The sequence below is a fragment of the Actinoplanes flavus genome, assembly GCF_017592555.1.
Taxonomy (GTDB): domain Bacteria; phylum Actinomycetota; class Actinomycetes; order Mycobacteriales; family Micromonosporaceae; genus Actinoplanes; species Actinoplanes flavus.
In genome coordinates, this window is sequence record NZ_JAGFNS010000021.1 from 25154 (window position 1) to 82824 (window position 57671).

A 57671-nucleotide genomic window follows, 5' to 3' on the forward strand; every position below is an offset into this window, starting at 1 on the left:
CCCCCCTGTTGCCATCCGCGGCGGGGGGGCCGCGGGGGCCGGGCCGCGGGCGCCCGGCACCAACCCGATGCGGGTACGCCGGTCGAGCAGGTCGCCGGCGTCGAGTGCCCCTTCCTGGAGCGTCCCCCACAGCAGCTCGGCCCCGGTCACGGCGAGACCCTCGGCGACCGGGCTCGCCAGATCCGGGTCGTCGTCGGCGAGGGCGGCCACCTGCACCGCCTCGGTCCCGTACCGGGCGACGAGCCGGGCCGGCGCGCCCAGCCGGGCCAGCTGTTGCGGCGCGGCGGCCCCGACCAGGGGCAGCGTCGCGGTCCGGCACCGGCCCACGGGCAGCCCGGCCGCGGTCAGGGCGGCGTCCACCGCGTCGCGGGCCATCCGCCGGTACGTGGTCAGCTTGCCGCCGACGACGGTGGTCATCCCGTCCGGTGCGACCCGGACCGCGTGCCGCCGGGACAGGTCGGCCGTGCTTCCGGCGGCGCCGGCGAGCAGCGGGCGCAGCCCGGCGAACGCGCCCACCACGTCGGCCTCCGACAGCGGCGTGTCGAGCACCGTGGCCAGGACGTCGAGCAGGAACCCCCGCTCGGCGGCGCTCGGCTCGGCGACGTCCGGCACCGGCCCCTCGACCGGCTCGTCGGTCAGTCCCAGATAGCTGTGACCGTCCTGCTGGGGCAGCACGAACACGAACCGGCTGGTGCTGCCGGGAACCGGCACGGTGAGAGCGGCCTGCTGCCGGCCGAGAGCGCCGGGGCGCAGCACCAGGTGCGTACCGCGGGACGGGCGCAGCCTGACTCCCGGGTCGAGCCGGTCCGCCCAGACGCCGGTGGCGTTGACTACCGCACGGGCACGCAGGTCGCGGTGCTCGCCGGTGAGCGTGTCGGTCACGGTGGCGCCCCGGCCGTGCAACTGCTCCACACGGCAACGAGTGATCACCCGGGCACCGTGCCCGGCGGCGGTCCTGGCGAGCGCGACGACCAGCCGCGCGTCGTCGATGAGCTGGCCGTCCCAGCCGAGCAGGCCACCGCGCAGGCCACTGCGCCGCACCGCCGGAACCAGCCGGTGCACCTCGACCGGCGCGATCCGCCGCGACCGGGGCAGGATGCTGCCGGGGGTGCCGGCCGCCGCCCGCAACACGTCGCCGGCGGCGAAGCCGAAGCGGGCCAGCGCCGCCGGCACCGCGGGTGTCACCGTGGTCAGCGGCAGCACCGAGGGCAGCGGGTTGACCAGGTGCGGGGCGACGCGGCGCATCAGCACGTCGCGTTCGGCGGCACTCTCGTACGCCAGGCCGACGTGCCCGCCGGCCAGGTAGCGCAGCCCTCCGTGCACGAGCTTGGAACTCCATCGGGAGGTGCCGAACGCGAGGTCGTGCGCGTCCACGGCGGCCACGGTGAGGCCGCGGGAGGCGGCGTCGAGGGCGACACCCGCCCCGGTCACCCCCAGCCCCACGACGAGCAGGTCGACGGTCTGGCCGGCGGCCAGCTCGGCCAGGTCGCGGGCGCGGCGCGCGGCGGTCAGCGCGGTGGCGGCGGCGGTCACGGCGCGAGGTACCGGTCGAGGAGCAGGCGCAACTCGCTGTCCAGGTCGGCCGAGGTGACCTGATCGGTCATGGTGCCGGCGGAGATGACGAAGCCGTGCAGGGCCAGCAGCAGGCTGCGGGCCAGCAGGCCGGGCGCACCGGACCGGACCGAGCCGTCGGCCTGGCCCTCGCCGATCGTGACGAGGAGCCCGTCGAGCATCCGGTCCTGACTGGTGCCACGCCGGTCCACCAGGTAGGGCAGCAGCACCTCGGGGTCGAGTTCGACGATGCGGCGGAACACCGGGTGCTCCCGCAGCCGACGGGCTCCGGTGGTGAGCCCGTCGACCAGGCGTTCGCGGGTGTGCCGGCCGGTCGCGGCCGCCTGCGCCTGCTGGGCGAGCTCACCCCACTCCCTGGTCATCAGGTCGGCGACGAGCGTCGCCATGTCGGGCCACCGCCGGTACATCGTCATCCGGGAGACGCCGGCCCGGCGGGCCACGTCGGTCAGTGTGGTGCGGCGCAGGCCCACGGCGAGCACACAGTCGCGGGCCGCGTCGAGAAGAGCGTCCTCATCGGTGCGGCTGCTGGTCCTGGACGAGCCGTTGACCGGCTCAGGGGTGTGACGAATCGACGTCATGTGTCACAGTGTAACTCATGAATGAATTGCGCGACGTGGCGCGATGGGGCACCCCCGCCGCCGCCGTGACCCTGTCCCCCGACGTTCGCGACCTGCTCGGCGCGGCCCTCGGCGTGACCGGCCCCCGCCCGGCGGCCTCGACCGTCACCCTGCCCGCCGTCACCCTCGACGAGACCGTGCTCGAGGACCTGCGCACGGCCTGCCCGGCACTGTCCACCGGCGACGACGGCCGCCTGGCGCACGCGGCCGGCAAATCGACCGAGGACCTGCTGCGGCTACGTGCCGGGCAGGCCGGCGACGCCCCGGACGCGGTGGCCCGGCCGGCCACCCAACAGCAGGTGACCGACCTGCTGGCCGTCTGCTCACGGCACCGGGTCGCGGTCGTGCCGTTCGGTGGCGGCACCTCGGTCGTCGGCGGCCTCGCCGCCCGCCGGGACGGCTTCACCGGCGTGCTCGCGGTCGACCTCGCCGCACTCGACCGCCTGGTTCACCTCGATCCCGTCTCCCGGATCGCGACCTTCGAAGCCGGCATACGCGCACCACGAGCCGAGGAACTGCTCGCCGCCGAGGGATTCACCCTCGGCCACTTCCCGCAGTCCTTCGAGTACGCCAGCCTCGGCGGCTTCGCCGCCACCCGGTCCAGCGGCCAGGCCTCCTCCGGGTACGGGCGCTTCGATCGCATGGTCGTCGGCCTGCGAGCCGCCACACCGGTCGGTCCACTCGACACCGGCCGGGCCCCCGAGTCGGCCGCCGGACCCGACCTGCGTCAGCTCCTGCTGGGCTCGGAGGGCGCGTTCGGCGTGATCACCGAGGTGACCGTACGAGTCCGCCCGGCACCGCGGGCCCGCGACTACACCGGCTGGAGCTTCCCGTCGTTCGACGCCGGCACCCACGCGGTGCGCGCCCTCGCCCAGGACGGGCCCCTGCCCACCGTGCTGCGGCTGTCGGACGAGACCGAGACGGCGATCAACGCGGCCACCGGCGGTCCGCAGTCCGGCGGATGCCTGGCCGTGGTCGGCGTCGAAGGCACCGCCGAGGAGGTCGCCGCCCGCACCGCCGCGCTCGAGCACCGGCTGCCCGCGCTCGGCGGGACCCCACTGGGCGCCGCCCCCGGCGAGGCGTGGCGGGAAGGCCGCTTCCGGGCCCCCTACCTGCGCGACGCCCTGCTCGACGCGGGAGCCATCGCCGAGACGCTGGAGACCGCCACCTTCTGGGACCGGCTGCCGGCGACCTACACCGCCGTACGCGACGCCCTGACACGAACCCTCTCCGGCGCGGGCACACCACCCCTGGTGATGTGCCACATCTCCCATGTGTACGACAGCGGCGCCTCGCTGTACTTCACCGTGGCCGCGGCCCAGACCGACGACCCGGTCGCCCAGTGGCGGGCGGCCAAGGCGGCGGCCGGCGACGCCATCGCCGCCTCCGGAGCCACCATCACCCACCACCACGGCGTCGGCCGCGCCCACCTGCCCTGGTACACGCGGGAGATCGGCGACGTCGGCGTGGCCGCCCTACGCGGTGTGAAGAACGCGCTCGACCCGCACGGCATCCTCAACCCGGGCATCCTGCTGCCGTGAACCGCGACGTCTTCACCGCCGTGGCCAACCCGGCGGCCGGTGCGGGCGTCGCGGCCGCCCGCATCACCCCACTGGCACGCGCACTGCGGGAAAGCGGCGCCACCGTGACGGTGTCCTACACCCGCTCGCTGGGCCACGCCACCGAACTCGCCGCCACGGCCGCCGCCGCAGGCCACACCGTCCTCGCGGTCGGCGGCGACGGCATCGCGGGCGCGGTCGCCGCCGGCCTGGTCGGCACCGACGCGGAACTGGCGATCGTCCCCGCCGGGCGGGGCAACGACATGGCCCGCACCGCCCCGCTTCCCGCCGATCCGGTCGCCGCCGCCCGGGCCCTGCGTACCCTGCCCAGCCGTCCCGTCGACGTGGCGCAGGCGGGCGACCGGGTGGTCACCGGCAGCGCGTGTTTCGGCATCGACGCGGCCGCCAACGACCTGGCCAACCGGCGCCGGCTGCCCCGCCACCCGATCGCCTACCAGCTCGCCGGCCTGGCCGTCATCACCCGCTGGCGCCCGGTGGAGTACACGCTGACGATGGACGGACGGACCATGCCGTTCACCGGGCACACCGTCGTCGTGGCCAACGCACCGTGGTACGGCGGCGGCCTGCGGGTGGCGCCACACGCCCGGCTCGACGACGGCCTACTGGACGTGGTCACCGTCGCGGCCCTGCCACGACACCGGATGCTCCGGGCCCTCGCCGCCCTGCGGCACGGCACCCACCTGGACCTGCCCGGCATCGAAACCCACCGGGCGCGGACGATCACCGTCGCGGCGGACCGCCCGCTGCCGGTGTACGCCGACGGCGAACCGCTGGGCGGCGGGCCCCGCACCGTCACGGTCCGGCCGGGGGCCCTGCGGCTCATCGGTGTGCCCGAGCCGGAATGAGCTTGTCGTTCAACCGGTTCGGCGGGGCTTGGCGCCCTTCTTGTGATGGCTCGGCCGCTGGCGTGCCTGGCCCGTAACGAGCATGAGCCCCACGTCGTGGCGAGCGGCGGACTGCCGGTTGCGGGAGCCTGGCGGGCGGCCGGGGCCCGGGTGGCTGGGTTGAGGTGCACGCGCTGGCGAGGCGCTGATCGTGCGTAGGTTCCAGAACCCTCGCCGCACTCGGGCGGGGGTGAGCCGTTCCGGCGCCATCGGGCGTTCCCAGGGCCGGCGCAGGTCCTGGGTGAGGGGCCGGGCGAGACGCAGCTGAGTATGCGCGGCCAGCACGAGCCACGTCCAACGGTCAACGGCGGCGGGCTCGCGGAGCTGCGGTGCGGTCCAGCCGAGTGTCTGTTTGAGTAGGCGGAAGGTGTGCTCGATGTCGAAGCGGCTCAGGAACGCCTGCCAGCACCGGTCGACGTCGCTGGCGGTGGCGTCGACCTTGGACCACCACAGCCAGAGCGGCTTCGGTTCGCCCCGGCTGGGCAGGTGGTCGGCGGTGAGCCGGATGACCGTGCCCTCGATGATCGGCAGCGCCTGGTCGTGGTCGGTCCAGGCCGCGCGGCGTGTCAGTCGGAAATCCGAGAGTCGATACCGTGCATGCATCGGGCCGCCGACCCTCGCGGGGTCTGGCGGCCCGGACGCGCCTCGGTAAGGACGATCATGGCGAGAAAATCCGAGAAACAGCAGTTCCGAGCACCGGCCCGGTGGCCGCTTTCGGACACCGCCTACGCCACTCTGTGCCAGCAGGCCGGCCTGTCACAGGGAACGGCGTGATGAGGCGACCTACTATTTGACCTCTTTACTGCCGCTGTACAGGGAGTAGTTGACTGCACACTTTGCAATCGACCACTGGGAACCCGCCAGGGTCAACCACGGGCCATACACCGTGACCTTGCTGCTGGGATTGGTGTCTCTCTGACAAACCGCCTTCGCGCGATACGCGTCTGTACCGGGCCTGTGCAGCGTGCACCTCACTTGCCACCCGTCTTGGTCACTTCCGCCAGACCAACGCTGGCTGGAACACTCATCGGCCGTGGCGTGGGCAGCCATCGGGGCCACGAAGGTACTCAGGGCGACAAACGCAGCTACGGACAGCGTCCGCGCGGCGATGTGATTGGACATCTACTCTCCCCGTGAATAGGTACCTAGATCGACGCCCATCATGGACTAGCAGTCGTGGTCGAGCAAGGGCCGCATGAGCACCTTTATCAACATTGTGAATATTTAATACACAATGTCCGGTGCTGGTCTCCCGGCGCCGCACCCAAGCGATGGTCCGGACCGTTCGTGGTCGGCGGCCGTCGTGTCCTCGCGGTGGACGTCTCGCCGTGGCTGCGCCCGGACGGCGACTGCAGTCCACAGCGCTCGTTCTGCCACCCGGGCCCCACTGCAAGCGCTGGAGCTCAGCTCGACCGGGCGCGACTTTCCCTTCCGCAAGATCTCCGCGGTACCGACGCTGGAAGCACTCCGTCTCAAGGGCGTACGCGCCGAAGTCGACTGCGCCGTGTTCGCCGCACTGCCCGAACTGGTGGCGCTCGATGTCATCGACACCCGGAAGATCGTGAACATCGAGGCGCAACTCACCGCGTCGGCGAACCGTCGTCCGGAAACCTGCGTCCGTCCGCGTGAACGTCGACACGCCTCCACAACGGCGCGGGCCGACAAGCAGCCGGTCGGGCGGCACGTCCTGGAGGTGCTGCCGGTGAAGTCGCCACCGAGCCGGTGGTCCGGGACTTCACCGGCGCGATGCCCAGCGGGATAGGGTGCGCTGATGACCTCGTTCGCGGTGGTGGGCGCCGGATGGCGGGCCGAGATGTTCTGGCGGATCGCGGACGGGCTGTCCGGCCTGCGGTGCGCCGGCGCGGTCGTGCGCAGCCCACGGGAGCTGCCCGTGCCGACCTTCCCGTCGCTGTCGGCCTGCGTGGCCGAGGCGGCGCCGGACTTCGTGGTGACCGCCGTGCCGTGGCCGGCCACCCCATCGGTGATCGTCGAGGCCGTCGAGCGCGGCCTGCCGGTGCTGGCCGAGACACCGCCCGCGCCGGACGCTGCCGGGCTGCGCAAGCTGTGGGCCGCCGTCGGCGACTCCGGCCTGGTCCAGGTCGCCGAACAGTACCTGTTGATGCCGTCACACGCGGCGCGGGCCGCCGCGGTGCGTGCCGGGCTGATCGGCACCCCCACCCAGGTGCAGGTCTCCTCCACCCACCAGTACCACGCGGTCTCGCTGATCCGCGGCCTGCTCGGCGCCGGGCGCGGGCCGGTCCGGGTGCGGGCCACCCGCAGCACGGCGCCGCTGGTCGACCCGCTGACCCGTGACGGCTGGACCGACGACCCCGGTCCGCGGCCCGCCACCACCACGATCGCGACCCTCGACTTCGGCGACGGCCGTTCCGGGGTGTACGACTTCACCGACAACCAGTGGCACAACCAGCTGCGCTTCCGGCGGCTGCTGGTGCGCGGCAGCCACGGCGAGTTGCGCGACGACGAGCTGATCCGGCTCGGCCCGCCGCGTACCCTGCTCCGGTCCGCGCTGGTGCGCCGCCAGACCGGCTACGACCTGGACCTCGACGGCTTCGACACGGACACCATCACCCTCGACGGCGAGGTGCTCTATCGCAACCCGTACCCGGGGCGCCGGTGGAGTGACGAGGAGATCGCCATCGCGACGCTGCTGGATGCCACGGCGGCCTGGGTGCGCGGGACCGGCCCGGCGCCGTACCCGCTGGCGGACGGGGCACAGGACCACCTCGTCGCGCTGGCCATCGAGGAGGCCGCCGACACCGATCGCACGGTCACCACCGGGGTGGAGGACTGGGCCTAGGTGAATATCCCGCACCGGGTGGCACGCGCGCAGATGCTCCGCATTCTTGGTTGCGGCATTGACGATCACGTGTAGGCGGTTCGTATCGGCCCGGTCGTGCGGCCCAGCTCCCACGTCGGCCTTGCCTGCTTTGCGGCTCTGGAGAAGCGTCCGTTACGGCCATCATGGATTACCCCGGGATCGGCGTCCCCACTACGCGCTCCACCCCCGCGACCCCGCTTCGTGGAACGACTGTCTCGAGGAGGAGATACCCGAGCGGCTGCGATCGGCGGATTCGGCGAGCGGCCTGGAGAAACGGACCTGCGGAAACTCGGGCACCGCGCTCCAGGCCGGCTCAACTTGCTAGTGGCGGAACTCGCTGACGATGGCGGTCAGGTCGTCGGAGAGGCGGGTCAGGTCGATGGCGGCCTGCTGGGTGGAGTTGGCGCCGTCGGCGGTGGCGGTGGCGACCTGGGCGACGTGGGAGACGGTGCCGGCCAGGCCGCCGGTGTTCGTCGCGACGTCGGACACCGACCGGCTCATCTCCGCGGTGGTGGCGGTCTGCTCCTCCACGGCCGAGGCGATCGTGGTGGTGTAGTCGCTGATCTGCTGGATGACCTGGGTGATCTCGCTGATCGCCTCGGTGGCCGTGCCGCTGGAGGACTGGATCGCCGCGATCCGGGTGGTGATCTCCTCGGTGGCCTTCGCGGTCTGCTGTGCCAGGTCCTTGACCTCGCCGGCCACGACCGCGAAGCCCTTGCCGAGCTCGCCCGCCCGGGCGGCCTCGATGGTGGCGTTCAGGGCCAGCAGGTTGGTCTGCTCGGCGATCACGGTGATCAGCTTGACCACGTCACCGATCTCGGCGCTGGCCGTGCCCAGCTCGGTAACCTGCGCGGTGGTGCGCTCGGCGACGCTCATGGCCCGGTTCGCGACCTGGGCGGCCTGCCCGGCGCTGTTGGCGATCTCGGCGATCGACGCGCTCATCTCTTCCGCGCCCGCCGCGATCGTCTGTACCCCGGAGTTGACGTCCTCGGTGCCCTGCGAGGCCGCACCGGCCTGCGCGGCGGCGTCGGTGGCGCCGGTCTGCAACTCGGCGCTGACCGCGGAGAGGGTCTTCGAAGCGCTGGCCAGCGTGACCGCGGACCCGCCGATGGTGGTGATGGTCCGGCGCAGGTGGTCTACCGCGGTGTCCAGCGCGCGGGCCATCCGTCCCGGCTCATCGAGAGAGGTCAGCCCCGCGGTCTGGGTCAGATCGCCGGTGGCGAGGCTGTCGCAGACCGCCTGAACCTTGCGCAACGACCGGACGATGCCGCGGGCGATGAGCACACCCAGGCCGAGAGCGACGGTCAGTCCGACCACGAGCAGGATGATCGAGATCGTGCGGTTCGATTCGTACGAGTCACGGGCCGCGGTGGGATTGGCCTCGGCGTCGGCGTTCTCGGCAGCGGTCATGGCGGTGATGTCCTGCGCCATCTCCTTCGCCAGCGGCACGATCTCCGCTTCGCGGATCTTCTGCCAGGTGACGAGGTCGTTGCGGTCGCTGGCCGGAATGAGCTGGTCCTCGACGACCGTCACGTATTGCTGAAAGTCAGCTTCCAGTTCGTCGATGGCTTCGACGGCGGTGGCCGGGTGGCTGGCTCGGTAGGCGGCGAATGCGGCTGCCGTCGCCTCCTGGTCGGCGGTGAACGCCTTCTGGTAGGCGGTCTTGTCGGTCTTGTCCCGCAGGGCGGCGTGGCTGGTCGCGTCAAGGCGGCTCTTCAGGAAGCCGGACTGGAGATCGCCCAATGCCTCGATGCTGGCGACGTTGCTGCGGTAGAGCGTGTCGGCGTGTCCGCTGCTCTCCCGCAGCCCCTGCCAAGCCAGAACGCTGATGGTCAACGCGACCAGGGACGACACCGACACCGCGCTCAGGATTTGGTGTTGACGCTGAGATCGCGGAACGAGCGCCGTCGCGTGGGGGTGACGGACACTGTCTGAACGCTTCCTACCGCAACCACGTGATTTCCCTCTTCCGTCAACACCTCCGGGAACACGTATCGCCCGAAGCGCCACAACCGGCAGTTTGCCGCCGACACGCACGACAGTTCGGTGTCGGACTCCCTGCCCTTTAGTGGGCGAGCACCGAATGTGCCGAAGGGCCCGAACCGGCCATCCGAATTTTTCCGATGGGAAACGCATCCCCTCGGGGCGCGAAGTCAGCGGGCCCGACACGAGTGTCGGGCCCGCTGACTGGTGGCACAGATGATTCTCAGGCGACGATGAGCCGGGTACGGCCTGACACCCGAGTGGTCACCGTGCGTGGCGCGGACATCAATCGGTCGTGGCCATTCGGCTCTGCTGCCGCCTGGGCAGCAGCAGACTGACCACGACGATCGCCACGGCGACGGCGGCCGCCAGTTCGAACACCAATTCGTATCCCGAGGCCAGCGCCTCCGCCGAGGAGCTCGCGCCCTTCGGCGCGGCGGCCCGGGCAGCGGCCGCGGTGGCGTAGACGGCCAGGGCTATCGAGCCTCCGGCCTGGCTGGCGGTGTTGGCCAAGCCTCCGGCGATGCCGGCGTCACCCGGTGGGACGTCGGCGGTCGCCGAGGCCATGAGCGTCGGGAAGACCAGGCCGATGCCCATCGCGACGAGCAACGTGGGCCCGAGCACGCTGGCGACATAGTGACTGCCAGTGCCGGCTTGCGAGAGCCAGCCGAAGCCGACCACGAAGCATGCGCAGCCGGCCAGGATGAGCGAGCGGACACCGGTACGGGGGAGCCAGCCGACGCCGAACCGGGCGACTACGACGAACATGATCGCGGCGGGGGTTTGCCCGAGCCCGGTCTCGAGGGCGCTGTACTGGAGCACGTTCTGCATCAACAGGGACGAGAAGAACCACATCGCGATGGCGATGCCACCGAACAGCAGCAGCATCGCGTTGCTGACCGCCACGCCACGGTTCGTCAACAGCCGCAACGGTATGGTCGGCGCCGTCGCGAACCGCTTCTCCACCAGCAGGAACACCGCCAGCAGGAGCACACCGCCCAGAATCGGGACGAGCACCCCCGCAGATCCCCACGCATGGTCGGCGGTCTGCATGACGCCATAGATCACCGACGCCAGGCCGGCCGTGCCGGTCACCGCGCCGAGTAGGTCCATCGACTCCCGACGGCCGCCCTGCGCCGCGGTCAGCGACCTCATCGCCACCGCGACCAGCACCACCCCGATCGGCACATTGATCAGGAAAACCCAGCGCCAGGAGAGCCCCGTGGTCAGCACACCACCAGCGACCGCGCCGACCATGCCCCCGATGCCGCCCGAAGCGGACCACGCGCCGAACGCCCGAACCCGCTCCGGCCCTTCGGGGAAGCAGGTGTTGATCACGGCGAGTGTGGCCGGGGCCAGCATCGCGCCGCCCAGACCTTGCGCGGCGCGGGCGCCGACCAGAATCTCCGGCGTGGACGCCAGGCCGGCAGCCAGGCTCGCCAGGGAGAACAGGCCGAGCCCGGCGACCATCATGCGGCGGTGGCCGAACAGGTCCGCCGCGCGGCCGCCCAGCAGCATGAACCCGGCGAACGCCAGCACGTAACCGTTGACCACCCAGGCCAGCCCGGTGTCGGTGAATCCGAGATCGTGCTGCACCGACGGCAGCGCGACGTTCACGATCGACACGTCCAGGATGACCATGAACTGGCAAGCGCACGTCAGCGCGAGGACCAGCCAGGCCGGGCCGGAGTACGGCTTGACCGACTGGATTTCGGTACGGGTATCCGTCATGGATTCCTCCTCTTCAGCCACGACTCAGGCGGTCGGGGACACGCCCGCGGCGAGGGGGGCGCCCTTGAGCCGGACAGCGAATTGAGCCAGTCGCCGGCCCTGGTAACGAGCGGCCTCCAGGGCCGCGGCGTCGGCGCCCTCGCCACCGGTCGCGACCGTGCCGTACGGGTTCCCGCCCGCCGCGTACACCGTCGTGTCCGTGAAGCCGGGCGGGATGATCACCGCACCCCAGTGGTAGAAGACGTTGCTCAGCGCCAGGATCGTGGCCTCGCTCCCGCCGTGCCGGTTGTAGGCGGAGGTGAAGGCGGTCGCCGGCTTGTCGGCCAGCACTCCGTCGCGCCACAGGCCGCCGGCCTGGTCGATGAACTGCTTGAGCTGCGCAGCCGGCGTGCCGAACCGGGTGGGTGTGCCGAATGCGTACGCGTCCGCCCAGGCCAGGTCCTCGAGTTCGGCCACGGGAATCGACGCGGTCGCATCGGCGTGACGGCGCCACATCGGGTTCTGGTCAATGGCGTCGTCGCGGGCGAGCTCGGCGGCCCGGCGCAGGCGGACTTCGGCCCCGGCCGAGGTGGCGCCCTCGACGATGGCCTGCGCGAGGGCGTGCACCGTGCCCGTCGAGCTGTAGTAGATGACTGCGACCTTCACCGGCATGTCGGCTCCTTGACGTGTGTAGCATTAGTTACGCGCGTAATAGTTACGCAAATAATCTTATGCGCGTAATGAATGATGCTGTCAAGGAGGGTTTGATGAATCTCGAGTACGCCGACGCCCTCAACCAGGCGATTCGCCTGCTCAGCCTGCGTCACCGCGCTCGGGCGGCACAGCTGCTCGCCCCGCTCGGCCTGCATGTCGGTCAGGAGGCTCTGCTACTGGAACTCGACCGGACCGGCCCTCGCATCCAGGCACAGCTCAGCGAGGCGCTCGGCTGCGAACCACCCAGCGTGACGCTGATGACCCGAAAACTGGAGACCTCCGGGCACATCGAGCGCACACCCGACCCGACCGACAAGCGCGCCACCGTCGTCGCACTCACCGACAGCGGCAAGGCGGTGGCCGAGCAGATCCGGCAGCTCTGGGTCACCCTCGCGGAGGAGACGGTACGGGACCTGCCCGCCGAGATGCTGGAGCAACTGCCCGGCATCCTGCACACCATGTCCACCAACGTCAACGGCAAGCCGCCCGCTTGACCCATGCCGGCCTGTTGACGCCATGGACCTGACGGCGGTGACTTGAATGCTCCGGCATCGATCGCTAGTGTTGCCGCGTGCCCCGGATGGGCCGACACGATGGAGGCAGCAACTTCAGCCACCGCTGAGCAATGGCGCGTCACCCGCGCCGCTCGCCGGTCGGGCCTATCCGGAATCCTCTTCCTCTTCCACTTCTGCCCGGTGTGGGCCGGTCTTGCATGTGCCGCGACAGCGGATCCTCTGCGACCCACACCAGCGCGAGTGTTCTCCGGTGCCCGTTGCTGCTTCCGTCGCCACTCCGACGACGAGAAGGATCCATGACTACCGACACAACCCGGACATCCACTACCGCAGGTCAGACCGCTGAGGTCGACACCACGACGGCACGGCGCGATCACGCCGAGGGCGCCCCCGACATCACCTGCTACCCAGCTCATGAGCGTTTCTCCGGCCCGCGACCGGCGGTGCTCGTGCTACCAGGCGGCGGATACCGCTTCCACACCGAGCACGAGGGTGAAGGCTATGCCCGCTGGTTGAGCGGAATCGGATTTCACGCGTTCGTCCTGCGGTACCCGCTGATGACCGACCACCGCTTCCCCGCACCGCTGGAGTCGGGCCGCGCCGCCCTGGACTGGATCCGCAGCGGCGAACACGGATGGGACGTCGGCGACTGCATCGGCGTCATCGGCTCGAGCGCCGGCGGCCATCTCGCCGGCCTGCTGGCGACCGGCACGGTGCTGTCGACGGAACGGCTGGACGCGCCGCCGCCGCGGCCGGACTTCGCGATCCTCGCCTACTCACCAGCGGATCTGCACCTCCTGCCGGACGCGCCGGTGCAGTGGATCCTCGACGGGCGGATGGACCTGCGCGAGGAACTCTCACCGGCCAGCAACATCGACGCCGACACCTGTCCGACCTTCCTGTGGGCCACCGCCGAGGATCCGCCGGGATTCCCGAACGCCCTCGCGTACGCGAGGGCGTTGTTCGACGCCGGCATTCCCGTGGAGCTGCACATCTATCCGCGGGGATGGCACGGCCTCGGCTTGGCGAACGGAGTCGCCTACGGCGAGCACGGTGCCATCCACATTCCGCACACCGCCCAATGGGCCCAGGCCTGCGAGGCGTGGCTCGGCGCGGAAGGGTTCCTCCCGGCCGGCTGACCACGAGAGGTTGTACGTCATTGACGCGTGGCACCTGCTCCGCATCTGCTTAGCTACCTGATGTGGATGTCCGTTATGACCGTGCTTGTGACGCGCCGGGGCCGTTCTTCGACATACCCGTAGCGCCGGAACCGAGTGACGGTTACGCCGCCTTGGCGCCCGCGCCCGAGGGATGGGACTGTCGCGTCCAGGGCGAGTGGCGGCAGCTGACGCCGGCGGGACGCGTGCTGCCGGAGCAGGGCTGGAAGATCCACGTCTCGGCGACGAGCGGCACGGCGGCAGAGGTGCTGCGGGTGGTGCACGGCCACTGCGTACCGGAGACAGTGGCCTTCAAGCATCTGGTCTCGCCGGCCGAGCTGTTGCGCCGCAACGGCAAGTACGCACCTCGTGCGGCCAGCGGGAAGTTCGTGACCGTCTACCCGGCCGACGACGACGTGCTGGCCGCGACGCTCGATGCTCTCCAGGCGAGGCTGGCGGGCATGCCCGGGGCGTACGTGCTCAGTGACCTGAGGATCGGCGACGGTCCCTTGTACGTACGCTACGGCGGATTCCGGCCGATGTGGGTGACCGGTGACGGCCGGCGGGTCGCGGCGATCCGCCGGCCGGACGGCATCCTGGTGCCGGACCCGCGCACCGCGGCGTTCACCGTCCCCGGCTGGGTGAGCCTGCCCGACGTGCTGGCACCGCATGTGGCGGCACGGGCCGGCGGAGAGAGGCTGCCGTACCGGGTGGTCAAGGCGTTGCATTTCTCCAACGGCGGCGGGGTGTACCAGGCGTACCGGAACACCGACGGGTCGCCGGTCGTGCTCAAGGAGGGCCGCCCGCATGCCGGCCTGGACGCCCGCGGCGCCGACGCCGTGCAGCGGCTGCGCCACGAGCACCGGGTGTGGTCCGAGTTGGCCGGTCTGCCCGGGATACCCGAGGTGTACGAGCTGTTCACCGCCTGGGAACACACCTTCATGGCGATGCGGCACGTGCCCGGCGTACACCTGGGCCGATGGGTGGCGGCGAACTGTCCGCTGCACGCCGACGCCACCGACACCGAACTCCGCGCGTACGCGAGGCGAGCCACCGCGCTGGCGGACCGGCTGGCCGCGGTGATCGCCGGCATGCACGAGCGCGGCTGGATCTTCGGTGACCTGCACCCGCGCAACGTCCTGGTCGGCGAACACGACGAGCCCACGCTGATCGACGCGGAGACGGCGTTTCCGGTCACCGGCGCCGAACACCGGCCCGCGTTGGGCGCACCCGGCTTCCGCAGCCCGGCGCACCTGCGCGGGGCCGCCGTCGACGAGTACGCGCTGGCGGCGATCCGGTGGTGGCTGTGGCTGCCGCTGGTCGCGATGGACGAACTCGTACCCCCGGTGAGCGACCGGCAGTTGGCCTGGGCGCACCGCCGCTACGGCGTGCCCCGGCCGGCACTCGAGGCGCTGCGGCGCACCCTGCGGGCCGGGCCACGCCACTATCGCGCCGCGCCCGTCGACGCACCCACCGACCCGGGCCGGCTCCGGGCCGCCCTGGTCCGCGCGCTGTCCGCCAGCGCGACACCGCAACGCGCCGATCGGCTGTTCCCCGGTGACGTCGAACAGGCCGGCAGCGACGGACTCGGATTCGGCTACGGCGCCTGCGGGGTCCTCTTCGCGCTGCGCACCGCGGGCGAACCCGTCCCGCCCCGATACCGTCAGTGGCTGGACTCCCGTCTGCGCGACACCCCGCCGCAGCGGCCGGGATTCTGGACCGGCGCGCACGGCGTGGCCTGGACCCTGCATCTGCTCGGGGCACCCGATCGCGCCGAGACCATCCTGTCGCGCATACCCGACCGCGACGTCACCGGCGCCGATCTGGCCGAGGGGCGTGCCGGGGCCGCACTGGCGCTGCTCGACCTCGGCATCGATCGTGGCGACCGGCGCCTCACCGACCGTGCCGCCGCACTCGCCCGCGACCTCGACCCGGCCGGCCTGCCGCCGGGCCTGTTCACCGGCGCCGCCGGCGTCGCGCTCACCTTCCTGCGGCTCTACGACGTCACCGGCGAGACTTGCTGGCTGGCGCGGGCGCGACAGGCGATGGAGCAGGCGCTGGCCGGGTGCGTCGACACCGGACACGGCCTGGCCGTCCTCGACGGCGGCCGCACGCTGCCCTACCTGTGGCACGGCAGTGCCGGCATCGCGCTCGTCGCGGCACGGCTGGCGCGCCACCTGCCCGACACGCCCGCCACCGAACGACTGCCGCACCTGCTGCGGGCCTGCGAGACCGCGTTCACCATCTATCCGGGACTCCTCGCCGGCCGGGCCGGACTGCTCCTCGCCCAGGCCTCCCTCACCGCCGATCCCGCGCTCCGGGCCGCCGTCGTCGACCGGCACCTGACCGGCTTGCGGTTGCACGCCGTCGGATACGCGGGTGGCGTCGCCTATCCCGGGACCACTCTGCGCCGCCTGTCCATGGACGTGCACACCGGAACCGCGGGTGTCCTGCTCGCCCTGGCCGGCCCGCACCGCCCGGCGTTACCGCTGTTGACTCCCCTGACCAGCCTCCGGCCGGCACCGGCCGGACCGTCACAACCAGCACCGGAAGGAGCACCACCATGCAAGACATTCTCGACCTGCAGCAGCTGACCGCCGAGGACCAGGAGGACGAACAGCACCTCGACGAGGCCGCCGCCTCCACCGACAGCAGCCTCAGCCTCCTGGTCTGCTGATGGCGGACCACCGCCCGGCCCGCGCCACCGGTGTCAGGCCTCCGCGAGGAGGTCGGTGGTGACGTCCGCGATGCGGGTGCAGCCGGTGAGGGCCAGGGCCAGGTCGAGGTCGGCGAGCAGGCAGCGCAGCACGTGGGCCACGCCGGTCCGGCCGTCGAGGGCCAGCCCGTAGAGGTACGGCCGGCCCAGCAGGACGGCGTCCGCGCCCAGCGCCAGCGCCTTGACGACGTCGCTGCCGGTTCGGATGCCGGAGTCGGTGAGGATCGGCACGGCGTCGCCCACCGCGGCCCGTACGGCGGGGAGGGCGTCCAGGGCGGCCACCGACCCGTCGAGCTGGCGGCCGCCGTGGTTGGAGACGATCAGGCCGTCCACCGCGCCCTGGTCCAGCGCGCGCCGGGCGTCGGCCGGGTGCAGGATGCCCTTGAGCAGGATCGGCAGCGCGGTGACGGTCCGCAGCCACGGCAGGTCGTCCCAGTTCAGGCCGGGGTTGGCGAACACCTCGGCCCAGTGCTGGAGGACGGCGCGGGTGTCGTGGCCGTCCTCCAGCGCGGCCCGGAAGACCGGGTCGGCGGTGAAGTTCGCGATGCCGGCGCCGTGCAGGAACGGCAGGTAGCCGCGGTCCAGGTCGGTAGGGCGGTAGCCGAAGGTCGGCGCGTCCACGGTCAGCACGATGGCCGAGTATCCGTGGCGCTCGGCGCGGCGGACCAGGGACTCGGCCAGGGCACGGTCGTCGGGCAGGTAGAGCTGGAACCATCGCGGCTGCGGGCCGGCCGCGGCGGCGACCTCCTCGAGGGTGTGCGACGCGCAGGTGGACAGCACGAACGGGACGCCGGCGTCGGCCGCGCCGCGGATCGACGCCAGCTCGCCCTCGGGGTGCACCAGGGTCTGGGCGGCCACCGGGGCCAGCATCACCGGCACCGGCAGGCGCTGCCCGAGAACGGTGACGCTCAGGTCGCGGCGATCGGCGCCGCGCAGCATCCGGGGCAGCAGGCGACGCCGGGTGTAGGCGGCCCGGTTGGCCCGGCCGGTCTCACCGGTTCCGGCGTCGCCGGTGACGTAGCCGAGGGCGGCCGGCGTCAGGACCGGGCGGGCCAGCTCTTCCAGGGCGGTCAGGTCGGTGGTCAGCCGGGGGGTGCCGCCTCCGAGACCGGCGAGGTAGATGTCGCGGACCAGGCCGGCGGGCGCGGGGCGCAGCCGGTCGGCAAGGATGGCGGCCGCCGCGGAACCGGGGGCCAGCAACGCGAAGTGGCCGCCGGACAGCAGCACGGTGTCGCAGCCGCCGGTGGTGTGCCGGGCCCAGCGGCCGACCTGCTCCGGCGCGTTCTTGGGATCGGCGTCGGCGAGCAGGACGGTCACCGGCGCGCGGAGCGCGGCGCCGGGCGGGCACGCGTAGCGGCGCAGCGCCCGGTGGTCGGCCCGCAGCAGGCGCAGGATCTCCTCGACCACGTCGGCCTCGGCCAGCAGGGCTTCGGGGACGCCACCGAGCCGGCGCAGCTCGGCGATCACCGCCGCGTCGTCCATCGTGTCGAGATCGGGTTCGGCCCAGTCGTCGCCGGGCGGCCGGGCGGCCGAGACGAAGATCCCGGTGACCGTGCCCTCGCGTTCCAGCAGCCGTGCGGTCTCGAACGCGACGAGGGCGCCCATGCTGTGGCCGAGCAGGTACAGCGGGCGGTCGAGGCGGGACGACAGCGCGCCGGCCGCCTCGGCGGCGAGCGCGGTGATGTCCGTGGCGCACGGTTGTGCCGCGCGTTCCCGGCGCCCGGGGTACTGGACGGTGAGGGTTTCCACGTCGGCGGCGAAGGAGGCGGCCAAGGCGGTGGCGAGGGCGGTGAAGGCGTCGGCGGCGCCGCCCGCGTGCGGGAAGCAGGCCAGCCGCGCGGTGGCGGCCGGCCGGGGGTGGACGGTCCGGATCGGCGTGGTCCGCACGTTCAGCACGTCGCCTCCTGAGCCAGCCGGCCGAGATGGTCGGCCAGGTGCGCCGGGGTCGGCCAGTCGTAGATGAAGGTGGCCGGCAGCCGGGTCCCGGTCGCGGCGGCGATGCGGTTGCGCAGTTCCACCACGGCGAGCGAGTCGAGGCCGATGCGGTCGAAGGGCACGTGGGGTTCGACCGCCAGACCGGACGGGTGTCCCAGCACGACGGCGGTCTCCCGGCGTACCACGTCGATGAGTGTGCCGGCCGGGGCGCCGGACGGTGGCTCCGGTTCGGCGGCTGGGGGGCGTACGAGGTCGCGCAGCATCGGCGCGGGTGCCGCGTCACCGGGTGCCCAGGCGGCCGCGACGACGGTGGGCGTGTCCCGGCGGATCGCGGCGTCGAGCAGTGCGAGACCCTGCTCGCCGGAGAGCGCCACCACTCCGGTGCGGGCCATCCGGGCGAGGTCGGCCCCGGTCAGGCCGCCGCCCATGCCGCCGTCGTCACCGTCGCCGTGCCACAGGCCCCAGACGATCGAGGTGCCCGGCTGCCCCTGTGCCCGGCGCAGCTCCATGAGGGCGTCCAGGAAGGCGTTGCCGGCGGCGTAACCGGCCTGCCCGGCGGTGCCCAGGGTGCCGGCGAGGGAGGAGAACGCGACGAACCGGCGCAGGTCCGTACCACGGCTGGCGGCGTGCAGGTTGAGAGCCGCGTCCACCTTGGGCCGCAGGACGCGTTCGAGCCGTTCGGGGGTCAGGTTGGCGAGCACACCGTCGTCGAGGGCGCCCGCCGCGTGCACGATGCCGCCGAGGCGTACGCCGTCGCCGCCGAGCCCGTCGAGTGCCGCCGTCAGGGCGTCCCGGTCGGCGGCGTCGCAGGCCACGCTGCGTACGTCGGCGCCGCCGGCGGCGAGGTCGGCGATGTCGCGGGCGGTCGCGCTGCCGGGCGCCGGCAGGTGCCGGCCCATCAGCACCAGCTGCCGGACGCCGTGCGCGGTGGCCAGGTGGCGGGCGACCAGCCGGCCGAGCCGGCCGTGGCCGCCGACGATCAGGACCGCGCGGGTGGTGTCCCAGAGTTCGTCGCCGGTGAGGGTGAGCACGACCTTGCCGATGTGCCTGGCTTCGCCGAGGTGGCGGAAGGCGGCCGGTGCCCGCCGGATGTCCCAGGTGGCGATCGGCGGTGGTGCGAGGATCCCCCGGTCGAAGAGGTCGAGAAGGGCGGCGAGCATGTCCTTGATCCGGTCCGGCCCGGGATCCCGTACGTCATAGGCACGGTAGGTGACGCCCGGATGCGCCGCGGCGACCGCCGCCGGGTCGAGCCGCGCGGTCTTGCCCATCTCCAGGAACCGGCCGCCGTCGCGCAGCAGGCCCAGCGACGCGTCGATGAACTCCCCGGCCAGGGAGTTGAGCACCACGTCGACGCGCCCGAAGCGGGCGAAGTCCAGCGTGCGGGACGAGGCGATGTGGTCGGCCGGCAGCCCGGCGGCGCGCAGCACGTCCCATTTGGCCGGGCTCGCCGTCGCGTACACCTCGGCGCCCCGGTGCCGGGCGAGCGCGACCGCGGCGGTGCCGACGCCGCCGGTCGCGGCGTGCACGAGGACGGATTCGCCGGCGCCGAGGCCGGCGATGTCCACGAGGCCGTGGTACGCGGTGAGGTAGGCCACCGGCACGGCGGCGGCCTGCTCGAAGGACCAGCCGGCGGGGACCCGGCAGACCAGCCGGTGGTCGGTGACCGAGACCGGTCCGACGCCGGCGAACAGGCCCATCACCCGGTCGCCGGCTCGCCATGCGGTCACGCCGGGGCCGGTCTCGATGACGACACCGGCGCCTTCGCCGCCCTGGCCCGGGCCGGAGGCGTCGGCGTCCACCGACGGCGGAATGACGCCGAGGGTCAGCAGGACGTCGCGGAAGTTCACGCCGGCGGCCCGCATCCGTACCCGGATCTGGCCCGGCCCGAGCGCGGCGCCCGCCTCGGGCCACGGCGCCAGGGCGAGGTCGTCGAAGGTCTTGCGGCCCACGAAGTCGAGACGCCAGTGCGGCTCCCCGGCCGGCGGGGTGAGCACGGCGGCCGGTTCGTCGTGGGCGAGCACCGGGCGGTACGCGAGTCCGGCGCGCAGGGCGATCTGCGGCTCGCCGGTCGCGAGGGCCGCTTCCAGCACTCGCCGGGAGGTGGGCTCGCCGTCCTCGTCGGCGAGGAGGAACCGGCCGGGATGCTCGGCCTGCAGGGCCCGTACGAAGCCCCAGACGGCCCGCTGAGCGAGCCCGGCCGGCCGCTGCCGGCCGTCCACGGCGACGGCGTCGCGGGTGAGCACGGCCAGGCGGGCGCCGGCGAACCGGTCGTCGGAGGTGAGGACCTGGGCCAGGGACAGCAGGGGGTGGAGCGCCGCCCGGACGGCGGCCGCGTCGTCGCCCTGGACATCGCAGGGGTACAGGATCCGGTCGGCCTGCGGCAGGGCGACGGGGCGGGAGTGAGCGTCGACCTCGGTCCACCGGTCGGCCGGACCCGGCGGGATCGCGACCGGCGTCCACGAGGGAACCAGCAGGCCGTCGCGGGCGCCGGGCATCGGGCGCAGCGCGAGTGAGCGGATCGACGCCACCGGTTTGCCGTCGGTGTCCGCCATGTCGATCGAGACCGCCCGCGCGCCGGCCGGGGCCAGGCGTACCCGCAGCGCGGCGACCGCGGTGTCCGGAAGGTGGACGCCGGACCACGTGTGTGGCACCGGTGTGCCGTCCGGGCCGGCGACGCCGGTCAGCACCAGCGGGTGCAGTGCGGCGTCCAGCAGGGCCGGGTGCAGGAGATGACCGTCGTGCGGCAGCGCCACCTCGGCGTACATCTCCGGGCCGCGGCGCCACATCGCCCGGACGCCGCGGAATCCGGGTCCGTAGTCGAGTCCTCGCGCGGCGAGCCGAGCGTAAAGGTGGTCCGGCGTCAGGGGTACGGCCTCCGCGCCCGGCGGCGGCCATGCGGTCAGGTCGGCGACCGGTCCGGCCGGTTCGTCGCCGAGGGTGCCGTGGGCGTGCCGGACCCACTCCTGCTGCTCCCGGCGGGCGTGCACGGTGACCGCCCGCCGTCCGGCGTCGTCGGGCGCGTCGACGAACACCCGCAGCTGTATCTCGGCGCCGTCGGGCACCGGCAGGGGGGTCTCCAGGATCAGTTCCTCGACCGTGGCGCGGCCGGCCGCCCGGGCCGCGTGGTCGGCGATCGACAGCCACGCGGTGCCCGGCAGCAGCACCGTGCCGGCGACCCGGTGCCCGGCCAGCCACGGGTGGTCGCCCGCCGCCAGCCGGCCGGTCAGCAGCAGGGCGCCCGTTCCGGGGATCTCGGCCACGGCGCTCAGCAGGGGGTGGCCGGCCGGGGTGCACCCGGCGGCGCGGGCCGCGTCGTGGCCCGCGGCCGGTGCGGGCGGGTCCAGCCAGAATCGGCTGCGCCGGAACGCGTACGTCGGCAGCGGAATCCGCCGGGCGCCGTGTCCGCCGAGGACGGCCGCCCAGTCGATCGGCTGGCCGACGACGTGCAGCCGGGCGAGCGCGCCGAGCAACGTCGCGGGTTCGGGCCGGCCGGCTCGCAGGGCGGCCGCGACGGTGCCGCCGGGCACGCAGGCGGCGGCCGGGGCGGCCAGGTCGCCGCCGGGGCCCACCTCCAGGAAGCGGGTGCAGCCCAGCTCGGCGAGGTGACGCATGCCGTCCAGGAACCGGGTGGTGCCTCGGGCGTGCCGGGCCCAGTAGTCCGGGTCGGTCAGGCCGCCGGGTTCCACGGCCTTTCCGGTCAGGTCGGAGACCAGCGTGATGGCGGGCTCGGCCGGGTCGAGGCGGGTGGCCGCATCGCGCAGCGCGGCGAGGGCCGGCTCGATGAGCGGGGAGTGGAAGGCGTGACTGACGCGCAGCCAGGTCGCCGTGCCGCCGTCGGACTGGACGGCCGCCACGACGATGGCCAGCGCGAGGCGCTCGCCGGACAGGACGGTTGATTCCGGCCCGTTCACCGCGGCCACCGCGAGATGGTTCTCGTAGCCGGCGATGAGGGCGGTCGCTTCCGGCTCGGCGATGTTCAGCACGACCATCGCGCCGCCGGCCGGCAACCGGCCCATGGCGCGGCCGCGGGCGGCCACCAGGTCGGCGGCTCCGGCCAGTGGCAGGGCGCCGGACACGTGAGCGGCCGCCAGGGCGCCGGCGGAGTGGCCGAGCACCGCGTCCGCCCGTACGCCCCAGGACTCCAGCAGCCGGAACAGGGCGACCTCCCCGGCGAACAGGGCCGGCTGCGCCCACTCGGTGCGCCGGAGCAGAGCCGCGTCGGGCGAACCCTCGGCGGCGAAGACCACGTCGCGCAACGGCCGGGTCAGATGCGGGTCGATGGCGGCGCACACCTCGTCGAAGGCGGCCGCGTAGGCCGGGTACGCCCGGTACAGCCCCTCCCCCATGCCGGGGCGCTGGGAGCCCTGGCCGGCGAAGAGGAACGCCGTGCGGCCCTCGTCGGCCACGCCGCGCACCACCTGTGGCGTGGACTCGCCGGCGGTGAGCGCGTGCAGGCCCGCTCCGGCCTCGGCCGGATCCGCGGCCAGAACCACGGCCCGGTGCCGCAGACCGGCTCGGGCGGTCGCGAGGGAGAACCCGAGCGGGGCGAGGCCGGGGACGGATTCCAGGGCGCCGAGCAGCCGGTGCGCCTGGGCGCCGAGCGCGTCGGCGCCGGCTGCCGAGAGCAGCAGTGGTACGACACCGGCGTCCGGTTCCGGCAGGTCCGGTCCGGCCGGCGCGGTGGGCGCCACGGCTTCCAGGATCAGGTGCGCGTTGGTGCCGCTGATGCCGAACGACGAGACCCCGGCCCGCCGCGGGTGACCGGCCGCGGGCCACGGGACCGGCTCGGTCAGCAGGGTCACGGTGCCGGCCGACCAGTCCACGTGCGACGTCGGCCGGTCGGCGTGCAACGTCGGCGGCAGCACGCCGCGCCGCAGCGCCTCGACCATCTTGATGACTCCGCCGACACCGGCGGCCGCCTGGGTGTGCCCGATGTTGGACTTCAGCGTCCCCAGCCGTAGCGGACGGTCCGCCGTGTGCGCCCGCCCGTACGTGGCGATCAGCGCCCGCGCCTCGACCGGGTCACCGAGACGGGTGCCGGTGCCGTGCGCCTCGACCACGTCGACCTCCGCGGCCGGCACGCCGGCGTCGGCCAGGGCCTGTTCGATCAGCCGCGCCTGGGCGGTGCCGCTGGGTGCGGTCAGGCCGTTGCTGGCACCGTCCTGGTTGACCGCCGAGCCACGGATCACCGCCAGCACCTCATGGCCCTCGCGTACCGCGTCCGACAACCGTTCCACCAGCAGCAGCCCGGCGCCCTCGGCCCAGCCGGTGCCGTCGGCCGACTCCGCGAAGGCCCGGCAGCGGCCGTCGGCGGACAGGCCGCGCTGCCGGCTGAACTCGATGAACGACGTGGGTGTGGCCATGACGGTCACGCCGCCGGCCAGGGCCTGGCGGCACTCGCCGCGGCGCAGCGCCTGCACGGCCAGGTGCAGCGCGACCAGCGACGAGGAGCACGCCGTGTCCACGGTGATGGCGGGACCCTTGAGGTCGAAGGTGTACGCGAGCCGGCCGGACGCCACGCTGCCCGCGCTGCCGGCGCTGAGGTAACCCTCGTACGCGGCGGGGGCGGGGGTCAGCCGGGATGCGTAGTCGTCGTACATCACGCCGACGAACACGCCGGTGCGGCTGCCGCGGAGGCTCTCCGGGGGGATGCCGGCGCATTCGAAGGTCTCCCAGGCGACTTCCAGCAGCAGCCGTTGCTGGGGGTCGATCGCGTGGGCCTCGCGCGGCGAGATGCCGAACGGCTCGGGGTCGAAGTCGGCGGCGTCGTGCAGGAATCCGCCGGCCCGGGCGTACGAGGTGCCGGTGGCGTCCGGATCCGGGTCGTAGAGGGCGGTCAGGTCCCAGCCCCGGTCGCCGGGGAACGGGCCGATCGCGTCCACCCCGTCGGCGACGAGCCGCCACAGGTCCTCGGGCGAGGTGACTCCGCCGGGATAGCGGCACGCCATGCCGACGATCGCGATCGGTTCCCGGTCTCGTTCCTCGGCCTCGCGCAGCCGCCGACGGTACTCCTGAGCGTCGCCGACGGCGATCTTCAGATACTTTCGGAGTTCCTCTTCAGTAGCCATCCCAGCGCACATTAGGAATCGCGATCGACCAGGGTCAAGGGTCCGGGAACGGGGTGAAGGACAAACGATGGGGAAACGACAGACGCTGATGGGAATAGGTCGGCGATAGCGTTTTCCGGCCCCCGTCCGAGGGATAGGCCGGACCTGTTCTTCCGGCGGTGTCGGCCTCGGGTCGCGGGCCCTACGGTCGCACCATGGTGGATCTCACGACGGTCAGCCGGCCGGGCCGGTGATGCCGTGCTGGTATGCGAAGACCGCCGCCTGGAGCCGGTCCCGGACGTCGAGCTTCTGCAGCAGATGCGACACGTGGTATTTGACCGTGGGCCGGCTCACCAGCAACCGCGCGCTGATCTCCTCGTTCGACAGCCCGCCGGCCAGCAGCATGAGCACCTCCAGCTCCCGGGGCGTCAGCCGGGCCAGGGCCAGCGGGACGCCGGGCCCGGCCCGGTCCGCCGCCCGGTCGCCCGGCCGGGTGGAGACGAACCGCCGCCCGGCGGTCACGGCCAGCACCGCGGCGCCCAGCTCGGCCGGTTCGCAGTCCTTGTTCAGCATCCCGAGAGCACCGGCTCGCAGGCCCTCCACCACCCGCTGGTCGCTGTGGTCGAGCAGCAACAGCACCGCCGGTGCCGGCGGATCGTCGCGGGTACGCCGGGACAGCTCCACGCCGTCGACCGCCGGTGGCGCCTCGTCGACGATCAGCACGTCCGGCCGCAACGACCGGACCAGTCCCAGCGCCCGCCGCCCGTCGGCCGCCTCGCCGGCGAGCGCGACGCCGGGGCAGCCGTCGACGACGGCGCGCAGGCCCAGCCGGGTCAGCGTGTGAACCGCGCAGATCAGCACCCGGGTCATCGGCGTCGTCCCCTCCGGACAGACGGAACCCTACGAGCGGAAGAAGGGCAATGTCCCAGTCGAACCTGAAAGCACGCGCATCCGGCGAGCTCGTCCTGGACGGCCACGCCGGGCTCCGGATCGACGGCGCGCGACTGATCGATACGCTGGAGCGGCTCGGCGAGATCGGCGCCGATCCGGCCGGCGGGGTGACCCGGCTGGGGCTCAGCGCGGAGGAGACCGCGGCCCGGGTGTTCCTCGGTGACCTGTGCGCCGCGGCCGGTCTGGAGGCCGAGACGGACGCGGCCGGCAATCTGTTCGCCCGCCGCCCGGGCACCTCCCGGGGAGAGCCGGTCCTGCTGGTGGGTTCGCATGTGGACACCGTGGTGCAGGGTGGCCGGCTGGACGGCGCGTACGGGGTGCTCGCCGCCCTCGAGACGCTGCGGGTGCTGCACGAGCACCGGGTCGACCTGCCGGTGGAGATGGTCGTCGTCGCGTTCGCCAACGAGGAGGGCGCGCTCGTCCAGACCCCGTTCTGGGGCTCGCGGATGCTGTGCGGTTCGCTGGAGGACCCGCTCGCCGCCACCGACCGCACCGGTCGGCCGGTCGGCGCCTACCTGGCCGCGGCCGGATGCGCCCCGGAGCGGCTGTCCCAGGTGGCCTGGCCGCCGGGCAGCGTGGCCGCCTTCCTCGAACTGCACATCGAGCAGGGCCCGTCGCTCGAACGCCTCGGGGTGCCGATCGGCGTGGTGGAGGGCATCGTCGGGCGGACGATCCTGGACATCGACGTGACCGGCGAGGCGCAGCACGCCGGGACGACACCGATGGCCGACCGCCGCGACGCTCTGACGGCGGCGGCCGAGATCGTCCTCGCCGTCCGCCGCGTCGCCGCCGAGGACCGGGTGTGCGCGACGGCCACCACCGGTTTCCTCGAGGCCGCGCCCAACGTCACCAACACCGTCCCCGGTGTCGTGCGGCTGTCCGCCGAGGTACGCGACACCGACCCCGCCCGGCAGGCGCGGGGCGAGGACGTCGTACGGGAGCAGTGCGCGCGGGTGGCGGCGGCCTCGGGCTGCCGGGTCGAGGTCACCGCCACCATGCGGTCGCGGCCGGTGTCGACCGCGCCCGCCCTGCGCGGCGTGATCCGGGAGGCGGCCGACCGGCTGGGGCTGCCGCATCTCACCATGCCGAGCGGGGCCGGGCACGACGCCCAGATCGTGGCCCGGATCGCCCCGGTCGGGATGATCTTCGTGCCGAGCCGCCGCGGGATCAGCCACGCGCCCGGCGAGGACACCGGGCCCGGCGACCTCGTCGACGGAGCGAACGTGCTGTTGCAGGCGGTGCTGGGGGCGCAGGCCGGGCTCGGCCGGCCGGACGGTCACGGCGCGTCGTCCGGATAGCGGCCGGCGGGCGCCGGCAGCCCGGCGAAGGTGACCGTGCACATCGCCAGTCCCCAGGCGTGTTCGGCGAAGCCGGCCGCGGTCGCCTGCCGCACCGCCCGCAGTACCCAGGGACGTTCCCGCCCGTACCAGCCGGCCGGGTCGGCGGTGCTCAGGTCGGCCGGGGAGCCCGGTGGCTCCCAGCGGCTCGCCCCGTTCCCGGCCATCCGCAGGTCGTGGCCGCCGCGCCGGCGATGCGCCATCTCGGACAGGTAGAGCAGCGCGCCCAGCAGGCGTTCGAGCGACTTGCGCCGGGACTGGTCGTGCTCCGGCGTCTGTAGCCGTCGCGCGTAGCCGAGGATCCAGCCGGGCACCCAGTACCGCGTACCGGCCGGGCTGGGCCGCGCGACCAGCAGGTCCGCGTCGGCGAGCTCGTCGAACAGCGCCTGGGCGCGGCAGACGTCCACGTCCAGCAGCGGTGCGCCGACCCAGGCCGGGAAGTCGGCCGCCTCGACCAGCGGCAGCAGCCGAAAGAGGCGGCGCGCGTCGTCGGACAGGCCGGCGTACGCCTGGTCCACGCCGGTCTGGGCCTCCATCTCCGCCAGCCAGGCGGAGCCGGCGCCGAGCCGGGCGACCAGGTCGGCGACCGTCCAGTGCGGGTGCGCGGCCAGCCGGGCCGCCGCCAGCCGCAGCGCCAGGGGCAGGTAGCCGCAGGTCTCGTTCAGCGTCACGGCGGCCGCGCGGTCGGCGTCGATCCGGGCGTGCCCGGCGATCCGGCCGCCCAGTTCCAGCGCGCTGCGCTCGGTGAACGGCGTCAGCCGCAGCCGTACGGCGGCGGGCAGGCCGGGCAACGGCCGGCGCGACGTGATGATCACCCGGCATCGCGACGTGCCCGGCAGCAGCGGGAACACCTGGCTCTCGGTGAGCGCGTCGTCGAGGATCACCAGGGCGCGGCGGTCGGCCATCAGATCGCGGTAGGTCTCGGCCCGTTCCTCGGCGCCGTCCGGGATGTCCCGCTCCCCCAGCCCGTACGCGCGCAGGAACCGCCCGAGCACCTCGTGCGGGTTCTCCGCCCCGTCCGGCCCGGAGAGCCGCGCGAACAGCTGCCCGTCCGGGAACCGCGGTGCGAGAAGGTGGGCGGCGTGCACGGCCAGCGTGGTCTTGCCGACGCCGCCGCGGCCGCTGACCACCGCCGTGGGCACCGCGGTCCCGCCGGTCCGTTCGAGCGCCGTCAACAGGCCGGTGAGGCTGTCCCGGCGCCCGGTGAAGTCCGCGACGTCGGCCGGGAGCCGGCGCGGGACCCGGTCGGCGGTCCGCGCCGCTCGCACCGGCTCCGGCGGCGGGGCGGCCGGGCCCGCCAGCGCCGGATCGTGGGCGAGGATCCGCTGGTACAGCGCGTCCAGTCCGGAGCCGGGCTCGATGCCCAGCTCACCGACGAACCGCAGCCGGGCCTTGTGGTATTCGTCCAGGGCCTCCGCCTGCCGGCCGGCCCGGTACAGCGCGGTCATCAGCAGGGCCAGCAGGCGTTCCCGGCGCGGGTGGGCGGCGGCCAGGGCCAGCAGTTCACCGGCGAGGTCGTGGGCGGTCGACGGGCCGTGCTCCAGTTCCAGCTCCAGGCATTCCTCGTGTACGGCGAGTCGCTGCTCGTCGTAGCGGGCGGCCAGGGCGCGTACCGCGTCGCCGCCGATGCCGGCCAGCGCGCGGCCGTGCCACAGCGCGAGCGCCGCCCGCAGTTCGGCCACCGCACGCCGCGGGTCCCCGTCCCCGACCGCCGTCCGGGCGGCCGCCACGCGGGCCTGGAAGACGTGCAGGTCCAGTTCCTCCTCGGCGACCCGTAACCGATAGCCGGGGGCGCGCGTGTCGATCAGGTCGTCGCCGGCGAACAGCTGACGGCGCAGGGACGAGACGCAGATGTGGATCTGGCTGCGGCTGGTGGTCGGCGGCTTGCGGCCCCATACCGCTTCGACCAGGTGATCGGTGGGTACGACCCGGTTCGCGTCCACGAGCAGGATCGCCAGTACGGTCAGCTGGCGTCTGCCCCTGAGGTCTATGGCGGTACCCCCGCGCCGGGCTTCGAGGGGGCCGAGAATCCGGTACTCCATCGCTCGCTCCGCAACTCGTAGTGATCGTCACGCGCGGTGGCCCCAGAGTTGCCGCGGGTCACGACGAGCCGCATCCGGCGCCGCCGCGCACATTTCCCCCCGGCTGCCGCCGCCGACCGACGGTTCCGGCGCCGGCGAACGGCCCTCGTGGCGGCTCCGCACGGCCGGATCGTGGCCGGTGAGGCGCCCCCGACCTGAACCGCGGCGAAAATGTGGGTGCGAAACACCCATGACTGCGTACCAGCGGGCGGGCATCGTTTCCGCCATGACCGTCCCCTCGATCCCCTCCGGCGGGACGCTTCTCGGTGCCGGGTGGTGGGCGCCCGCACTGGCCCTGCACGAGCGGATCCGCCCCGGCCCGGCCGCCGGCCCGTCGGCAGCGGACCCCGCCGAGCCCGTCACGGCGCGCCTCGCCGACCTCGGGCTGAGCCCGGACGCGATACCGGCGCTGCGGGCCGAGCCGGCCGCCTGCCTCGCCGCCCGCACGATCCGGCCGGCGTGGGTGGCGACCGCCGAGCGTGCGGTGGCGGCCGCGGTGCCGGCCTCGACGGCCGAGGTGGACGGCGACTGGCGGGACGCGTTCGGCCGGGTGCTGCGGCCGTTCGCCGACGACGCCGTCGAGCGGATCACCGCCGGCGCCGGCCCGTGCGACTGGCTCGACCTGCCACGGGTCACTCTCCATCTCGGTACGGCGCTGCGCCGCGGCCTGGTCGACCTGGCCGCCCGCGCGCTCGTCGCCGAGCTGCACCGCTGGGGCGCCCGTGGCCGGCTCACCGGGGACGACGAGCGGGCCCGGTTCCTCGACTTCGCGTGCCGCATGGCGTCGCCCGGCGGCCTGGCCGGGCTGTTCACCCGGTATCCCGTGCTGGCGCGGCTGCTGGCCCAGGCCGCCGACGCGACCGTGACGGCGACCCGGGAACTGCTCGACCGCCTGGCCGCCGACCGCGACGAGGTGGTCGGCGCGCTGCTGGGCACCCCCGACCCGGGGCCGGTCGTCGCCATCGTGGCCGGCCTCGGCGACCGGCACCAGAACGGCCGCACGGTCACCTTCGTCGACTTCGCCGACGGCAGCCGGGTGGTCTACAAGCCGCGGGACGTGACCACGCAGGTCGTCATGGGCCGGTTCATCGACCGGCTGTCGGCCGGGCATCCCGAGCTGTCTCCGGGCATCGCACGCACCGTCGCCCGGTCCGGTTACGGCTGGACCGCGTACGTGGCGGCCCGCGACCTGCCGGACCGCGCCGAGGCCGGCCGGTTCTACCGCCGGCAGGGCGCGCTGCTCGCCCTGCTGCACGTGCTGCGCACCACCGACATGCACTACGAGAACGTCATCGCCGACGCCGGGACCCCCGTGCTGATCGACACCGAGACGCTGTTCAACGCCGAGCTGACCCCCGCCGGCGACGGCGACCCGGCGGCCGGCGCGCTCGCCTTGTCGGTCTACCGCACCGCCCTGTTGCCGCTGCTGGTGATCGGCGACCAGGGCGCCGCGGACCTGTCCGGGCTGGGCGGCGACCGCGACGGGCACTGCCCGACGAGCATGGTGGACTGGCTCGACGCCGGCACCGACCGGATGCGGCTCGTCCGCCGCCCGTTCGCCATGACCGGCTCGGCCAACCGGCCCCGCGTGGCCGGCGTCGATCTCGACCCCGGCGAGTACGAGCGGTCCATCGTGGCCGGCTTCCGGCAGGCCTACGACTTCGTCGCCGCGCACCGTGCCGAGTTCGCCGCGGCCGTCGCCGCCTGCGCCGATCTGGAGATCCGGGTGGTCACCCGGCCCAGCTGGATGTACGCGACGATCCTGGACGAGACGACGCACCCGGACGTGCTGCGCGACGCGCTGGACCGCGACGAGGCGTTCTCGGTGCTCTACGCCAACCGCACCGCCAACCCGCTGCTGGCCCAGCTCGTCGGGCACGAGATCACGGCGATGTGGAACGGCGACGTGCCGATGTTCCTCGCCTCGGCCGGCCGCGGTGAGCTGCGGGCCCCGGACGGCACGTGCTTCCCCGTGCCACTGCCACGGGCCGGCCTCGCCGCCGCCCTCGACACCCTCGCCGGGCTCGGCCACGTGGACCGGCGGCAGCAGGAGTGGATCATCTCGGCGACGCTGGCCACCCGGCACGGCGCGCCCGCCCACCCGCTGCCCCGGCCCGGCGCCCCGGCCCCGGCCCCTCCGACGAACCCCGTCGTGCATCCGGACGCCCTGCTCACCGCCGCCCGTACCATGGCCGACGCCATCGTCGCCCGGATGTCCGGCGAGGAGCGGATCAACTGGCTGGGTGTCGAACACGTCGACGGCCAGTGGCTGGTGCTGCCGATGGGCGCGAGCCTCGGCACGGGATACCTCGGGGTGGCCCTGTTCCTGGCCGAGCTGGCCGCCGTGACCGGCGTCGGCCGCTACGCCGGTCAGGCCCGCGGCGCGGTGGCCGGCATGCCCGCGCTGGTCGACCTGTTCACCGACCATCCCGAGTTGGCCGAGACGGTCGGCTGGGGCGGCCTGAACGGCCTCGGCGGGATCGCGTACGGCCTGGCCCGGCTCGGTCTGCTGCTGGACGACCCGGCGCTGCGGGACGCCGCCGCACGGCTGGCCGCGCTGGCCGGCCGATCGTCGCCGGCGCTGTCCGGGCCCGGCTGGGCCGACGGCCTCGCCGGCTGCCTGGCCGCCCTGTCCGCGGCGCGTCTCCACCTCGGTCCCGGATCCGCCTCCGACGCGGAGATCGACTGCGCCGACCGGCTCGCCCGGATCGCCGACCACGACGACGGCACCCTGCCGCTGTCGTTCGCCGACGGGCTGAGCGGCATCGCGTGGGCACTCGTGCGATGCGGTCCGCGGCCGGAGCACCGCGCGGCCGGGCGCCGGCTGGCCGCGCGGGTGGTGGCCCGCGCGACCGGCGGCGGCGCGCCGGTGGGCGGCGGCTGGTGCAACGGCGATCCCGGGGTGGCTCTCGCCGGCGTCTGCGTGCCGCGCGAGATGCCGGCCGCCGACGTGACCGCGCTGGCCGACGGTCCGGCCCACCGCGACCTGTCGCTGTGCCACGGCGAGCTCGGCGTGCTCGAAGTGCTCAGGACGATCGCGGCGTCCGGCGACCAGCCCTCCCCGGCCGCCGCGGCGCTGCACCGGCGGACCGGCAGGGTGCTGGAGGCCCTGCGCCGCAACGGCCCGGTGTGCGGGGTGCCGGGCAACGTCGGCACGCCCGGCCTGCTGACCGGGCTCGCCGGGATCGGCCACGGGCTGCTGCGGCTCGCCGCCCCCGGCGACGTGCCCTCGGTCCTGCTGCTCCAACCCGCCCTTGACCTGGCATCGGCAGTCAACCATCCGACAGAGGGGATCTGATCAATGTCTGAGATCAAAAACGACGAGAACGACGAGTACGGCGAGAGCGAACAAACCACCGAGCGCGCTGTCGGCCGCCTGCGCCTGCTGCCGTCGGTCACCTTCGGCGTACGGGCGGCCGCTCTGGCCCAGATCGCCCTGCCAGTCGCCGTGGTGACGGCCGGGATCGCCGCCGCGGCCAACGGACTGGGAGCGGAGAACCTGGTCGCCATCGAGACCAGCTGCTGCCCGCCGTCCCCTCGATAGGGGCGCCCGCCCAGGGGCTGTCGGCAATCCATGTCCATCTGTTGGGCGGTCGACGCCCCGAGTAGGTTCACCGCATGCGTCCACACTCGACCACGTTGATCGGCCGAGACCGGGAGGTGAGCGTCGTCGAGAGGGCCTTGGCCGAGGCCCGGGGAGGCCGCGGCGGCGCGGTCTTCGTCACCGGAGAGGCCGGCATCGGGAAGTCCCGGTTCCTGTCCACGATGACCGAGATCGCGTACGCCGCCGGCATGCGCCTGATGCGGGGCCGGGCCAGTTCGGTCGGCCCGGCCACCCCGCTGCGGCCGCTCACCGAGGCCGCCCTCTATCTGCTCAGGATGGAACGGGTCGAGCCGGCTGAGCTCGGGCCGTACGGACCGATCCTCGGCCGGATGATCCCCGGCTGGGGCGAGCCGCCCGGCGGAGGCGGCGAGTCCCTGGTCGTGCTGGCCGAGGCCACCCTCCGGCTCACCGGGCTCGCCGGCCACGACCGCGGGTGCCTGCTGAGCCTGGACGACCTGCACGACGCCGACGCCGAGACGCTCGCGGTGCTGGAGTACCTCGTGGACAACGTCGACATGCAGCCGACCCTGCTGCTGGGCGGCATCCGCGAGGGCGACAGCGTCGCGTACGCGCTGGCCAGGACCGCCACCCAGCGAGGCCGGTGCACCCTGATCGAGCTCGGCCCGCTGCGCCGTCCGACGCTGCGCCGGATGGCCGGCGCCTGCCTCGACGTCGACGGGGCGCGGTTGCCCGAGAGCGCGGTGGAGCTGCTGTGGGCGGGCAGTGCGGGAAACCCGTTCATGGCCGAGGAGATGCTCAAGGTCATGGTCGACGACGAGCTGATCGTCCCGGACGGCGGCTCGTGGCGGCTCGGTGAGCACGCGGCCGCGGTCACCCCGGAGCTCACCCGCCCGCTGGCCCGGCGCCTGGCCATCCTCGGGCCGCAGACGCTCGAGGTGCTCTCGGCGGCGGCCACCTTCGGGCCGCGCTTTCCGCTCGCGGTCGTGCAGCTGGCCACCGGCCTGTCCGACCGGGTCATGCTGAGCCTGCTCCAGGACGACCTGGCCGGTCACCTGGTGGCTCCGGACGAGTACGCCGCCGACTGGTACACGTTCCGCCACCAGCTCAACCGGGACGCGGTCCTGGCCCGCATGGATCGCGCGGAACAGATTCGGCTCGCCGCCACGGTGGCCGGCGCCGTCGACACCCTCTTTCCCGACCACCCGGGCGAGTGGTGCGAGGTGGCGGCCCGGCTGCGGCTGGACGCGGGCGACCGCGCCGCCGCGGGCCGGCTGTTCACCGAGGCCGGGCGGCGGGCGCTCGCCAGTGGCGCCGCCGCCTCGGCGGTGTCCCTGCTGGACCGTGCCACGGAGCTGCTGACCGACGCGACGGACCGGGCCGACGCCCTCGAACAGCTGCTGCTGGCCCTGGCCGAGGCCGGCGAGGTGGAGCGGGCGCTGGCCTCGATCAACACCCTCGACCAGGTACGCGGGCTCACCCCCCGGCGCCGCGCCCGCCTGCACACCCAGGTCGCCTGGGCGGCCGCCGTGGCCGGCCGGCTCGACGAGGCGGTGCATCAGGCGACCGTGGCACGCGGCCTGCTCGGCCCGGTCCCGGCGCCGGAGGACATCGCGCCGATCGACGTGGTGGAGGCCCACCTCGTCCTCGACATCACCGGCCCCGACCAGTTCGCCCGCGCCGAACGGCTGGCCCGCCACGCGGCCACCGTCGCCGAGGCCGTACCGCTGCCGGTCGTGGCCTGCCAGGCGTGGCAGCTGCTCGGCGCCATCGTGCGGCACCGCGACCCGGACGAGGCGACCCGCTGCCTGGAACGGGCCAACGTCCTGGCCGCCCGGCACGGCCTGCCGATCTGGGAGATCCACGCGCTGATCCGGCTCGGCAACGACGACGCGCTGCGGCACGCCGACACGACCCGGCTCGAGGAGTCCCGCGACAAGGCCGGCCGGGTGGGCGCGGTGACCGCTCACTACCAGGCCGAGTCCAGCATCGCGCTGCACACCATCCTGCGCGGCGACTACCCGGCGGCGCGGGCCCTGATCGATCAGGCACTGGACTCCACGGTACGGCTGAAGCTCCTCGAGACCACGCGCTACCTGCTGCTGTTGCGGGCGGTGTGCGCCGGGCACGAGGGCGACCGCACCGCGATGACCGCGGCGCTCGCCGAGTTCGAGAAGTGGGGCGGCAACCTCGCCCTGCACGCGCCCCGGGCACACGGGCTCGCCGGGGCGTTCTGCGCGCTGCTCGGCGAGGACCGGCGGCTCGCACACGACGAGCTGGGCCGCGCGATGTCCGGGGTGGAGGGCGGGCCCAGCATCTACTACCTCTCCGGACGGCACGGCCTGCACCTGCTGATGCGCGTGCTGGCCGGCGAGGCCGACTGGGCGGAGTACGACGCGATGGCCGTCGACCCGGCGGGCGCACTGCGATGGGACCGGCAGTTCACCCAGTTCGCGTACGCGATCCTGCTCGGCCGTTCCGGGCGCGGCGCGGAGGCGGCGGGCGCGGTGACCGCGGCGCTGAAGGCGGCCGAGCCCTTCGCGATGAGCCGCCACCTGGGCCTGCGCCTGGTGGCCGAGGCGGCGATCGAGGACGGCTGGGGCGACCCACCGGCCTGGCTGCGCACCGCCGAGCGGTACTTCCACGACCGCGGCGTGCGTCCCGTGGCCGACGCCTGCCGGTCCCTGCTGCGCAGGTCGGGCACCCGGGTCCCGCAGCGCCGGGCCGGGGTGGACCGGGTCCCGGAGGAACTGCGGTCGGCGGGCGTCACCGGGCGCGAGTTCGAGGTGCTGGAACTGCTTGCCGGGCGGATGGGCAACCGGGAGATCGCCGACTGCCTGCACGTGTCACCGCGCACCGTCGAGCGGCACGTCAGCAACCTGCTGGCCAAGACCGGCATGCCCAACCGCGTCGCGCTGCGCAAGTTCGCCGACGGCGCACGGGAATGACGCGGACGCCCGGAGGAGGGCCGCGTTCTCGGCCGGACCACCGATGGTGACCCGGACCCCGTCACCGGCGAAGCCGCGGACGTCCACGCCGTACCTCGCCGCGTGCGCGACGAAGTCCCCGGTCTGTTCGCCGAGCGGGAGCCAGACGAAGTTCGCCTGGCTCGCCGGAACCGGATAACCCTGCGCCCGCAGCTCGCCGCGGACCCGGTCCCGCTCGGCGGCGATCCGCCGGCACCGCTCGGTGACCTCGTCCTCGACGTCGAGGGCGGCGACCGCCGCGGCCTGGGCGATCCCGTTCACGCCGAACGGGACGCCGACCTTGCGGACCGCCGACACGACCACCGCCGGGCCGGCCAGGTAGCCGATCCGCAGCGCCGCGAGGCCGTACGCCTTCGAGAAGGTACGCAGCACCGCGACGTTCTCCGCACCGCGTACCGCCTCCAGCCCGTCGAGCGCCCCGGGGTCGGTGACGAACTCCCGGTACGCCTCGTCGATGACGACCAGGACGTCGGCCGGCACGCGGGCGGCGAAGTCGCGCAGCGCCTCGCCGGAGACCACGGTGCCCGTCGGATTGTTCGGGTTGCACACGAAGACGATCCTGGTGCGGGGCGTGATCGCGGCCAGCATGGCGTCGAGGTCGTGGGCGTGGCCGTCGTCGAGCGCGACCGGCACGCCGGTGGCGTTCATCATCCGGGCGAAGACCGGGTAGGCCTCGAACGAGCGCCAGGCGAACACCACCTCGTCCCCCGGCCGGCACAACGCCTGGATGATCTGCTGGCACAGCGCCACCGAGCCGCAGCCGACCGCGAGCCGCCCGGCCGGCAGGGCGTGCCTCTCGGCGAGCCGGTCGAGCAGGCCCGTCGCGACCATGTCGGGATACCGGTGCGACTCGGCGACGGCGGCCGCGATCGCGGCGGCGACCGGCGGCGGCAGCGGCGCCTCCGGAAGCTCGTTGTTGGCCAGCTTCGCGGGCAACGACTCGGATCGGCGTGCCGCATATCCCGGCAGCGCGACAATTTCGGCCCGCGGTGTAATCGGCATTTCCCGCACCCTCCTCTGTGGTATCCAAAATGGTAAAGTCGGCCTCTCTCGCTCGGGTCAAGGAGGACGAATTCGTGTCTGTTCCCGTGTCCACCAAGCCGGAAGATCGCCCCGCTCTCGACCTTTTTCACGGATATGCTCTCGCGAGTGCCATCGCCGCACTCGAAATGGCCGACGAATTGTCCGCGCTGGAGAATGGCGGGATTTCTCTCGCCTCCCTGGAGGGCCGCGACCCGCTGCTCGTCGCCACACTGCGATACCTGTGCCACCGTGGCGTCCTGCGGGAGTCGGGCGAGCACTTCACCCTGACCGAGTACGGCGCCCGGGTGTACGCCGATCGCGGCTTCCTCGTCTGGCTGGTCGGTGGGTACGGCGAGCCGATGCGCCGGATCGACGCGTTCCTGTCGCACCGCATGCGGTACGGCTCCGACGTCACCCGGGACGGCCGGTGGGTCGCCGGCGGCACCGCGATGATGGCCCGCACCGACGTCGTCCCGCAGGTGATGGAGACCCTGGCGAAGATCTCCTTCGGCACCGTGCTGGACCTCGGCAGCGGCAACGCCCGCTTCCTCATGGCCGTCTGCGACCGGTTCGGCGCCCGCGGCATCGGCGTCGACGTCGACCACGCCGCCCACGCGGCCGCCGGGGAAGCCGTCGCGGCGAACCGCATGCAGGACCGGATCGAGCTGGTCCGGGCCGACGTCCGCGCGCTCGACGAGATCCCCGGGATCGACAAGGTCGACCTGGTCGTCACCTTCTACCTTCTGCACGAGATCCTGGCGGGCGGCCGCGACGCCCTGCTGGGCTACCTCACCGACCTGGCCGCCCGCCTCCCGGCCGGCGCCAAGCTGCTCGTCGGCGAGATCGAGCCCCCGGTCGAGGGGGAGCCCGGCCAGCCGTTCACCCCGGAGTTCACGTACGTGCACGCGCTGGTGCGCCAGACCCTGCTGCCCGCCGACGGCTGGCGCGACGTCCTGACCGAGGGCGGCTTCGACGTCCGCGAGATCGTCCGGTGCCGCGTCCCCGGCGGCATCCTGCTCCTGTGCGAGAAGCACGAGCCGGTCAATCGAAGTCGTTGATCAGGGCGAACAGTTCCTCGTCGCTCGCTGACGCGACGGCGGCGCCGACGGCGGCCGGTCTCCCGGCCGCCTCGGCCGCCACGTCGAGCAGCGCGTGCAGCTCGGCGGCGATCCGACCGAAGGCCTCGGGATCCGCGGCCGCCCGCCGGATCTCGGCGGCGAGCCCGGTGAGCCGCGCGGCGACCGGTTCCCCCGCGGGCTTGCGCCCGGCGTCCACCAGGTCGCCCAGATGCCGGGCGACGGCGGCCGGCGTCGGGTGGTCGAAGACCAGGCTCGCGGGAAGCTCGAGCCCGGTCCCGCGGGCGAGCGCGTTGCGCAGCTCCAGCGCGGTGAGCGAGTCGAAGCCCAGGTCCCGGAAGCTGCGATCGGTGTGCACGGCCGCCCGGTCGCCGTGGCCGAGCACGGTGGCGACGGTGCCACGGACGAGGTCGGTCAGGATCCGGTCGCGTTCCGCCTCGGGCAGTTCGGCGATTCCCGCCGCGAACCCCGCCGTGCCGCCGGCCGCCGGAGCGGACCGGGTCACCGGTCGCGCCACCAGGCCGCGCAGCAGCGGGTGGTCGCCGTGAGCGTCCAGGTGGGTGAGGGCCAGGACCGCGTCCCCGGTGGCCGCCGCCGCGTCGAACAGGCCGAGGGCGTCCTCCGTGGACAGCGGCCGCAGGCCGATCCGGGCCAGCCGCCGCCGGTCGGTCGCGGCCAGGTCGCGGCTCAGGTCGCTGCTCTGCTCCCACAGGCCCCAGACCAGGGATCGGGCGGGCAGACCCCGCGCCACCCGATGCTGGGCGACAGCGTCCAGGAAGGCGTTGGCCGCGGCGTATCCGGCCTGACCCGCGGTGCCGAGCAGCCCGGCGACCGAGGAGTAGAGGACGAACGCCGACAGGTCGAGATCCTTGGTCAGCTCGTGCAGGTGCCAGGCGGCGTCGGCCTTGGCGGCCAGGACCGCGTCCAGCCGGTCCTGGCTCAGGTCGGTGACGAGCGCGTCGTCGAGCACACCGGCCGCGTGGACCACCGCGGTGAGCGGCTGGTCGCCGGGAACGGCCGCCAGCACGGCCGACAGCGCGTTGCGGTCGCTGACGTCGGCGGCGGCGAAGACCACCTCGGCGCCGGCGGCGGCCAGCTCGGCGGCGAGTTCGGCCGCTCCCGGCGCGGCGGCTCCGCTACGGGAGACCAGGACCAGCCGGCGTACGCCGTGCTCGGTCACCAGATGGCGGGCGAGCAGCGCACCGAGCGTCCCGGTCCCGCCGGTCACCAGCACGGTGCCCCGGTCCCACCGCACCGCCTCCCGGCCGGCGTCCGGGCGGGCCGGGGTCAGCCGCGGCGCCAGCAGACGACCGTGCCGCACCGCGAGCTGCGGTTCGCCGGCGGCCGCCAGCCCGGGCGGCACCTCGCCGGTGTCGAGGTCGGCCAGGACGATGCGGCCCGGATGCTCGGTCTGCGCGGCACGGACCAGCCCCCAGACCCCGGCGGCGGCGGGGTCGACGACGTCCGCGTCGCCGGTCGCCACCGCGCCACGCGTGACGACCACCAGCGTCGCGCCGGAGGTCCGCTCGTCGGCGATCCACCGCTGCACCGCGTGCAGGGTCCGGCCGGCCAGGGCGTGGGCCGCGGCCGGAACGTCCACCTCGCCGGAGTCGGCGACGGCGGCCAGGACCACGGTCGCGGGGACGGGCGCGCCGGTGTCGAGCACCGGGAAGGACGCCGTCGTGTCGGCGGGAGCGCTGGCGGCGGGGGCGGGCACCGGCGTCCAGGTGACGCGGAACAGTCCCTCCGCGGCCATCGTCAGCGCACGGCGGTCGGCCGGGCGCAGGAGCACGGATTCCACACCGGCCACCGGCGCGCCCGCCCCATCGGCCAGGGTGAGCGACGCCTCCCCCGGCCCGGCGGACCGGAGCCGCACCCGCAGCGCGGTGGCCCCGGTGGCGTACCGGCTCACCCCGGTCCAGGCGAACGGCAGCCGCAGCGGCTCGCTCCCGGTCACGCCGAGAAGCAGCGGGTGCAGCGCCGCGTCCAGCAGGGCGGGATGCAGGCCGTGACGGCGGGCTCCCGGCCGCTGCGCATCCGGCAGCTCGACCTCGGCGAACAGCTCGCCGTCCCCGCGCCACACGCGGCGCACGCACCGGAAGGCCGTCCCGTACGCGTACCCGGCGGCGGCGAGCGTGTCGTAGAAGCCGTCCAGCGGCACCTCGGCGGCGGCCGGTGGCCACACCGCCAGCCCTTCCCCGGCACCGCCGGAGACCGGACCCACCAGGCCCTGGGCGTGCTGCGTCCAGGGGTGGTCCCCGTCGTCGGGCCGGGCGTGCAGGGTGGCCGGGCGGTGCCCCGACTCGTCCACCTCGGCGACCGTGACCTGGACCTGGACGGCGCCCGCGACGGGCACGACCAGCGGCCTGGTCAAGGTCAGTTCGGCGATCCGCGGCGCCCCGGCCCGCTCGCCGGCGCTCGCGATCATCTCCACCACCGCGGTCGCCGGGACGAGGACGGCGCCCGCGACGGTGTGCTCGGCGAGCCACGGGTGGGTACGCACGGACAGCCGCCCGGTGAACACGAGGACGTCGCGGCCGGCGAGGCTCACCGGCGGGCCGAGCAGCGGGTGGTCCGCGCCGGGAGCGCCCTCGGGGGCCTCGATCCAGTGCCGCTCGCGCTGGAACGCGTAGGTGGGCAGGGACACCTGACGGGCACCGGGGAAGACCGCCGCCCAGTCGGGGGCGGCGCCGCGCAGCCGCAGCAGCGCGACGGCCCGCGCGACCGTCTCCGCCTCGGACCGGTTGCGGCGCAGCGTCGCGACGAGCTCCCCGGCCGGCTCGGTCAGGCAAGCCCGGGCCAGCGACGTGAGGACGGGGTCGGGGCCGATCTCGACCAGGTCGGTGACGCCCTCGCTCTCCAGGCGGCGCACCCCGTCGGCGAAGCGCACCGCCTCCCGGATGTGGCGTGCCCAGTAGTCGGGCGACGCCAGCTCCTCGGGGCGGGCGAGGTCGCCGGTCACGTTGGAGACGATCGGGATGCGCGGCGGGTGGAACGTCAGGCTCCGGGCCACGGTGCGGAACTCGTCGAGCACCTCGTCCATGTGCGATGAGTGGAAGGCGTGAGAGACGGGCAGGCGCGCCGTCCGTACGCCGCCGGCCCGCCAGGTGGCCGCGATCTCGTCCGCCGCGTCCGCCTCGCCGGAGACGACCACGGCGCGGGGGCCGTTGACCGCGGCGATGCCGATCCGGTCGCCGTACGGGAGGAGGGTCTCGCGGACCTCGGCCTCGGCCGCCTCGATCGCGATCATCGCGCCGCCGCCGCGGGCCGCCTGCATCAGCCGGCCGCGCTCGGCGATCAGCCGGCACGCGTCGGGTAGGTCGAGAACGCCGGCGACACATGCCGCGACGATCTCGCCGACCGAGTGGCCGAGAAGGTAGGCGGGCGTCAGTCCGTAGTGGTCGAGCAGGCGGCAGAGGGCCACCTCGACGGCGAAGAGCGCGGGCTGGGTGAACGCGGTGCGGCCGAGAAGGTCCGCCTCGGCCGAGCCGGCCGGCGCGAACAGGACGTCCTTGAGCGGCCGGGGCAGGTGCGGGTCGAGGTGGCGGCACACGTCGTCGAGCGCCGCGGCGAAGGCGGGACTGGTCGCGTACAGTTCGCCGCCCATGCCGGGGCGCTGGCTGCCCTGCCCGGTGAGCAGGAAGGCCGTCCGGCCGGGCAGGCCGCGGCGGCGGGCGGGCACCACACCGGGGGCGTCGGTTCCCTCGGCGATGGCGGTGAGCCCGCGCAGCAGCGTGTCGCGGTCGGCGCCGATCGCCGCGGCGCCGTGGCCGAGAAGGGCCCGCCCGGTGGCGAGCGTGAACCCGATGTCGGCGTCGGACTGCCTGGGGTGCTCCGCGACGTGCCGCGCGAGGCGGGCGGCCTGCGCGCGCACCGCTTCGGGGGTCGCACCGGTCACGATCCACGGGGTGACGGCCGGGGTGCGCTTCACCCGTACCGGAGGTTCTGGTTCTTCGGCTTGTTCCAGGATCACGTGCGCGTTCGTGCCACTGATGCCGAACGACGACACCCCCGCCCGGCGAGCGCGGCCCACCACGGGCCACGCCCGCTCCCCCGACAGCAGAACCAGCCCACCGCCCGCCCAATCCACCCGCGACGACGGCACCTCGGCATGCAACGACCCCGGCAGCACCCCCGACCGCAACGCCCCCACCATCTTGATGACGCCACCCACACCCGCAGCCGCCTGCGCATGCCCGATGTTCGACTTCAGCGAACCCACGAAGAACCCGCCCGACCGGCCCCGCCCATACACCCCCGCCAGAGCTTCCGCCTCGATCGGATCCCCCAGCACCGTCCCCGTCCCGTGCGCCTCCACCGCATCCACATCCCCCGCACCCAACCCCGCGTCCGCCAGCGCCGCCCGCAACACCCCCTCCTGCGACGGACCATGCGGCGCCGTCAAACCGTTCGACGCACCATCCTGATTGACCGCCGAACCCCGAACCACCGCCCAGACGCGATGACCCCGCGCCCGCGCCACCGACAACCGCTCCACCAACAACAGGCCTACGCCCTCGGACCACCCGGTCCCGTCCGCACCCTCCGCGAACGACCGGCACCGCCCATCGGCCGACAGCCCCCGCTGGCGCGAGAACTCCACGAAGGTGCGAGGGCTGCTCATGACGGTGACGCCGCCGGCCAGCGCCAGGTCGCATTCGCCGGATCGCAGCGAACGGACGGCCAGATGCAGCGCCACCAGCGACGACGAGCACGCCGTGTCGACGGTGATCGAGGGGCCGTGGAAGCCGTAGCGGTAGGACAACCGGCCGGACAGGACGCTGGACAGGTTGCCGGTCAGCAGGAACCCCTCGAGCTCCTCCGGGGTCCGGGCGAGGCGGGAGGCGTAGTCGTCGTACATCGCGCCGGTGAAGACGCCGGTGTTGCTGCCGCGCAGGGAGTCGGGGTCGATGCCGGCGTTCTCGAAGGTCTCCCACGCGGTTTCGAGCAGGAGCCGCTGCTGGGGGTCGGTGGCGGTCGCCTCGCGCGGCGACAGCCCGAAGAAGTCGTGGTCGAACAGGTCCGCGTCGTAGAGGAAGCCGCCGTGCCGCGTGTACGACGTGCCGAACCGGTCCGGGTCCGGGTCGTACAGGGCGTCCAGGTCCCAGCCCCGGTCGGCCGGGAACTCGCCCACCGCGTCGATCCCGTCGGCGACCAGCCGCCACAGATCCTCCGGCGACGACACCCCACCCGGGAAACGGCACGCCATCCCCACGATCGCGATCGGATCGCCGTCGCCGGGCGCGGTGACGGCGATCGCCCGCGGCGCCGGTTCCTGCTCGGCGACGGTGGCCAGCAGATGGGCGCTGAGCCGCTCGGGCGTGGGGTGGTCGAAGACGGCGGTGGCGGTGAGCCGGACGCCGGTGGCGGTCGCCAGCCGGTTGCGCAGGTCCACGGCGGCCATCGAGTCGAAGCCGAGGTCGTTGAAGGCTCGCCGCGGGTCGACCGCGCCGGCGCCGGTGTGGCCGAGCACCGCCGCCGTCTCGGCCCGGACCAGATCGGCGACGGCGTCCGCCCGCTTGGCCACCGGCAGCGCGGCGATCCGGGCGGCCCACCCGGCCGCCGGTGGCGCGGGAGCCACGCGCGGGGTGGTTCGGACCAGCGCCCGGTAGAGGTGCGGGACGGGCATGTCGTCGCGCACCAGCCGGGACGGTTCGAGCACGGCCGGCACGACGAGGGGTGCACCGGTGGCGAGGGCCTCGTCGAACAGGGCCAGGCCTTGCGCCGGGGTCAGCGGCCGTACGCCGGTCCGCTCCCACCGGGCGAGGTCGGTCTCGGTGAGGCGGGCGCCCATGCCGTGGGTGGCGTCCCACAGTCCCCAGGCCAGGGAGGTGGCGGCCAGCCCGTGGGCGGCGCGGTGGTGGGCCAGGGCGTCGAGGACCGTGTTGGCGGCCGCGTAGTTGGCCTGGCCGGGGGTGCCGACGATGCCGGTCACGGAGGAGAACAGGACGAAGGCCGCGAGGTCCAGGTCCCGGGTCAGCTCGTGCAGGGCGCGGGCGGCGTCGGCCTTGGGGCGCATGACCTCGGCGAGGCGTTCCTCGGTGAGGTTCGGCAGGGTCGCGTCGGCCAGCACGCCGGCGGCGTGCACCACGGCGGTCAGCGGGTGCCGGTCGGGGACGGCGGCCAGCAGGCGGGCCAGTGCGTCCCGGTCGGTGACGTCGGCGGCGGCCACGGTGACCCGCGCTCCGGCGGCGGTCAGCTCGGCGGTGAGCTCGGCCACGCCCGGCGCCGCCGGGCCGCCGCGGCTCACGAGCAGCAGGTGCCGCATGCCGTGTTCGGTCACCAGGTGCCGGGCCACGAGCGCGCCGAGGCCGCCGGTGCCGCCGGTGACGAGCACGGTCCCGTCCGGGTCGAGGCGCGCGGCGTTCGCGGAGGCGGGCCGGCGGCGAACGAGCCGTGGCGCGTGGAGCTCGCCCGCGCGTACCGCGATCTGCGGTTCCCCGGTGGCCACGGCCGCCGGCAGCGCGGTCGCGGCGTCGCCGGTGTCGAGGTCGGCCAGGAGCACCCGGCCGGGGTACTCGGACTGGATCGAGCGGACCAGGCCCCAGACCCCGGCGGCGTCGAGGTCGACGTCGTCGAACGGGCGCACCGCCACGGCGTTCCGTGTCACCAGGAGCAGCCGGCCGGGATTCTCCCGCGCCAGCCACTCCCGCACGAGACGCAGGACGTGGGCCGGGGTGGCGCCCGCGACGTCGGAGGTGACGACACCGGTCATGTCCGCGGCCGGGGCGGGCACGACCGACCAGTCCACGGTGTAGAGGTCGCCGGTCGTGATCCGCCGCTGCGGCAGCGGGCGCAGGGCCAGGGACCGCACCGACGCCACGAGGGTGCCGTCCGTTTCGGTCAGCACCACGGCCACGGTGCCGTCGGCGTCCGGGGTGATGCGGACCCGGAGCCGGGTGGCGGTGCTCGCGTGCAGGGTGACGTCGCGCCAGCTGAACGGCAGAAGGATCGGCCCGGTCTGCGGTGCCGCGCCCAGGACGAGGGCGTGCAGTGCCGTGTCCAGCAGAGCCGGATGGACCGGATACCGGTCGGTGCTCGCGGGCAGCCGGATCTCGGCGAACGTGGCCGCGCCGCGCCGCCACACCGCTTCGAGACCCCGCAGGGCCGGCCCGTAGTCGTAGCCGAGTTCGGCCAGCCGCGCGTACGCCCCCTCGACCGGTTCCGGCACCGCGCCCTCGGGCGGCCACGCGTCCGGTGCGATGGCGGCGGGTGCTTCGGCGGGTGCCAGGACTCCGGCGGCGTGGCGGATCCATTCCCGGTCCGTACGCGCGTGGATGGTGAAGGCGCGGTGCGCGGCACTGTCCGGGGCGGCGACCTCCACCTGCAGCAGCACCGTCTTGCCGGCGAGTTCGAGCGGCTGTTCCAGCGTCAGCTCGGCCACCCGGGGGACGCCGATCCGCTCACCCGCCGCGGCGGCCAGTTCGAGCAGCACCGTGGCCGGCACGAGGGTGGTCCCGCCGATCCGGTGGTCCGACATCCACGCGTGCGTGGCCGGCGTGATGCGCCCGGTGAACACGACGCCGGCGTCTCCGGCGTGTTCCAGCGCGGCGGTCAGCACCGGATGGTCGGCGGGCTCGAGTCCCAGGGCGCGGGTGCCGGTGCGGGCGGCGGGTGCCGACCAGAAATGTTCCCGCTGGAAGGCGTAGGTGGGAAGCGGGGCCGGGGTCGCGCCGGGGAAGAACGAGCCGGCGTTCAGCGGTGCGCCGTGGGCGTGGGCGCGGGCGATGCCGGCGGCGAAGGTCCCGGCCTCGTCGTGGCCCGCGCGCATCAGGGAGACCGTCGTGACCGTGCCCTCCAGGGCGCCGGCGGCCAGCGGGGCCAGGACGGCGTCGGGGCCGATCTCGATGAGGACGGTGGCGCCCAGCCCGGCGAGCCGGGCGGCGGCGTCGGCGAACCGGACGGTCTCGCGGATCTGCCGGGTCCAGTAGCCGGGCGAGGTCAGCTGCGCGGCGGTGGCCGTCTCACCGGTGACGGTGGAGACGATCGGGATGCGCGGTGGCCGGAGTTCGATGCCGGCGACGACGGCGTGGAAATCGTCGAGGACGGCGTCCATGTGCGGGGAGTGGAAGGCGTGGTTCACGGCCAGGCGGCGTACGCGGCGGCCGGCTTCGCGCCAGCCGGCGGCGACCCGGTCGACCTCGTCCTCGTCGCCGGACACCACGACGGAGCGGGGTGCGTTGATCGCGGCGATGCAGACCCGCTCCGTACCGGCCAGCGAGTGCTGGACCTCGCCGGGCTCGCCCTCGATCGCGGCCATGGCGCCGCCGGGGGCGGAACCCATCAGCCGGCCCCGGGCCGCGACCATCCGGGCGGCGCCGGCCAGCGGCAGCACACCGGCCGCGTGGGCCGCGCTGATCTCGCCGATCGAATGCCCGGCGAGCAGACCGGGAGCCGTGCCGTGGTGCTCCAGCAGCCGGAACAGGGCCGTCTCCAGGGCGAACAGGGCGGGCTGGGTGTACGAGGTGAGGTGCAGCAGCCGTGCCCGCGCGCTGCCCTCGACGGCCCACATGACATCGCGCAGCGGCTCGTCGAGGAGGCCGTCGAAGGCGGCGCAGGCCTCGTCGAGGAAGGCGGCGAAGACCGGGTGCGCGGCGGCCAGGCGGCGGCCCATGCCGGCGTGCTGGGCGCCCTGGCCGGTGAAGAGGAAGGCGGTACGCCCGGCGGCGGCCGCCGAGCCGACGTGCAGGTTCGGCGCCGTCGCACCGGCCGCGAGGGCGTCGAGTCCGGCGCGGGTGGCCGGGCCGAGGATCACGGCGCGGTGCTCGAAGGTCGTCCGGGTGGTGGCGAGCGCGAGTCCGATGTCCCGCTCGTCCGCCGGGGACGTGCCGAGGTGGTCGCGCAGCCGTGCGGCCTGGGCGCGCAGGGCGGCTTCGCTGCGTGCGCTCAGCACCCACGGGACGACGGCCGGGGTGCCCGCCCCTGCGCGTACCGGAGGCTCTGGTTCTTCGGCTTGTTCCAGGATCACGTGTGCGTTCGTCCCGGAAATGCCGAACGACGACACCCCCGCCCGGCGCGCACGACCCACCACGGGCCACGCCCGCTCCCCCGACAGCAGAACCAGCCCACCACCGGCCCAATCCACCCGCGACGACGGCACCTCGGCATGCAACGACCCCGGCAGCACCCCCGACCGCAACGCCCCCACCATCTTGATGACGCCACCCACACCCGCCGCCGCCTGCGCATGCCCGATGTTCGACTTCAACGAACCCACGAAGAACCCGCCCGACCGGACCCGCCCATACACCCCCGCCAGAGCTTCCGCCTCGATCGGATCCCCCAGCACCGTCCCCGTGCCGTGCGCCTCCACCGCATCCACATCCCCCGCACCCAACCCGGCATCCGCCAGCGCCGCCCGCAACACCCCCTCCTGCGACGGACCATGCGGCGCCGTCAAACCGTTCGACGCACCATCCTGATTGACCGCCGACCCCCGAACCACCGCCCACACCCGATGACCCCGCGCCCGCGCCACCGACAACCGCTCCACCAACAACAAGCCCACACCCTCCGACCACCCCGTCCCGTTCGCATCCTCCGCGAACGACCGGCACCGCCCATCGGCCGACAACCCCCGCTGCCGCGAGAACTCCACGAACATGCCGGGTGTGGACATCACCGTGGCTCCCCCGGCCAGCGCCAGGTCGCATTCGCCGGACCGCAGCGAACGAACGGCCAGATGCAGCGCCACCAGCGACGACGAACACGCCGTGTCGACGGTGATCGCCGGACCGGTCAGGCCCAGCTGGTAGGCGATGCGCCCGGAGGCGACGCTGGGGGTGGTGCCGGTCAGCACGTGTCCCTGGGCGGTCTCGGGAGCGTCGGCCATCCTCGGGCCGTACTCCAGGGCGGTGGCGCCGACGAAGACGCCCGTCCCGCTGCCCCGCAACGACACCGGGTCGATGCCGGCCTGCTCGACGGCCTCCCAGGCGGTCTCGAGGAGCAGCCGCTGCTGCGGATCCATCGCCTCGGCCTCGCGGGGCGAGATGCCGAAGAACGCCGCGTCGAACGCGCCGGCGTCGTACAGGAATCCGCCGTGCCGGGTGTGCGAGGCGGCGAAGACCTCGTCGAGGTCCCAGCCCCGGTCGGCCGGGAACTCGCCCACCGCGTCGACCCCGTCGGCGACCAGCCGCCACAGATCCTCCGGCGACGACACCCCACCCGGGAAACGGCACGCCATCCCCACGATCGCGATCGGATCGCCCGGGTCAGCCACGGCCTCGGCGACCGGCTGCGGCTCGGCGGGGGTGGCGCCGCTCAGCCCGGCGGCGATGAACGCGGTCAGTGCGGCCGGCGTGGGATGGTCGAAGAGCAGGCCGCTCGGCAGCGGCAGACCGGTGGCGTCCGCGAGGGCGGTACGCAGTTCGGTGGCCATCAGCGAGTTGACGCCCAGGTCGAGGAACGGGGTGTGCGGCGGCACCCGTTCGCCGGCGGCGCTGCCGAGCACGGCGGCGAGGTGCGCGGCCACCAGCTCCTCCGCGCCGAGAGCCGGGTCGGCGGGCGCGGCCGCGCCGGCGGAACCGTCGAACCAGTGGTGGCGCCGTTGGAAGGCGTAGGTGGGCAGTTCCACGCGGGCGGCGCCGGGATCGCCGAGCACCGCGTCCCAGTCGACCGCGTGCCCCCGGACGTGGGCGCGCGCCACCGCTTCGAGGGCCGTGGCCGGGTCGGGGCGACCGGCCCTGAGCATGGCGGCGGTCCCGACGGCGGCGGTGTCGCGTACGCCGGCCGCGGCGTGCCCGGCGAGGACACCGTCGGGTCCCAGCTCCAGGAAGGTGGTCACGCCCTCGGCTTCGAGGGTGCGGACCGCGTCGAGGAAACGCACCGGCTGCCGGACCTGCCGGACCCAGTAGTCCGGCGACGTGAGTTCGGCGGCCGCCACCAGCGCGCCGGTGACGGTGGACACCAGGGGGATGGCGGGTGGTGCGAGGTCGAGGCTCGCCACCGCCGCGCGGAAGTCGTCGAGCATCGGGTCCATGTGCGGCGAGTGGAAGGCGTGGCTCACGTCGAGCCGCTTCGCCCGGCGGCCGCGTGCGGTCAGTGCGGTGGCGACACGCTGGACGGCCGCCTCGTCGCCGGAGACGACCACCGCGTCGGGGGCGTTGACGGCCGCGACCGCGAGCCGGCCCCGCTCGGCGTGGAGCAGGTCGCGTACCTCGTCCTCGGTCGCCTGTACGGCCAGCATCGCCCCACCCGCCGGCAGCGCCGCCATCAGCCGGGCTCGGTCCGCGACCAGGCGGGCCGCGGCGGGCAGCGCAAGCACTCCGGCGACGTACGCGGCGCTGATCTCCCCGATCGAGTGGCCGGCCACGTAGTCCGGGCGCAGCCCCCACGATTCGAGCAGCCGGAAGAGCGCCACCTCGACGGCAAAGAGGGCCGGCTGGGTGTACACGGTGCGGTCGAGGTCCGGCCCGCCCTCGGCGACGACGGTCGCGATCGGCCGGTCCAACAGCGGGTCGAGAGCGGCGGCGACCTCGTCGAACGCCCTGGCATAGCGGGGGAAGGCGGCGTAGAGGCCGCGGCCCATGCCGGTGCGCTGCGCACCCTGCCCGGTGAAGAGGAAACCCAGACGGCCCGGGGCCGCCGTTCCCTTCACGACGCCGGCCGCGGGCCGGCCGGCCGCCACCGCGCCGAGTCCGCTCAGCAGGCCGTCGCGGTCACCGGCGGTGACGACCGCGCGGTGGTCGAACACGGCCCGGTGGGTGACCAGCGTGTGGGCGACGGCGCCGGCCGTGTGCTCCGGATGGGCGGTGACGAACTCCCGCAACCGTGCCGCCTGCGCCCGTAACGCCGCCTCGCTGTGCCCGGAGATCGGCCACGACACCGGCCACCTCGGGGCGGCGACGTCGGGAGATCCGGGCGCCGCGGGGGGCTCGGCCACCACGACGTGGCAGTTGGTGCCGCCCATGCCGAAGGAGCTGACGCCGGACACCAGCCGGCGGTCCGGCCGCGGCCAGCCGGTCAGCCGGGTCTGGACCTCCAGTCCCAGCTCGGCGAGGGGGACGGCCGGGCCCGGGGCGGTGAAGTGGAGACTCGCCGGGAGCTGACGGTTGCGGATGCACAGCAGCACCTTGATCAGCCCGGCGATGCCCGCGGCGCTCTCCAGGTGCCCGACGTTGGTCTTGACCGAGCCGACCCGCAGGCGTGGCCCGCCGCCGCGCCCGGACCCCAGCACGGCACCCAGCGCCGCCGCCTCGACCGGGTCACCGGCGGGCGTGCCGGTGCCGTGCAGCTCGACGTACTGCACGTCGTCGGGGCTGACACCGGACCGCTCGTAGGCCTGGCGGATCGCGTCCTCCTGCGCGGCCCGGCTGGGCGTGGTGAGCCCGTTGGTGGCGCCGTCGTTGTTGACCGCGCTGCCGAGGATCACGCCGTGGATCCGGTCGCCGGCGGCCAGCGCGTCGCTCAGCGGTTTGAGGATGACGACGCCGCCGCCCTCGCCGGGCACGAAGCCGTTGGCGCGGGCGTCGAACGCGTACGTCGTGCCGTCCGGCGACAGCCCGCCGAAACGCTGCTCGGCCAGCACGTTGCCGGACAGCAGGTTGAGGTTCACCCCGGCGGCGACGCTGAGGGTGGACTCGCCGCTGTGCAGGCCGGCGCAGGCCAGGTGGACCGCGGTCAGCGAGGAGGACTGTGCGGTGTCGACGACCAGGCTCGGCCCGCGCAGCCCCAGGTGGTAGGAGACCCGGTTGGCGATGATCCCGCGGTTGACGCCGGTCATGGTGTGCTGGGTGACCGACGCCCCGCCCCGCTGGTGCACCAGGGCCGCGTAGTCGTCACGCAGCGCGCCGACCACGACCGACGTACGGCTGCCGTGCAGGGCGGCCGGCACGATGCCGGCGTCCTCCAGGGCCTCCCAGACCAGCTCCAGCACGAGCCGCTGCTGCGGGTCCATGGCCGCGGCCTCGCGGGGTGAGACGCGGAAGAACGCCGCGTCGAAGTCGCCGACGGCGTCGAGGAAGCCGCCGCGCCGCGGCCCGGCCACTCCGGTCCAGCGGCCGGTCGGGGCCTCACCGACCGCGCTTCTCCCAGCGGCCAGGAGCCGCCAGTACGCGGCGGGGTCAGGCGCCTCCGGGAATCGGCAGGCGAGGCCGACGACGGCGATGGGCACGGTGCTCCTCCTAGACTCGGCGACCGGCTCGGCTACCAGTCGACGTGCAGCCGGACCAGGCCGCGAATGGACAGCCCGGACTTCCAGACCACGGCGTCGGGCCCGGCGGCGAGGCGCAGCCGGGGGAAACGGCGCAGCAGGCGGTCCAGGACGATGCGCAGCTGGAGGCGGGCCAGCGGGGCGCCGAGGCAGCGGTGCACCCCGTGCCCGAAGGTCAGGTGGACGGCGTCGCGGCCGTCCGTGTTCAGCTGCTCCGGCCGTGGCCAGATCTCCTCGTCCCGGTTGCCGTGCAGCAGCGAGACGACCACGGCTTCGCCGGGCTGGACGGTGACCGTGCCGAGCTGGACCGCGGCCACGGCCACCCGGGGGAAGCTGAGCGGCGTGGCCGGCGTGAGACGCAGCAGCTCCTCCACGGCCGGTTCCACGAGCGCGGGGTCGTCGCGCAGCCGCGTGAGGGTGGCCGGGTCCGACAGCAGCGCGAGCACCGACAGGCCGATCTGGCCGACCGTGGTCTCGTACCCGGCCATCAGCAGGGTGAGCCCGAGCGTCAGCAGCTCCCCCGGAGACAAAAGACCCTGGTCGCGCGCTCCGATCAGGGCGGTCAGCAGGTCGTCGTCGGTGCGCCGCCGCTTGCGCTCGATCAGGTCACCCATGTAGTCGACGAGTTCGAGACGGCGGCGGGACTTCTCCTGCGGTGTGCTGGCCGAGATGTCGAAGAGCACCTCGACCCGGTCGCGGAAGACGTCGCTGTCCTCCGGCGGAATGCCGACCACCGCGCAGAGGACGGCCAGCGGCAGGGGGGTGGCGAGGCCGGCGACGAGGTCGGCGCCCGGCCCGGCCGCGGCGAGCCGGTCGAGGCACTCGTCGGTGAGGCGTTCGACGTGGGGCGCCAGCGCGGCCACCCGGCGGGCGCTGAAGGCGCCGCTCACCACCCGCCGCAGCCGGGTGTGCTCGGCGCCGTCCATGCTCATCATGGCGTCGGCGGCGGGCTGGGCGTCGTTGAAGCGAGGCGCCTGCGGCCTGGTCGCCTCGGCCCGGCTGAACCGCTGGTCGGTGAGCACGAACCGGCCCAGGGCGTGGTCGCGCACCAGCCACATCTTGTCGCCCATCGGCGTGACGATCGGGACGACACCGGTGCCGTCGGTCGCCAGGAACGCGGGTAGAGGTCCCCGGCCGGCCGGATTCTCAGGCATCGGCGAATCTCCTCCACGAGCGGGTGTACGGGGCGAGGACGCCGCGCATCAGCGTCAGCAGCTCCCCTTCCGACCCGCGCAGGAAGAAGTGGTCCCCGGGCAGGACGTACTGGTCGAACCGGCCGGTAGTCTCCTCGCCCCACGGTGTCAGGCCGGCGGGTGGCAGATCCTCGTCCTCGCTGCCGGTGAAGGCCACCACCGGGCAGGCGAGCGGTTTCCGGGGCCGGTACCCGTACGTCTCGATCACCTCGAAGTCGGCCCGGATTGCCGGGAGGAAGTAGCGCAGAAGCTCCGGTTCGTCGAGGATCTCCCGGGGCAGGCCGCCCAGTTCGGCGAGCCGCGCGATCACCCGTTCCTCGGGTGCGGCGTGCAGCGGCGGCAGCAGGCGCGGCAGCCGTGGCGCCGGGCCGGCCGAGACGAAGAGGACGCACGGCTCGCCGGCGCCGCGTCGGCGCAGCTCGTGCGCCAGTTCGAACGCGACGAGCGATCCCATGCTGTGGCCGAAGAGGGCGTACGGCACGTCGAGCTCGTCCCCGATCGCGGACGCGAGCGCACCGACGAGCGCGTCCAGCCGCGTGTACGGACGTTCACGCATGCGGGTCTGACGGCCGGGCAGTTCGACGGCGCAGACCTCGACGTCGTCGCCGAAGGCGCCGCGCCACGGCTCGTAGACCTGCGCCCCGCCGCCCACGTACGGCAGGCAGAACAGGCGCAGGGCCGGAGATCGCCGGGGCGACGGGCCGGTGATCCAGCCGCCGGCCCGCCCGGCCCTCGGTCGCGGTGCGATGTGGTCCACGTACGGTCCTCCTGGTCTATCGGCTGGTCTCCGGATCCAGAGCGTCGTCGGCCACCGACTTCTCGATCTCCGGCTGCGGCACCCGTCCCAACAGCAGCGAGGCCGAGCACAGGACGGCCGTGCCGGCCGTCAGGAGATACATCACCTGGTAGCCGAGGATCCCGATGAGGGCGGCGCCGGCGGCGATCGACAGCGCCTGCGCGGCGGCGGTGACCGCGCTGACCGCCGCGTTGACACGGCCCTGCATGCGTCCGGGGGTGTAGAGGTGAAGGGCGGTGCCGAGGGAGATCATCACGAACGGGATGCCGAACCCGACGCCGAAGACGCCGAGCAGGAACAGGGGGACGTTCCCGGCCAGGCAGAGCAGCAGACCGGCGGTGATCAGCGCGTATCCGGCGCAGGTCGTCCGGACCTCGCCCCACCGCTTCAGGAACGAGCCGGAGACCAGCCCGCCGACGACGGACCCGCCGCCCTGGAACGAGGTGATCACGCCGAAGAAGGCGGCCGGCCGGTCCAGTCCGTGGATCGCGGCGAACACCGCGGTCTCCAGCAGCCCGACCACCAGCATGAACGCCACGGTCGTGAGCGAGAGGCGCAGCAGCAGCGGCACGCCGCGGACGAACCGGAAACCGGCGAGGACGGACGTGCGGAGCGGTTCGCCGGCCGGCTCGGGCTCGGACTCCACGACCCGGACGGAGATCAGCAGGAGCGCGGCGATCAGGAAGGTCGCGCTGCCGAACACGGCCAGCGCGGCCCCGCCGAACGCGACGTACACCCCGGCGCCGACCACCGGGGAGACGATCCGGACGCCCTCACCGACGGCCATGATCAAGGCACGGGCCGATGCCGCGTCATCCGACGGCAGGGCGTCCTTCAGCAGCGCGGGCGGGGCCGGGCTGGCGGAGAGCACGCCGTACGCGAAGGTGACCAGATAGATGATCCACACCTGGTCGGCGCTGTGCACCGTCAGCAGCGTGAGGAACAGCGCCGCCATCGCGAGATCCATGCCGATCATCAGCCGCCGCCGGCTGACCCGGTCGACGATGTGGCCGAGCACCGGCGCGAACAGGCTGGGCAGGGTGATGGTGAGGAACACGATGCCGGCCGCGGCGTTCGAGCCCGTCAGGTCCTTGACCCAGATCGCGAGCGAGAGATAGACGGCGGTCTCGCCGAAGCTCGTCACCGCGCTGGAGGCGAACAGCGTTCGGAAGCTCCGGTTGGTACGCAGCAGCGTCCACATGGGGATCCTCCTCAGTGCTCGCCCATGGCGAGGCGCAGGCTTCGGGGCCGCATGTCGGTCCACACCGTCTCGATGTGCTCCAGGCACTTCTCGCGGCTGCCCCGTACGCCGACGGTCTGCCACCCGGCCGGGACCGCGCGGCCCGCGGCCCAGATGGAGTACTGCTCCTCGTCGTTGACGACGACGTCGTACTCGTCCTCGCTCATGGCTGCTTCCTTTCCGTGGTCGGTTGGAGGTGGTGCACGGCGGCGACCAGCGCGCGCATGGTGGGGTCGGCCAGGAAGTCGGCCAGGTCGACGGTGACGCCGAGCTCCTCGTCGAGGCGGGCGAGCAGCCTCAGCGCCTTGATGGAATGGCCGCCCAGCGCGACGAAACTGTCGTCCGGGCGGGCCCGCGCCAGGCCGAGGGATTCGCGCCACAGCGCGGCGACGGCCTCGGTCACGGCGTCGTCCGCGGGGTCTTCGGGGGGCGCCTCGGCGGCGGTGCCCGGGGCGTCCAGGGAGGCGAGCAGCGCGGCGCGATCCACCTTGCCGTTCGCGTTGAGGGGCAGCCGATCGGCGACGGCCACGGCCGGGATCATGTAGGCGGGCAGCCGCGTCCGCAGATCCTCGGTGAGCCCGGCGGCGTCGCGGGTGCCGGTGACCCAGGCCAGCAACTCGGCGCTGTCGGCGGCGGCGCGGGCGGCGACCACCGCGTCGTCGACGCCCGGCAGGGAACGCAGCGTGTGCTCGATCTCGCCGAGCTCGACCCGGAAGCCGCGAACCTTGACCTGGTCGTCGGTCCGGCCCCGGAAGAAGAAGGTTCCGTCCAGCAGCATGCGCACCCGGTCTCCGGTGCGGTAGAGGCGCCCGGGCCCGAACGGGTTCGGGACGAACGAGGCCGCGGTGAGGGCGGGGTTGCCGTGGTAGCCGCGGGCCAGGCCGTCGCCGCCGACGTACAGTTCGCCCTCGGCGCCGGGCGGGACCGGTTCTCCGTCGGGTCCGAGCGCGTACGCCGTCGACCCGGAGACCGGCCGGCCGATCGGCAGCGGGCCCGGGTCGAGACCGGCCGCCGTCACCTGTTGCAGCGTGCTGACCGTCGTGTTCTCGGTCGGGCCGTAGACGTTGACGACCGAGGCGGGCGGCCGGTGTGCCAGCAGCCGTGCGAGCCGCTGCTCGTCGGCCTTCTCCCCGCCGAAGATCAGCAGCCGGAGGTCGCCGAGGGCGTCCGGCGCGAAGTCGATGACGGTGTTGAGCAACGCGGTGGGCAGCCCCAGCACGCTGATCCGGTGCTCGTCGAGGAACGCGCGCAGCCGGGCCGGCGACGAGACGTCCTCCCGGTTGCCGATCGCCAGCACGGCGCCGGCGCCTAGCGCACCCCAGATCTCCAGGATGGCGGCGTCGAACGCGGGATTGCACAGGTGCGCGACGCGGTCGTCGCGCCGGTACTCCAGGCCGGCGGCGTCGGGGACGAGACGGCTGATCGCGCGGTGCGGAACGACGACCGTCTTGGGGCGCCCGGTGGTGCCGGAGGTGGACATCAGGTAGGCGGCGTCGTCCCCGGTGACGCGTACCGGGACGCCCGGGTCGGCCACCCGGCCCGGGTCGTCGAGCAACCGGTCCAGCCGCAGCACGCGCAGACCCGCGGGCATCGGCGGGGACGCCGCGGTGACCAGCGCCGCGTCGGCCACCCCGTCGAGGGCGGCCCGGAGCCGCTGCGCGGGCTGGCCCTGGTCGACCGGCAGATAGGCGCACCCGGCGTAGAAGATGCCGAGGTAGGAGCAGATCGCGTCGGCTCCGCGCGCCATCGGTACGGCGACGACGTCACCGCGGCGCAGTCCGGCCGCCCGCAGTCCGGTGGCGATGGCGACGGCCCGCTCGTCGAGCTGCGCGTAGGTGAGTTCGACGCCGTGGTCGCGGATGGCCGGTGCGTCCGGCCGCTGGCCGGCCCGCAGGCGGATGAGTTCCGGAAGCGGGCGCCGGCCGGCGTGGATCGGGCGTTCGGGCAGCCGCAACGGCGCGTCCGGGTTCGCGAAGGCCGCGCCGGCCGCCGCCAGCATCGCGGCGTGCAGCTTCGCGGCGTGCTCGGCGGTGAACAGCCCGCTGAGGTATTCGAGTTCGGCGATCGTGCGGTCCGCCTGCCGGGTGACCGCCCACAGCAGCTCGTACTTCGCCGTCCCGGTGGGCAGCAGATCGCGTACGGCCCGCTGCCCGTCGAACCGCAGCGCGCTCCCCGCCACGTCGAGATAGCTGAGCCCGGCCTGGACCAGCGGCGCGCGGGTGGGATCGCCGCCGGGGCCCAGGTCGTCGACGATGGCCGGGAAGGGCACGCCGCGGTGGGCCAGTGCCGCGGCGGTCGTGGAGCGAACCTGGCGGGCCAGGTCCCGGGCGGTGGTCCCGTCCGGGATGGTCAGCCGCAGCGGCACCGGGTCGACGAACATCCCGATCTCGCCGCGCTGCTCGGCCGTCCGCGAGGAGGCGGCGATCCCGATCACCACATCACGTTCGCCGGTCTGCGCGACGAGGCCCGCCACGTAGGCGACGATCCAGGTCATGAACGGGCTGACCCGTTCCCGGGCGGCGAATCGCGCCATGTCGGCCACCAGGTCCTCGGGGCAGACGAGGCGGTGGACGTCGCCGGTGTTGTCCAGCGCGGCCGGCCGGGGCAGGTCGTGCGGCAGGGCGATGGTCCGGGGGCAGCCGGCCAGGGCCCGCCGCCAGTAGGCCCGGGACTCCTCGTTGACCGCTCGCGCGCCCTCGGGGATCGCGGCGGTCGCCGGCGCGGGCCCGGCGCCCCCGTCGGTGTAGAGCTCGCTGAGGGCGTCCTCGAGGATCGCCAGCGACCCGCCGTCGCACACCAGGTGATGCACGGTGAGCAGCAGGAGGTCACCGTCGTCGCCCCGCTCGACGGCGACCGCCCGCAGCAGCGGCGGGCGGGCCAGGTCGAAGGGCAGGCGGGCGTGTTCGTCGATCAGCTCCCGCAGCGTCTCGGGCGGCAGGCCGCGGCCGTCCAGCCACCGGCACGAGACGGTCGCCCGGGCCGCGGTGACCGCCCGGCCGGGGGCTTCGAAGCCGCGCCGCAGGGCCGGGTGGCCGGCGACGAGGGTGTCCAGGGCGGTCCGCAGACGCGGGATGTCGATGCGGCCGGGGAACCGGTAGAGCGCGGCGATGTGGTAGACCGGCGTGCCGGGGCGCAGCCGTTCCACGAACCAGAGCAGTTCCTCGGCCGGTGTGAGCGGGCGCTCCTCACGTTCGGGCCGCGGGTCGGTCAGGACGGACAGAAGGCGCCCGAACCGCGGATACTGGTAGAGGATGTCGATCTCGAGGTCGGTTCCGGTGACGGCGCGCAGGCTGAGCGCGGCCTCGACGGCCAGCGCGGAGTCGCCGCCCTCGGCGAAGAAGTCGTCCTCGGGGCCGGCGTGGTCGGCGCCGAGCACGGCACACCAGATCCCGGTGACCGCCTCGCGCAGGTGGTCGGCCGCGACGTCGTGGGGCTCAGTCATCGGAGTCTCCGTCCGCGGCCGCGGCGGGCTCGCGCCGCACCAGCCAGTCACCGATGGCGAGGGCGTCCAGAGCGGAACGGGCGTAGGTGGCGACGGCCTCCTGTGGCGTCCGCACGATCGGCTGGCCCCGCAGATTGAACGAGGTGTTGAGGACCACCGGGGTGCCGTGGTCGTCGCCGAACCGGCGGATCAGGGCGTGGAAGCGGGGTGCGAGCTCCCGGTCGACGACCTGGACCCGCGCGGAGCCGTCGACGTGGGTGACCGACGGCAACTCGTCGCGGTACTTGTCCCGCACCTGGGCGACGACGAGCATGTGCCGGTAGCGGCCCTGCTCGCCGGGTTCGATCTCGAAGTACTCGCCCGCCTCCTCGGCGACCACCGCCGGCGCGAACGGCCGGAACTCCTCGCGCTGCTTGACCACCGCGTTCAGGTGGGCGCGCATGTCCGGCGCGGTCGGGTCGGCCAGGATGCTGCGGTTGCCCAGGGCACGTGGCCCGAACTCCATGCGCCCCTGGAACCAGGCGACCACCGCGCCGGAGGCGATCAGGCGCGACGTCTCCGCCA

At 74.1% G+C, this 57671-nt stretch carries 29 protein-coding genes and 1 pseudogene (1 of these 30 cut by a window edge); 12 read left to right on the forward strand and 18 right to left on the reverse strand.

Features of this window, described 5'->3' with window-relative positions; translation table 11 throughout:
- Positions 1 to 1533, reverse strand: a 1533-nt coding sequence (locus J5X75_RS28450) for a glycerol-3-phosphate dehydrogenase/oxidase (RefSeq protein WP_208470592.1), incomplete at its 3' end; no start/stop codon positions are given.
- Positions 1530 to 2150, reverse strand: a complete 621-nt coding sequence (locus tag J5X75_RS28455) for a TetR/AcrR family transcriptional regulator (RefSeq protein ID WP_208470593.1) — start codon at positions 2148 to 2150, stop codon at positions 1530 to 1532. The genes J5X75_RS28450 and J5X75_RS28455, both read right to left, overlap by 4 nt.
- Before the next feature lie 17 nt (positions 2151 to 2167).
- On the opposite strand from J5X75_RS28455, the gene J5X75_RS28460 reads away from it, so the two are divergent.
- Complete coding sequence (locus J5X75_RS28460; protein WP_208470594.1) at positions 2168 to 3730, forward strand: FAD-binding oxidoreductase; 1563 nt, start codon at positions 2168 to 2170, stop codon at positions 3728 to 3730.
- Complete coding sequence (locus J5X75_RS28465) at positions 3727 to 4614, forward strand: diacylglycerol/lipid kinase family protein (RefSeq protein WP_208470595.1); 888 nt, start codon at positions 3727 to 3729, stop codon at positions 4612 to 4614. Before J5X75_RS28460 ends, J5X75_RS28465 begins: the two co-directional genes overlap by 4 nt.
- 9 nt (positions 4615 to 4623) lie before the next feature.
- Here J5X75_RS28465 and J5X75_RS28470 read toward each other — a convergent pair.
- Positions 4624 to 5226 (reverse strand): annotated as a pseudogene (locus tag J5X75_RS28470) (NF041680 family putative transposase); the annotation flags it as partial.
- 1198 nt (positions 5227 to 6424) lie between these two features.
- Here J5X75_RS28470 and J5X75_RS28475 point away from each other — a divergent pair.
- On the forward strand, positions 6425 to 7471 hold the full coding sequence (locus J5X75_RS28475) for a Gfo/Idh/MocA family protein (RefSeq protein WP_208470596.1): 1047 nt from the start codon (positions 6425 to 6427) through the stop codon (positions 7469 to 7471).
- 342 nt (positions 7472 to 7813) lie between these two features.
- On the opposite strand, the gene J5X75_RS28480 is transcribed toward J5X75_RS28475, so the two are convergent.
- The 3 genes from J5X75_RS28480 to wrbA form a co-directional block, all read right to left on the reverse strand.
- The gene (locus tag J5X75_RS28480; protein WP_307798314.1) at positions 7814 to 9352 is read right to left on the reverse strand and encodes a methyl-accepting chemotaxis protein; all 1539 of its coding nucleotides are present in this window, start codon (positions 9350 to 9352) and stop codon (positions 7814 to 7816) included.
- A gap of 408 nt (positions 9353 to 9760) precedes the next feature.
- Entirely contained in the window at positions 9761 to 11206 is a 1446-nt protein-coding gene (locus J5X75_RS28485; protein WP_208470597.1) for an MFS transporter, read from the reverse strand.
- A 24-nt stretch (positions 11207 to 11230) separates the two neighbouring features.
- Positions 11231 to 11857 carry an NAD(P)H:quinone oxidoreductase gene (gene wrbA, locus J5X75_RS28490; protein ID WP_208470598.1) on the reverse strand — a complete coding sequence of 209 codons (627 nt, stop codon included), beginning with the start codon at positions 11855 to 11857 and terminating at the stop codon, positions 11231 to 11233.
- A 95-nt stretch (positions 11858 to 11952) separates the two neighbouring features.
- Here wrbA and J5X75_RS28495 point away from each other — a divergent pair, with 95 nt between their 5' ends.
- From J5X75_RS28495 to J5X75_RS45620, 4 genes are all read left to right on the forward strand, one after another.
- The gene (locus tag J5X75_RS28495; protein ID WP_208470599.1) at positions 11953 to 12393 is read left to right on the forward strand and encodes a MarR family winged helix-turn-helix transcriptional regulator; all 441 of its coding nucleotides are present in this window, start codon (positions 11953 to 11955) and stop codon (positions 12391 to 12393) included.
- A gap of 317 nt (positions 12394 to 12710) precedes the next feature.
- Complete coding sequence (locus tag J5X75_RS28500) at positions 12711 to 13553, forward strand: alpha/beta hydrolase (protein WP_208470600.1); 843 nt, start codon at positions 12711 to 12713, stop codon at positions 13551 to 13553.
- Positions 13554 to 13615: 62 nt separating this feature from the next.
- Positions 13616 to 16165 (forward strand): class III lanthionine synthetase LanKC, encoded by a 2550-nt coding sequence (lanKC, locus tag J5X75_RS28505; protein ID WP_208470601.1) that lies wholly within the window; start codon positions 13616 to 13618, stop codon positions 16163 to 16165.
- Positions 16135 to 16248, forward strand: coding sequence for a SapB/AmfS family lanthipeptide (locus J5X75_RS45620; RefSeq protein WP_274383677.1), 114 nt, complete (start codon positions 16135 to 16137; stop codon positions 16246 to 16248). The genes lanKC and J5X75_RS45620 overlap by 31 nt, the downstream gene beginning before the upstream one ends.
- Before the next feature lie 33 nt (positions 16249 to 16281).
- Here the strand turns inward: J5X75_RS45620 and J5X75_RS28510 are convergent, their stop codons facing one another.
- The 3 genes from J5X75_RS28510 to J5X75_RS28520 all read right to left on the reverse strand — a co-directional run bounded on the left by J5X75_RS28510 (position 16282) and on the right by J5X75_RS28520 (position 25139).
- Positions 16282 to 18183 (reverse strand): alpha-hydroxy-acid oxidizing protein, encoded by a 1902-nt coding sequence (locus J5X75_RS28510; protein ID WP_208470602.1) that lies wholly within the window; start codon positions 18181 to 18183, stop codon positions 16282 to 16284.
- A complete protein-coding gene (locus J5X75_RS28515) occupies positions 18177 to 24290 on the reverse strand; it encodes a type I polyketide synthase (protein ID WP_208470603.1) in 6114 nt (2037 codons plus the stop codon). Before J5X75_RS28515 ends, J5X75_RS28510 begins: the two co-directional genes overlap by 7 nt.
- Before the next feature lie 213 nt (positions 24291 to 24503).
- Positions 24504 to 25139, reverse strand: coding sequence for a LuxR C-terminal-related transcriptional regulator (locus tag J5X75_RS28520; protein WP_208470604.1), 636 nt, complete (start codon positions 25137 to 25139; stop codon positions 24504 to 24506).
- A gap of 50 nt (positions 25140 to 25189) precedes the next feature.
- On the opposite strand from J5X75_RS28520, the gene J5X75_RS28525 reads away from it, so the two are divergent.
- Entirely contained in the window at positions 25190 to 26518 is a 1329-nt protein-coding gene (locus tag J5X75_RS28525) for a Zn-dependent hydrolase (protein ID WP_208470605.1), read from the forward strand.
- On the opposite strand, the gene J5X75_RS28530 is transcribed toward J5X75_RS28525, so the two are convergent.
- Positions 26497 to 28599, reverse strand: a complete 2103-nt coding sequence (locus tag J5X75_RS28530) for an AfsR/SARP family transcriptional regulator (RefSeq protein ID WP_208470606.1) — start codon at positions 28597 to 28599, stop codon at positions 26497 to 26499. The genes J5X75_RS28525 and J5X75_RS28530 overlap by 22 nt on opposite strands.
- Positions 28600 to 28864: 265 nt before the next feature.
- Between J5X75_RS28530 and J5X75_RS28535 the strand changes: the two genes are divergently transcribed.
- From J5X75_RS28535 to J5X75_RS28545, 3 genes are all read left to right on the forward strand, one after another.
- On the forward strand, positions 28865 to 31936 hold the full coding sequence (locus J5X75_RS28535; RefSeq protein WP_208470607.1) for a type 2 lanthipeptide synthetase LanM family protein: 3072 nt from the start codon (positions 28865 to 28867) through the stop codon (positions 31934 to 31936).
- Positions 31937 to 31939: 3 nt separating this feature from the next.
- Positions 31940 to 32182 (forward strand): hypothetical protein, encoded by a 243-nt coding sequence (locus tag J5X75_RS28540; protein WP_238489638.1) that lies wholly within the window; start codon positions 31940 to 31942, stop codon positions 32180 to 32182.
- Positions 32183 to 32256: 74 nt separating this feature from the next.
- Positions 32257 to 35148 (forward strand): helix-turn-helix transcriptional regulator, encoded by a 2892-nt coding sequence (locus tag J5X75_RS28545; RefSeq protein ID WP_208470608.1) that lies wholly within the window; start codon positions 32257 to 32259, stop codon positions 35146 to 35148.
- On the opposite strand, the gene J5X75_RS28550 is transcribed toward J5X75_RS28545, so the two are convergent.
- A complete protein-coding gene (locus J5X75_RS28550; protein ID WP_208470609.1) occupies positions 35047 to 36189 on the reverse strand; it encodes a histidinol-phosphate transaminase in 1143 nt (380 codons plus the stop codon). The genes J5X75_RS28545 and J5X75_RS28550 overlap by 102 nt on opposite strands.
- A 167-nt stretch (positions 36190 to 36356) precedes the next feature.
- Between J5X75_RS28550 and J5X75_RS28555 the strand changes: the two genes are divergently transcribed.
- Positions 36357 to 37268, forward strand: a complete 912-nt coding sequence (locus J5X75_RS28555; RefSeq protein ID WP_208470610.1) for a methyltransferase domain-containing protein — start codon at positions 36357 to 36359, stop codon at positions 37266 to 37268.
- On the opposite strand, the gene J5X75_RS28560 is transcribed toward J5X75_RS28555, so the two are convergent.
- The 7 genes in view from J5X75_RS28560 to J5X75_RS28590 are tightly spaced (at most 32 nt apart) and all read right to left on the reverse strand, a layout consistent with a single transcriptional unit that may run on beyond the window.
- Positions 37252 to 50397 (reverse strand): SDR family NAD(P)-dependent oxidoreductase, encoded by a 13146-nt coding sequence (locus J5X75_RS28560; RefSeq protein WP_307798315.1) that lies wholly within the window; start codon positions 50395 to 50397, stop codon positions 37252 to 37254. The genes J5X75_RS28555 and J5X75_RS28560 overlap by 17 nt on opposite strands.
- Before the next feature lie 32 nt (positions 50398 to 50429).
- Positions 50430 to 51590, reverse strand: coding sequence for a cytochrome P450 (locus J5X75_RS28565; RefSeq protein WP_208470611.1), 1161 nt, complete (start codon positions 51588 to 51590; stop codon positions 50430 to 50432).
- On the reverse strand, positions 51583 to 52386 hold the full coding sequence (locus tag J5X75_RS28570; RefSeq protein WP_208470612.1) for a thioesterase II family protein: 804 nt from the start codon (positions 52384 to 52386) through the stop codon (positions 51583 to 51585). Before J5X75_RS28570 ends, J5X75_RS28565 begins: the two co-directional genes overlap by 8 nt.
- 16 nt (positions 52387 to 52402) lie before the next feature.
- Positions 52403 to 53626, reverse strand: a complete 1224-nt coding sequence (locus J5X75_RS28575; RefSeq protein WP_208470613.1) for an MFS transporter — start codon at positions 53624 to 53626, stop codon at positions 52403 to 52405.
- 11 nt (positions 53627 to 53637) lie between these two features.
- The gene (locus J5X75_RS28580) at positions 53638 to 53832 is read right to left on the reverse strand and encodes an MbtH family protein (protein ID WP_208470614.1); all 195 of its coding nucleotides are present in this window, start codon (positions 53830 to 53832) and stop codon (positions 53638 to 53640) included.
- Entirely contained in the window at positions 53829 to 57107 is a 3279-nt protein-coding gene (locus J5X75_RS28585) for a non-ribosomal peptide synthetase (protein ID WP_208470615.1), read from the reverse strand. The genes J5X75_RS28580 and J5X75_RS28585 overlap by 4 nt, the downstream gene beginning before the upstream one ends.
- A protein-coding gene (locus tag J5X75_RS28590) for a carbamoyltransferase family protein (RefSeq protein ID WP_208470616.1) crosses the window boundary here: on the reverse strand, positions 57100 to 57671 show its 3' portion. It continues 1213 nt past the right edge of the window; 572 of the gene's 1785 nt are visible here — the last part of the coding sequence; the start codon falls outside the window, past its right edge; its stop codon occupies positions 57100 to 57102. Before J5X75_RS28590 ends, J5X75_RS28585 begins: the two co-directional genes overlap by 8 nt.

Coding starts and splice junctions, on each gene's coding strand:
- J5X75_RS28525 (WP_208470605.1), top strand. CDS start 25,190: ATGTCCCAGTCGAACCTGAAAGCACGCGCATCCGGCGAGCTCGTCCTG.
- J5X75_RS28545 (WP_208470608.1), top strand. CDS start 32,257: ATGCGTCCACACTCGACCACGTTGATCGGCCGAGACCGGGAGGTGAGC.
- J5X75_RS28540 (WP_238489638.1), top strand. CDS start 31,940: ATGTCTGAGATCAAAAACGACGAGAACGACGAGTACGGCGAGAGCGAA.
- J5X75_RS28455 (WP_208470593.1), bottom strand. CDS start 2,150: ATGACGTCGATTCGTCACACCCCTGAGCCGGTCAACGGCTCGTCCAGG.
- J5X75_RS28580 (WP_208470614.1), bottom strand. CDS start 53,832: ATGAGCGAGGACGAGTACGACGTCGTCGTCAACGACGAGGAGCAGTAC.
- J5X75_RS28475 (WP_208470596.1), top strand. CDS start 6,425: ATGACCTCGTTCGCGGTGGTGGGCGCCGGATGGCGGGCCGAGATGTTC.
- J5X75_RS28500 (WP_208470600.1), top strand. CDS start 12,711: ATGACTACCGACACAACCCGGACATCCACTACCGCAGGTCAGACCGCT.
- J5X75_RS28460 (WP_208470594.1), top strand. CDS start 2,168: ATGAATGAATTGCGCGACGTGGCGCGATGGGGCACCCCCGCCGCCGCC.
- J5X75_RS28495 (WP_208470599.1), top strand. CDS start 11,953: ATGAATCTCGAGTACGCCGACGCCCTCAACCAGGCGATTCGCCTGCTC.
- J5X75_RS28575 (WP_208470613.1), bottom strand. CDS start 53,626: ATGTGGACGCTGCTGCGTACCAACCGGAGCTTCCGAACGCTGTTCGCC.
- J5X75_RS28550 (WP_208470609.1), bottom strand. CDS start 36,189: ATGCCGATTACACCGCGGGCCGAAATTGTCGCGCTGCCGGGATATGCG.
- J5X75_RS28520 (WP_208470604.1), bottom strand. CDS start 25,139: ATGACCCGGGTGCTGATCTGCGCGGTTCACACGCTGACCCGGCTGGGC.
- J5X75_RS28530 (WP_208470606.1), bottom strand. CDS start 28,599: ATGGAGTACCGGATTCTCGGCCCCCTCGAAGCCCGGCGCGGGGGTACC.
- J5X75_RS28565 (WP_208470611.1), bottom strand. CDS start 51,590: ATGCCTGAGAATCCGGCCGGCCGGGGACCTCTACCCGCGTTCCTGGCG.
- J5X75_RS28535 (WP_208470607.1), top strand. CDS start 28,865: ATGACCGTCCCCTCGATCCCCTCCGGCGGGACGCTTCTCGGTGCCGGG.
- J5X75_RS28555 (WP_208470610.1), top strand. CDS start 36,357: ATGGCCGACGAATTGTCCGCGCTGGAGAATGGCGGGATTTCTCTCGCC.
- wrbA (WP_208470598.1), bottom strand. CDS start 11,857: ATGCCGGTGAAGGTCGCAGTCATCTACTACAGCTCGACGGGCACGGTG.
- J5X75_RS28585 (WP_208470615.1), bottom strand. CDS start 57,107: ATGACTGAGCCCCACGACGTCGCGGCCGACCACCTGCGCGAGGCGGTC.
- J5X75_RS28485 (WP_208470597.1), bottom strand. CDS start 11,206: ATGACGGATACCCGTACCGAAATCCAGTCGGTCAAGCCGTACTCCGGC.
- J5X75_RS45620 (WP_274383677.1), top strand. CDS start 16,135: ATGCAAGACATTCTCGACCTGCAGCAGCTGACCGCCGAGGACCAGGAG.
- J5X75_RS28515 (WP_208470603.1), bottom strand. CDS start 24,290: ATGGCTACTGAAGAGGAACTCCGAAAGTATCTGAAGATCGCCGTCGGC.